Annotated in this window: 40 protein-coding genes; 12 read left to right on the forward strand and 28 right to left on the reverse strand. The window is 58.6% G+C overall.

The window, feature by feature from the left end; translation table 11 throughout:
* Positions 1-172 precede the first annotated feature (172 nt).
* The 5 genes from AAAV44_RS08380 to AAAV44_RS08400 all read right to left on the reverse strand — a co-directional run bounded on the left by AAAV44_RS08380 (position 173) and on the right by AAAV44_RS08400 (position 4,577).
* Positions 173-502 (reverse strand): helix-turn-helix domain-containing protein, encoded by a 330-nt coding sequence (locus AAAV44_RS08380; RefSeq protein WP_316366833.1) that lies wholly within the window; start codon positions 500-502, stop codon positions 173-175.
* 8 nt (positions 503-510) lie between these two features.
* Positions 511-1,056 (reverse strand): hypothetical protein, encoded by a 546-nt coding sequence (locus AAAV44_RS08385; RefSeq protein WP_349115318.1) that lies wholly within the window; start codon positions 1,054-1,056, stop codon positions 511-513.
* Positions 1,057-1,307: 251 nt separating this feature from the next.
* The gene (locus AAAV44_RS08390) at positions 1,308-1,664 is read right to left on the reverse strand and encodes an Hpt domain-containing protein (protein ID WP_349115319.1); all 357 of its coding nucleotides are present in this window, start codon (positions 1,662-1,664) and stop codon (positions 1,308-1,310) included.
* A 23-nt stretch (positions 1,665-1,687) separates the two neighbouring features.
* Positions 1,688-3,568, reverse strand: a complete 1,881-nt coding sequence (locus tag AAAV44_RS08395) for an HD domain-containing phosphohydrolase (RefSeq protein ID WP_349115320.1) — start codon at positions 3,566-3,568, stop codon at positions 1,688-1,690.
* Positions 3,569-3,779: 211 nt separating this feature from the next.
* Positions 3,780-4,577, reverse strand: coding sequence for an alpha/beta hydrolase (locus AAAV44_RS08400; protein WP_349115321.1), 798 nt, complete (start codon positions 4,575-4,577; stop codon positions 3,780-3,782).
* Between the two features lie 225 nt (positions 4,578-4,802).
* Here AAAV44_RS08400 and AAAV44_RS08405 point away from each other — a divergent pair, with 225 nt between their 5' ends.
* The 3 genes from AAAV44_RS08405 to AAAV44_RS08415 all read left to right on the forward strand — a co-directional run bounded on the left by AAAV44_RS08405 (position 4,803) and on the right by AAAV44_RS08415 (position 7,697).
* Complete coding sequence (locus AAAV44_RS08405; protein WP_349115322.1) at positions 4,803-5,579, forward strand: radical SAM protein; 777 nt, start codon at positions 4,803-4,805, stop codon at positions 5,577-5,579.
* A gap of 160 nt (positions 5,580-5,739) precedes the next feature.
* On the forward strand, positions 5,740-6,627 hold the full coding sequence (gene map / locus AAAV44_RS08410) for a type I methionyl aminopeptidase (protein WP_055286839.1): 888 nt from the start codon (positions 5,740-5,742) through the stop codon (positions 6,625-6,627).
* Positions 6,628-6,761: 134 nt separating this feature from the next.
* Positions 6,762-7,697 carry a D-2-hydroxyacid dehydrogenase gene (locus AAAV44_RS08415; protein WP_349115323.1) on the forward strand — a complete coding sequence of 312 codons (936 nt, stop codon included), beginning with the start codon at positions 6,762-6,764 and terminating at the stop codon, positions 7,695-7,697.
* A gap of 364 nt (positions 7,698-8,061) precedes the next feature.
* Here the strand turns inward: AAAV44_RS08415 and AAAV44_RS08420 are convergent, their stop codons facing one another.
* Together AAAV44_RS08420 and AAAV44_RS08425 are read right to left on the reverse strand one after the other, a co-directional pair.
* The gene (locus AAAV44_RS08420) at positions 8,062-8,244 is read right to left on the reverse strand and encodes a hypothetical protein (protein WP_349115324.1); all 183 of its coding nucleotides are present in this window, start codon (positions 8,242-8,244) and stop codon (positions 8,062-8,064) included.
* A complete protein-coding gene (locus AAAV44_RS08425; protein WP_349115325.1) occupies positions 8,245-9,630 on the reverse strand; it encodes a M18 family aminopeptidase in 1,386 nt (461 codons plus the stop codon).
* 161 nt (positions 9,631-9,791) lie between these two features.
* Between AAAV44_RS08425 and AAAV44_RS08430 the strand changes: the two genes are divergently transcribed.
* Both AAAV44_RS08430 and AAAV44_RS08435 read left to right on the forward strand, forming a co-directional pair.
* The gene (locus AAAV44_RS08430; RefSeq protein WP_349115326.1) at positions 9,792-10,877 is read left to right on the forward strand and encodes a carcinine hydrolase/isopenicillin-N N-acyltransferase family protein; all 1,086 of its coding nucleotides are present in this window, start codon (positions 9,792-9,794) and stop codon (positions 10,875-10,877) included.
* Between the two features lie 139 nt (positions 10,878-11,016).
* A complete protein-coding gene (locus AAAV44_RS08435) occupies positions 11,017-12,096 on the forward strand; it encodes an ATP-dependent 6-phosphofructokinase (protein ID WP_117778620.1) in 1,080 nt (359 codons plus the stop codon).
* A 541-nt stretch (positions 12,097-12,637) separates the two neighbouring features.
* Here AAAV44_RS08435 and AAAV44_RS08440 read toward each other — a convergent pair.
* The 7 genes from AAAV44_RS08440 to AAAV44_RS08470 all read right to left on the reverse strand — a co-directional run bounded on the left by AAAV44_RS08440 (position 12,638) and on the right by AAAV44_RS08470 (position 22,054).
* Positions 12,638-15,403 (reverse strand): ABC transporter permease, encoded by a 2,766-nt coding sequence (locus AAAV44_RS08440; RefSeq protein ID WP_349115327.1) that lies wholly within the window; start codon positions 15,401-15,403, stop codon positions 12,638-12,640.
* A 5-nt stretch (positions 15,404-15,408) separates the two neighbouring features.
* Complete coding sequence (locus AAAV44_RS08445) at positions 15,409-16,110, reverse strand: ABC transporter ATP-binding protein (protein ID WP_035137622.1); 702 nt, start codon at positions 16,108-16,110, stop codon at positions 15,409-15,411.
* 85 nt (positions 16,111-16,195) lie between these two features.
* Positions 16,196-17,569, reverse strand: coding sequence for an ATP-binding protein (locus AAAV44_RS08450; RefSeq protein WP_349115328.1), 1,374 nt, complete (start codon positions 17,567-17,569; stop codon positions 16,196-16,198).
* A gap of 2 nt (positions 17,570-17,571) precedes the next feature.
* On the reverse strand, positions 17,572-18,255 hold the full coding sequence (locus AAAV44_RS08455; protein ID WP_035137623.1) for a response regulator transcription factor: 684 nt from the start codon (positions 18,253-18,255) through the stop codon (positions 17,572-17,574).
* A gap of 228 nt (positions 18,256-18,483) precedes the next feature.
* Positions 18,484-19,062, reverse strand: coding sequence for a methylated-DNA--[protein]-cysteine S-methyltransferase (locus AAAV44_RS08460; protein WP_349115329.1), 579 nt, complete (start codon positions 19,060-19,062; stop codon positions 18,484-18,486).
* Positions 19,063-19,465: 403 nt separating this feature from the next.
* Positions 19,466-20,491 carry an aspartate-semialdehyde dehydrogenase gene (locus AAAV44_RS08465; protein ID WP_349115330.1) on the reverse strand — a complete coding sequence of 342 codons (1,026 nt, stop codon included), beginning with the start codon at positions 20,489-20,491 and terminating at the stop codon, positions 19,466-19,468.
* Between the two features lie 174 nt (positions 20,492-20,665).
* The gene (locus AAAV44_RS08470; RefSeq protein WP_349115331.1) at positions 20,666-22,054 is read right to left on the reverse strand and encodes an aspartate kinase; all 1,389 of its coding nucleotides are present in this window, start codon (positions 22,052-22,054) and stop codon (positions 20,666-20,668) included.
* Between the two features lie 104 nt (positions 22,055-22,158).
* Between AAAV44_RS08470 and thrC the strand changes: the two genes are divergently transcribed.
* The 3 genes from thrC (at position 22,159) to AAAV44_RS08485 (ending at position 25,672) form a co-directional block, all read left to right on the forward strand.
* A complete protein-coding gene (gene thrC, locus AAAV44_RS08475; RefSeq protein ID WP_349115332.1) occupies positions 22,159-23,676 on the forward strand; it encodes a threonine synthase in 1,518 nt (505 codons plus the stop codon).
* Between the two features lie 201 nt (positions 23,677-23,877).
* Complete coding sequence (thrB, locus tag AAAV44_RS08480) at positions 23,878-24,759, forward strand: homoserine kinase (RefSeq protein ID WP_006234874.1); 882 nt, start codon at positions 23,878-23,880, stop codon at positions 24,757-24,759.
* Between the two features lie 382 nt (positions 24,760-25,141).
* Complete coding sequence (locus AAAV44_RS08485) at positions 25,142-25,672, forward strand: DUF5626 family protein (RefSeq protein ID WP_195233986.1); 531 nt, start codon at positions 25,142-25,144, stop codon at positions 25,670-25,672.
* Between the two features lie 331 nt (positions 25,673-26,003).
* Here the strand turns inward: AAAV44_RS08485 and AAAV44_RS08490 are convergent, their stop codons facing one another.
* The 12 genes from AAAV44_RS08490 to pflB form a co-directional block, all read right to left on the reverse strand.
* Positions 26,004-26,636 (reverse strand): helix-turn-helix transcriptional regulator, encoded by a 633-nt coding sequence (locus AAAV44_RS08490; RefSeq protein ID WP_195568956.1) that lies wholly within the window; start codon positions 26,634-26,636, stop codon positions 26,004-26,006.
* A gap of 31 nt (positions 26,637-26,667) precedes the next feature.
* Positions 26,668-27,363 carry a DUF3990 domain-containing protein gene (locus AAAV44_RS08495; protein WP_349115333.1) on the reverse strand — a complete coding sequence of 232 codons (696 nt, stop codon included), beginning with the start codon at positions 27,361-27,363 and terminating at the stop codon, positions 26,668-26,670.
* A gap of 81 nt (positions 27,364-27,444) precedes the next feature.
* Positions 27,445-28,035 (reverse strand): ribosome biogenesis GTP-binding protein YihA/YsxC, encoded by a 591-nt coding sequence (gene yihA, locus AAAV44_RS08500; protein WP_006234871.1) that lies wholly within the window; start codon positions 28,033-28,035, stop codon positions 27,445-27,447.
* Positions 28,036-28,074: 39 nt separating this feature from the next.
* Entirely contained in the window at positions 28,075-28,815 is a 741-nt protein-coding gene (gene mtnN / locus AAAV44_RS08505) for a 5'-methylthioadenosine/S-adenosylhomocysteine nucleosidase (RefSeq protein WP_349115334.1), read from the reverse strand.
* A 126-nt stretch (positions 28,816-28,941) separates the two neighbouring features.
* The gene (gene pflA, locus AAAV44_RS08510) at positions 28,942-29,760 is read right to left on the reverse strand and encodes a pyruvate formate-lyase-activating protein (protein ID WP_349115335.1); all 819 of its coding nucleotides are present in this window, start codon (positions 29,758-29,760) and stop codon (positions 28,942-28,944) included.
* A 174-nt stretch (positions 29,761-29,934) separates the two neighbouring features.
* Positions 29,935-30,789, reverse strand: a complete 855-nt coding sequence (locus AAAV44_RS08515; protein WP_349088551.1) for a DegV family protein — start codon at positions 30,787-30,789, stop codon at positions 29,935-29,937.
* Between the two features lie 276 nt (positions 30,790-31,065).
* Positions 31,066-32,508 (reverse strand): glycoside hydrolase family 32 protein, encoded by a 1,443-nt coding sequence (locus AAAV44_RS08520; protein ID WP_349115336.1) that lies wholly within the window; start codon positions 32,506-32,508, stop codon positions 31,066-31,068.
* Positions 32,509-32,609: 101 nt separating this feature from the next.
* Positions 32,610-34,061: a PTS transporter subunit EIIC gene (locus AAAV44_RS08525; RefSeq protein ID WP_052044095.1), complete on the reverse strand. Its 1,452-nt coding sequence runs from the start codon at positions 34,059-34,061 to the stop codon at positions 32,610-32,612.
* 45 nt (positions 34,062-34,106) lie between these two features.
* Positions 34,107-35,489 carry a family 43 glycosylhydrolase gene (locus tag AAAV44_RS08530; protein ID WP_035137642.1) on the reverse strand — a complete coding sequence of 461 codons (1,383 nt, stop codon included), beginning with the start codon at positions 35,487-35,489 and terminating at the stop codon, positions 34,107-34,109.
* A 183-nt stretch (positions 35,490-35,672) separates the two neighbouring features.
* The gene (locus AAAV44_RS08535) at positions 35,673-36,683 is read right to left on the reverse strand and encodes a LacI family DNA-binding transcriptional regulator (RefSeq protein WP_229090598.1); all 1,011 of its coding nucleotides are present in this window, start codon (positions 36,681-36,683) and stop codon (positions 35,673-35,675) included.
* A gap of 301 nt (positions 36,684-36,984) precedes the next feature.
* Positions 36,985-37,236: an autonomous glycyl radical cofactor GrcA3 gene (gene grcA3, locus AAAV44_RS08540; protein WP_006234861.1), complete on the reverse strand. Its 252-nt coding sequence runs from the start codon at positions 37,234-37,236 to the stop codon at positions 36,985-36,987.
* Between the two features lie 85 nt (positions 37,237-37,321).
* Positions 37,322-39,373, reverse strand: a complete 2,052-nt coding sequence (gene pflB / locus AAAV44_RS08545) for a formate C-acetyltransferase (protein ID WP_035137643.1) — start codon at positions 39,371-39,373, stop codon at positions 37,322-37,324.
* Between the two features lie 549 nt (positions 39,374-39,922).
* Here pflB and AAAV44_RS08550 point away from each other — a divergent pair.
* The 4 genes from AAAV44_RS08550 to AAAV44_RS08565 all read left to right on the forward strand — a co-directional run bounded on the left by AAAV44_RS08550 (position 39,923) and on the right by AAAV44_RS08565 (position 46,202).
* Entirely contained in the window at positions 39,923-40,372 is a 450-nt protein-coding gene (locus tag AAAV44_RS08550) for a MarR family transcriptional regulator (protein WP_260699375.1), read from the forward strand.
* Positions 40,369-42,738 carry an ABC transporter ATP-binding protein gene (locus AAAV44_RS08555; protein ID WP_349115337.1) on the forward strand — a complete coding sequence of 790 codons (2,370 nt, stop codon included), beginning with the start codon at positions 40,369-40,371 and terminating at the stop codon, positions 42,736-42,738. The genes AAAV44_RS08550 and AAAV44_RS08555 overlap by 4 nt, the downstream gene beginning before the upstream one ends.
* Positions 42,738-44,594, forward strand: coding sequence for an ABC transporter ATP-binding protein (locus tag AAAV44_RS08560; RefSeq protein WP_349115338.1), 1,857 nt, complete (start codon positions 42,738-42,740; stop codon positions 44,592-44,594). Before AAAV44_RS08555 ends, AAAV44_RS08560 begins: the two co-directional genes overlap by 1 nt.
* A gap of 576 nt (positions 44,595-45,170) precedes the next feature.
* Positions 45,171-46,202, forward strand: coding sequence for a 3-deoxy-7-phosphoheptulonate synthase (locus tag AAAV44_RS08565; protein ID WP_022094323.1), 1,032 nt, complete (start codon positions 45,171-45,173; stop codon positions 46,200-46,202).
* Positions 46,203-46,742: 540 nt separating this feature from the next.
* Here AAAV44_RS08565 and AAAV44_RS08570 read toward each other — a convergent pair.
* Together AAAV44_RS08570 and AAAV44_RS08575 are read right to left on the reverse strand one after the other, a co-directional pair.
* Positions 46,743-48,980: an ABC transporter permease gene (locus AAAV44_RS08570; RefSeq protein ID WP_349115339.1), complete on the reverse strand. Its 2,238-nt coding sequence runs from the start codon at positions 48,978-48,980 to the stop codon at positions 46,743-46,745.
* Positions 48,970-49,740 (reverse strand): ABC transporter ATP-binding protein, encoded by a 771-nt coding sequence (locus AAAV44_RS08575; RefSeq protein WP_155813824.1) that lies wholly within the window; start codon positions 49,738-49,740, stop codon positions 48,970-48,972. The genes AAAV44_RS08570 and AAAV44_RS08575 overlap by 11 nt, the downstream gene beginning before the upstream one ends.
* Positions 49,741-49,926 lie beyond the last annotated feature (186 nt).

The following is a 49,926-nucleotide window of genomic DNA, read 5'->3' on the forward strand; positions in this document are numbered from 1 at the left end:
ATAGCCCATTGGAACGCGCGGCGCAGGCAGGTAAGATTGAAGGGCCTGACGCCGGAGGAGTTCCGGAACCAGGCCCTTGCGGCGTAGTCGCTATTTATTCAGTCCAAGTTTCGGGGCGCAGTTCACACGGGTCCCTTCACGCTGGTACTTCGTTTTAGTTGTTCGCCTTAAGCTACTCGTCGCTCAAATCTACAGCAAAAACTGATGTCGGAAGCAACGCCTCATTGCCTCCGCCGTCCCGCATCTGCCTCACGACATTTTTTGCACGCTCAACAATAAGCTCCTCAAGCTCTTTCTCGCTCACGCGCTGAATAATATCTCCCGGTTGACAATCAAGTTCATCACAGATATCGAGAAGCGTCTTCAGACGAATAGCTTTTATTTTTCCGTTTCTTAGCTTTGAAATATTAGCCGGAGTATGCCCCGTGGCCCGAATAAGATCAGCACTGGTCTTTCCGGTCTTAAGCAGTTGTGTCTCAAGCTCAATAATGAGATAGCTCATGTTTCCTCCTACACAAGCTCGTCAGACTGCTCTTGGAGCAGCGAGGCATAACTCCAGATCGCCGAGATAAACAAGCAGACAACTGCGCCGATAAACGACCCCGTATCAAAGGTAACGCCTTGGCAAATCTCAATAACGAAGGAATGAGGCACGATGTAAAGCTCCAGTCCGCCAATGGTGAGATTGACCGATCCGTAGGCACCAACAAACGAAACCGCAGCGTTAACAGCAAGGGCAAGGGCAAGGGCAAGAACACGAATAAGCCGCACATGCGTCTTGGTAAAGGGCGAGACGCCTCGCGAGATGTTACGACTGATCCCGCACAAAACGACAAGCGAAATACCCACGACGAGTGCCAGGCACAGTCCGCTTGGGATAACGATGCACCCGCCATTGAGAAGCGTCACGACGCCGAAAGAATCGACAGACGCAACGTTTGCAACCGCATACCAGATCACGTAAACAACCAACGCGGCAAAAGCGACGAGCATTCCCGCAAAAACGGCTGCCATGCAAAAACCAAGCTTCCTGATATTTTCGCCCGCCTTGGTCATACGCTGAGCGCTGTTAGACATACACTCACCCTCATCGACTCTATCGTTATTCGAACAGTTTATCGAACAACGATATGGATTGCATGCGGAAAGCCCAGCCGGTGCGCATGGGCCATCCACTAATCAGAAAGGGTGAGAGTGGATTTTTGGACACGTATCGAACGAGAGTGGATAATCTCCCACTTTGAGGCCGCCACCGGGCCTAAAACGGGAGATTATCCACTCTCATAGTCATCAAGGCTCGCAGCCTCTTATTCAGCCGCCTCGCGCAGGGCCGACATCGTTGCCGCATATTGCTGCTGCAGCGCATGCATTCCCTCGCGAGCGCCGTCAACGGTATCGGCGCCGCGCAGCGCCTCGGTCACCACGACCGCCGGCTCGTACAGATTATCGAATCCCAGGTTCTGGCTCACGCCCTTGAGCGTGTGCGCTGCCATAAACGCACCTTCGGCGTCTCCCGCCGCCATGGCGGCCTCCAGCTTGTCCATGCTCTCGTCATCCAAAAACTTGAGGGCAAAGCGGGCAAGCATTTCCCCGCCCATCAGCCGAGCGCACGCGTCTTCATAATTAGCGCCGATCTTCTCATACGCCTCACGCATGGAAATCATGGATTAAAACTCCTTTGGTCAAACTAAATCGTGGGAAACGCAACGACGTCGGCGGGGCGTGCCAACGTCTCGGCAATACGGTCTTGCACCTCGAGCAGGCAGTCGAGCAACAGCGGGTTAAAGGTGCCGCACTTACCGTCCAGGATCATCTGGATTGCCTCCCTGTGCGGGATAGCGTCCTTGTACACGCGCACGCTCGTCAGAGCATCGTACACGTCGGCCACCGAGACCACCTGTGCGGCAATGGGAATCTCGTCGCCCTTAAGGCCATCGGGATAACCCTTGCCATCCCAGCGCTCGTAGTGCCAACGCGCAGTCTGGTACGCATATTCCATAAGCGCATTGCCGACGTGATGGCGGCCCAGCTCAAGCAACATGTCGGCACCGATCGTGGTATGCGTCTTCATAATCTCGAACTCCTCGGGCGTAAGACGCCCGGGCTTGTTGAGAATCGCATCGTCAATCGACATCTTGCCGATATCGTGCAGCGCCGAAGCCAGGGCGATCGTGGAGCGCTCCTCATTGTCGAGGGAGATAGTGTCGCTACGCTGGACCAGACAGTCAAGCAGCAGCTCGGTCAGCTTTTCGATATTCGTAACGTGTCTGCCGCTCTCGCCATTGCGAAGTTCCATGACGCCGGCCATGATGTCGATGAGCATGCGACTGTTCTTGACGCGCTCGTTGTACTGCTGAGACAGCAGGCTCGTCAGGCGGCGCTGCTTGGCGTATAGGCGGATGGTGTTGCTTACACGGCGGCGCACGACACGGGAGTCAAACGGACGGTTGATATAGTCCGAGGCGCCCAGCTCGTACGCGCGCAGAACCATATCATCGGAATCTTCGCTCGAAATCATGATGAAAGGCAGATTGTCGATACCCGATCGGCGCGACAGATCGGCCAGCACCTTAAAGCCGCTTATGCTCGACATGACAATATCCAGCAGCACGAGCGACAACTCATCGCCATAGCGGTCGACCATGTCGAGCGCCGTACGACCGTTGGCGGCCTCGAGGATGCAATACTCGTCCTTGAGCATCTCGTTGAGAATGGCTCGGTTCATCTCGGAGTCATCGACAATAAGCACCAAAGGCTTTTCGCTTTGGAAGGCTTCGATGGAATCGGCATCGGTCACGACCGTACCGGCTTTTGCCTTAGCGCGGCTCAATAACTGGACAGCGCGGCCAACGCCCTCATCGACCGTCTCGCCATGAATGCGAACGCCACCAACACATGCCGTCAAGCTCACGTACTCATGGCCCGGAACAATCGTGGAATGAACGGCATCGGACACCTGATGCAGGCGACGGGTGAAGTCATCGGAGGGAATATTGGGCATGACGACCACAAACTTGTCGCAGCCATAGCGTACGAGCTCGTCAGTCGAACGAATTCCGCTGCGCATGGCTGTCGCCACAGCACCGAGCGCAAGGTCGCCGGCATGACGGCCACACGTATCGTTGAAGACCCTAAAATCATCAAGGTCGATCACTGCAACGCCGGCATTCATGCGGGCGCTACGGAGCTTTTCCTCGTAATATCGGCGATTGCGCACGCTCGTCAGCACATCGGTGTAGACAAGGTCCTCTTCTGCAGCCTCCCGCTCATCAATCGGACGCACCATCAGCAAGACGCGAGGCTCGCCCTCGACCTTTAGAGGGCGTAGGCGAGCGCGGTACTCAACACCATCGTTGAGCAGTTGCTCCGACACCTCATCGGAGTCTGCCAAAGCCTCAAGACTCGACTGACGCAGACAAGGGCAGCGATCGCCGGCGAGCAGGCAGTTAGGCTCGCTCTTAATCTGATCGGCCGACAGCAAACGTACCACGGGGTAGGTCTTCGCGACGCGGGCGACCTCAGCGGCGGCCTCCTCGTCGGTTAGATTGACCTCGTGATTATTGAGCATATGGGGCCCTTTCTATCGTTATGCACGGCAACGGTGCATATCAATTGGTACAAGGGTAACATCCAACAGCTGAAGGCAAACGCGCGATTATCGTTACATTTTTATGACCTGGCAAGCGGCGGTAATGGAGCCGCGGGCGCGCGGTTATGGACGCATTCGTTAACAATGACGAAACGCTAACAACCCCTCTCCCCGCAGGTCATCGAGCGTGCTAACGCTCCAAGACATCGAAAACGGCATTTGCCGTCGTAACGGGGCGATCGCGCAGACCGTTATGCGCGCCCGGAATCGTCACAAGGGGGCAATCGAGATATTCGGCAGCCACCCTCGTGCCCGCCTCGCGGGGCGTGCCAACCGAGAGCTCGCCCAAGAACACGGCCGACACCGCCTTTGACGCGCGGGCGCGCTCCCAGTCGGGAGCATATGTCATATTTGTTCCGTATTCATTGGCCATAAAGCAACGACCATTGCGCAGGGCATGTTTGACTTCCGCTTCGGTCGTCCCAGGAGCCTCGGGGTCCAAGTCGCCGAGGGCTCCCAAGAAAAGCCGGAGCGCCCTTGAAACCTTTCCCGCCGCAATCATATCGAGCAAAACCGGAGCTGCGCCCATACCGACGCCTTTGGCCGACACAGCCGGCTCATGCAGAATCGCACGGGCGACGAGATGGGGTTCGGTGCGAAGAAGCTCCAGCGCAACCAACGTACCGGCACTATGCGCAAGCACATTTGCCGGAGCGCCAACGTGTTCGATCACGGCTTGCAGGTCGGCGGCCTGAGCGGCAAGATCATAGCTGCCGTCTGCCGCATCGCTGCTGCCACCGCAGCCGCGGCGGTCGTAGGCAATTACGCGGTAGTTGCGGCTGAGCTCACAAGCGATACCGTCGAAAAATGTGCCGTCGACACAAGCGCCGTGCACGCACACCAAAGCAGGAGCATCAGGCGACACATCCGGGCCGGCATATTCGCGACAGGCAATCGTGGTGCCCGCATTCTCGACCGTAAAATCCATGTTGTGCCCCCATCATCAACGCCCATCCAGTTGCACGTCAGTACGGTTGGATGGGCCCGCATTGCCTTACGCCTTGTTAACAGATTAACTGTACCCGACCCGAGGCTTTTCATGGCACCGCATAATGAGCGACGTGAAAAAACGAAACTTGTAAAGCAAGGGCCCGCACCTTGCTTTGGAGCCGATGCTATGCTTAGGCACAATTGTCTTGAGGAGCATATGCCTATGTCTACGTTTTTGAATGCCAGCCCCATCTTTGGGCCCGTTCGCAGCCGTCGCCTTGGTCTCTCGCTCGGCGTCAACATGATGCCGGCCAGCGGCAAAATCTGCACGTTCGACTGCATCTACTGCGAAAACGGCCTCAACGCCGAGCGTCCCTGCCATGAGCCGTACAACACAGCTGCCGTGGCACTCGACGTGCTCGAGGCAAAGCTGCGCGAGATGGCAGCCGAGGGCGAGCTCCCCGATGTGATCACCTTTGCAGGCAACGGCGAGCCCACCGCCGCACCGGAGTTTCCGCAGGCCATCGCCGGCGCCGTCGCGCTGCGCGACGAGCTTGCCCCAAACTCCAAAATCGCCGTGCTCTCCAACGGTACGCGCGCCGACCGCCCCGAGGTGCACGACGCGCTCATGATGGTCGACGACAACATCCTCAAGCTCGATACCGTCGACCCGGCGTTTATCCAGCTGCTCGACCAGCCCGTTGGCCCCTACGGCGTCGAGCACCAGATCGAGACGTTCGCAAGCTTTGACGGTCACGTTATTATCCAGACGATCTTTTTGACCGGCGAGTATCAGGGCAAGCTCATCGACAACACCGGCGAGGAGTACGTTGCCCCCTGGCTCGCGGCGCTTGAGCGCATTCGCCCACAAGAAGCAACCATCTACACGGTAGCGCGCGAGACACCGGTCGCCGGCCTTGCCAAAGCGGCGCCTGAGGTGCTCGACGCCATTGCCGTGCGCGTCCAAGCCCTCGGCATTCCCTGCCAAGTGAGCTACTAGCAAAACCACGCAGCAGCTAGTGTCAGCCATCCCGCTCCATCAGTTGCGGTGATATAGTTCCTGTTTATGCTGTTAAACCGCTTAAATCGGAACTATATCACCGCAACTTTTATGGATGCGTGAGTGGGCTATACTAGCTGCGGATGAAAGGAAGTTAGCCATGTATGACAAAGGACCCGTACCCGGCCGCAACGACGCCTGCTGGTGCGGCAGCGGCAAAAAATATAAGAAATGTCACAGCGCCTTCGACGAGCGCCTCGAGCGCCTGTGGGAGGAGGGCTGGGAGGTTCTGCCCCGTACGCTCTACAAGACGCCCGCCGATATCGAGGGCATCAAGCGCTCCGCCGCCATCAACGTGGGCGTGCTCGACTACGTAGGCGAGCACATCGCCGCGGGCATGACCACCAACCAGATTGACCAGATGATCTACGACTACACCGTCGAACACGGTGGCACGCCGGCCGATCTCAACTACGAGGGCTACCCCAAAAGCGTGTGCACCTCGATCAATGATGTGGTCTGCCACGGTATCCCCTGTGATACGGACGTGCTGCACGAGGGCGATATCATCAACGTGGACTGCTCCACGATCCTGGACGGTTACTTTAGTGATTCGAGCCGTATGTTCTGCATCGGCGAGGTATCTGCCGAGCGCCAGCGCCTGGTCGACGTCACCCGCGCCAGCGTGGAGGCGGGTCTGGCGGCCGTCAAGCCATGGCTGCCGCTGTCCGTAATGGCCGAGGCCGTGCAAAAGACGGTCGAGGACGCCGGCTTTAGCGTGGTGCGCGAGTACGGCGGACACGGCATCGGTAAGGAGTTCCACGAGGACCCGTTTGTGGGCTTTACCACCGAGGCGCCCGATGTGGACACCATCATGGCTCCGGGCATGGTCTTTACCATCGAGCCCATGGTCAATGCCGGAGCGCCCGACATTAAGATTAGCAAGGGTGACGGCTGGTGCGTGCGCACCAAGGACGGTAGCGATTCGGCCCAGTGCGAGGTACAGCTCGTGGTGACCGAGGACGGCTACGAGCTGCTGAGCTGGTAGCCGTGGATGCGCCGGGCTTCGCGATGGATATGTTAACCATCGCAAAGCCCGGCGTTTTTATAGCGTTTTACCTGATAAAACCTGCCAAAATAAACCTGTCCCCTTTTTGGCAGGTCGAGCGGAGAGGACTGCTTGTGAACATTCTGGTTATGTTGCCCGTCAACGACCGCCATCGCGCAATTCTTGAGTCGAGTGCTCCGGGCGAGGACTTTATCTACACGAGCGCCGACGCCGCCACGCGCGAGCAGGTCGCCGATGCCGACGTGATCTTGGGCAACATTGACCCTGCCCTGCTTACCGCGTGCAAGCACCTCCAGCTGTTGCAATTGCAGACCGCCGGCTATGACGACTACCTTGCCACCGGCACCGTGCCGGCCGACGCCAAACTGTCTTGCTCGGTGGGCGCCTACGGCCAGGCCGTAAGCGAGCACATGTTTGCCATGGTCCTTTCCATGATGAAGCGCCTGCCCGGCTACCAGGACCTGCAGCGCGAGCATCGCTGGGAGGATTTGGGGCCGGTCACCTCGCTCAAAAACGCCAATGTGCTGGTGCTGGGCGCGGGCGACATTGGCGGCCACTTTGCCACGCTCTGCCGCAACATGGGTGCGCACGTCCGCGGCATCAAGCGCCACCCGCTCGTCTACCCCATTGTGTTTGAGGACATGGACGGCATGGACGCCCTATCCGAGCGCCTGGCCGAGGCTGACATCGTCGCTTCCTTTATGCCCAGCACACCCGAGACCCGCGGCCTGGCGAACGCCGAGTTCTTCGCCGCGATGAAACCGGGCGCCTTCTTTGCCAACGGCGGCCGCGGCGACCTTGTGGTCGCCGACGACTTGGTTGCCGCCCTGGAGTCGGGACATCTCGCCGGCGCCGCGGTCGACGTCACCGACCCCGAGCCGCTGCCCGCGACAAGCCCGCTGTGGGATGCACCCAACATGCTCATCACGCCGCACGTCTCCGGCTGGTTCCACCTGGCAGCCACGCTCAACAATGTGGTCGACATTGCCGCGGAGAACCTGCGTCACCTGCAAGTCGGCGAAACCCTGCGCTGTTGGATTGAACACTAATCTTGTTCCGCCGTTCTAACGAACAGCGGACCGGTCGACGCTGCGCGCCGCCCAGAGCGACAATTTGCCATTCAAAAGGCAAGGCATGACCAGAAGGTCTATGCCTTGCCTTTTTCATGCCAACTTGTTCGCTCTGGACATCGCTCGCTGACGTTTGCTCAACCTGCGGCGTCATAACAATTCTGTCCAGCTGTTGGCATTGCGGCATTTGCCCAAATAAAACCTGCCATAATGAACCTGTCCCTTTTTGGTAGGTTTGGTGCAATGGGGTCAGGTTGGCTTGCGCCATACCGGTAGTTCTGTCTGCGACACTCTCGCCAAAGTGATATCAAACATACATCTAGCGTTTTCGACACTTCGCTTATTAGAGCCAGTCCGCCTCCTCGTCATAGCGGTCCGAATAGGCGTTACGCTTGAGTTCTTCAGCACTCGTTGGTCGCGCCTTGGACACGTCGACCCCTGACTCATGGCAAGCGTCGACGAACAGCTGTAAACCCCGATCAATAAGCTGAGCCCCACGCTCGGCCTTCATTTCTTCGGCTCGCATTTAGAGTTCCACACTTTCGGCGCCGTTGATGGTTAGGTCGCGCTCGTAGAAGGCCGTGAGGGCGCGGATGGCGCACATCACGTCGCGCACGCCGCCGGTCTCATAGCTCGAGTGCATGGCCAGCTGCGGCAGGCCCACGTCTACGGCATGCATGCTCGCCTGCATATTCGACAGGTTGCCCAGGGTGGAGCCGCCGGCCATATCACTCTTGTTGGCGAAGGCCTGCGTGGGCACGTCGGCGTCATCGCAGATGGCCTGGAACACCGCGCGGCTAAAGGCATCGGTGCAGTAGTGCTGGTTAGCAGCTTCCTTGACGACGATGCCCCCGTTAAGCACCACCTGGTTGCGGGCATCGCACTTCTCGGCATGGTTGGGATGCACGGCATGTGCGTTGTCGCAGCTCACGAGCATCGAGGCGGCAAGCGCGCGGTGGTACGACTCGTCGTCAAAGCCCAGCGAGCCGTTAATGCGGCGCAGCGCATCGGCCAAGAACGTCGACATGGCGCCCTGCTTGGTCTCGGAGCCAACCTCCTCGTTATCAAAGCAGCAAAAGACCGAGACATCGTGCGCGTTCTCGGCACCCAAAAATGCCTGCAGAGAGGTGTAGGCGCATGCCAGGTCGTCGAGCTTGGGCGTCGAGATAAACTCATCGGCCCAGCCCCAAATGCGCGCATCCTGACGATTGACCAGGAACAGATCGCGGCCCAAAATTTGCTCGGGCTCAACGTCCAGTTCGTCGGCGATCAGAGCATCAAAGTCGCCCTGCTTAAGGTCACCGGCGCTGATGAGCGGGCACAGGTCGACAGCACGATTAGGCGCAAAGCCCTCGTTAACGCCGCGGTTCATGTGGATGGCAAGGCTCGGGATAATAGCGACCTCGCGCTCGGTGGCAAGCAGGCGGCTCTCAATACGGTCGCCCTCGCGTACCAGCACGCGGCCCGCGAGTGCCAGCGGACGGTCGAACCAGGTGTAGTCGATCATGCCGCCGTAGGCCTCGGTGTTCAGGCGCAGCGTCTCGCCCGCGCCGTCGAGCTCGGGCACGGCCTTAACCTTAAACGTCGGCGAATCGCTGTGCGACGCCGTCAGCTGAAAATGGTAGTCGCCGGCAACGCCGTCCTCGCCCCACGTAGCAGCCAGGTCCTCGCCCACCTTAAAGGCGATAACGCTCGAGGTGTTGCGCTGCGTGTAATAGCGACCGCCCGGCTCGATATCCCACGCCGCATTCTCGGGCAGGTAGGTAAAGCCCGCCTCGTCGAGCTCGGCCATAATGGTCGCCGCCGTATGGAACATGCTGGGGCATGCCTCGATAAAGTCGATAAGGTCGTTGGCGGCCTCGATATCGTCGGCCGTCACATGCGCGCGCTCGGGCGTTTCCTGATCCGTCATGCTCTCCCCTTTCACTGGGTTGATGGTCCCTTCCAGCATACCCCGCCGCGCCAGCCCCGCACTCTTCATTCCGTGTTTAATCCCGCGCCGCTCGCCAAGTTGAGCCATCATACCCGTGCACCTTTTGCGACAATTACACTAACAGGACGAGAGGAGCCGTCATGAAGCCACGTAACATTGCCATCGCCTGCGGTGTCGCGGGAGTCGCCGTCGGCCTTGCCGCTGCCACCGGTATCGTTTATCACAAGCAAATCAAGTCCGCCGCGTCGCTCAAACGCTTGACCGGCTACGCGGATGGCTATGACCTGTACGCAATCGACATCGCCTACGACTACGATCTTGATCGCATCATCGCCGCTGGCGTGCGCGACGACCAGGCCTACATCGATGCCGTGGTGGCGCAGGTGCTGCCCGGTGTGCCGGTACATGTCCAGGCGCCCCAGTTTGCCTGCAGCGCTTTTGTCGCCGTAGATGCCGAGGGCCGCGTGCGCACCGGTCGCAATTACGACTTTAAGGACGACACCTCGGCGCTGCTGGTGCGCAATCACCCACGCGGCGGCTATGCTTCCATCGGGTTTGCCGCCCTTAACAACCTGGGCGATAACACTCCGCTTGACTCCGTCGCCGGACGCGCCGCCGCACTCATGGGCCCGTTTGCCCAGCTCGACGGTGTTAACGAATGCGGCGTGTCCATTGCCGTACTCACCCTGGACTCCAAGCCCTGTGACCAGGACACGCAGCGCCCCGTCATCAATACCTCGCTCGCCATCCGTCTGGTGCTCGACCGTGCCGCCACCACGCAGGAGGCCGTCGACCTGCTTTCTGCCTACGACATGCACGCCATGGCAGGACGCGATTACCACTTCTTTATCAACGACGCCGCCGGTGACGCGCGCGTAGTAGAGTGGGACCCGCGCGATCCGGACCGCGCTTTCAAAGCGACTCCTGTACGCCAGGTTACGAACTTCTATGCCTGCTATGGCGACGAAGTGCTGCCCAACCAAAAGAATGGCGAGCTGGGCCATGGTAAAGAGCGCGCCGTCGCAATCGCCGATGTCCTTGACGCCCATGCCGGCGCCCAAGACGAGGCAGTCGCTTGGAAGGCCCTGCATGCCGCAGCGCAAGAGCCCAATCCGGAAGATATCACCAGCAACACGCAATGGTCGGTCGTCTTTGACAATACCGAACCCGCCGCCGCTATTACGCTGCGCCGCCACTGGGGCAACATCGATGCCTTCGCACTGTAAGGAGCTGGCACCGTCGACCTTACGTTCCCTGACGTTGCTTACATTTCCATACGCTTGAGCTAACACGTTTTACCCCCGTATCAACAGTGTGCGGGGGTAAACTTATGCGCATGTTATAACTTGCCCGGAAGGATTCATCATGCTTAGAATCGGTCTTCTTACCAGTGGCGGCGACTGCCAGGCGCTCAACGCCACCATGCGCGGCATTGTCAAAACACTTATGACCAATAGCGAAGAACCTATCGAGATTTATGGCTTTGAGGACGGCTATCAGGGCCTTATCTACAGCAGGTTCCGCGTCATGACGCCCGCCGATTTTAGCGGCATCCTCACCCGCGGCGGCACCATCCTGGGCACGAGCCGCACACCGTTCAAGCGCCTGGATACCCCCGAAGCCGATGGTGTCGAGAAGGTGCCGGCGATGGTCCACACCTATCATAAGCTGCAGCTCGACTGTCTGTTTATGCTGGGCGGCAACGGCTCCACCAAGACCGCCAACCGCCTGCGCGAAGAGGGCCTCAACGTTATCGCCCTGCCCAAGACCATCGATAACGACACCTGGGGCACCGAGCTGACGTTTGGCTTTACGAGCGCCATCGACGTCGCCACCAAGTGCATCGACGACATCCACACCACCGCCTCGAGTCACGGCCGCGTGTTCGTTATCGAGATCATGGGCCACAAGGTTGGCTGGATTCCGCTGTACGCCGGCGTCGCGGGCGGCGCGGATGTCATCTTGATTCCCGAGATCCCCTACGACATGGACAACGTCATCAAGACCATCGAGCATCGTATGGAGACCGGCAGCCGCTTTACCATCGTGGCCGTCGCCGAGGGCGCTATCTCCAAGGAGGACGCGGCGTTGTCCAAGAAGGAGTACAAGAAGAAGCTCGCCGAGCGTACGAGCCCGTCGATTGTCTACGACATCGCCAAGGAGATCGAAGCCAAGACCGGTCGCGAGACCCGCGTCGCCATCCCCGGCCACACGCAGCGCGGCGGCCAGCCCGACGCCCAGGACCGCATCTTTGCGACCCAGTGCGGCGTCGAGGCCGCGCTTGGCTGCCTGCGCGGCGAGTTTGGCTACATGATCGCCCTGCGTGACGGCAAGATGTGCCACATGCCGCTCGAGGATGTCGCCGGCAAGCTCAAGTATGTCGACCCCCAGAGCGACCTGGTACGCGAGGCCAAGGCGTTGGGCATCAGCTTCGGCGACGAATAGCCTCGGCCGAAACTGCTCTCATCGGAGACCCCAGGGCTTACCTCCCAAATCGTCCTCGGACATGTCAGGACCCCGCTGCGCGCTTCGCGCGGCGGGGTCCTTCCATCCTGCGGAAAGATTTGGGAGGTAAGCCCTGGGGCCTCCTGCGGTAACTAGGGAGGCCGAGGCTATTCGTCTTCTTGCTACGGGTGCCTGGGGTAGGATGCGGCGTGCATTTTTGGGAGTATTCAGCAGCCGAGGGTGCCTGCATACTGGATTTTGGGCGAAAGGCAGGCACTGCGGGCCGCATCCTGTAAAAAATGATCGGCCCTTGAGGCATTGGGGGTCCAGGACCAGGGCATTCAGCGCAGTTTTGCACCCCCGCCCCCGCGCCCGCGGACCCCGGGACGCTGAATACTCCGGAATTTGCACGGCGCCCCCTGGGGTACCTGTGGGCAAAAAGCAACCGCCCCGTCAAAGTATGCATTTGGCGGGGCGGTTTATGCAAAAATGCTGCTGCGGGCGCGTCGGCAGCTCGCTAGAACTTGAATCCCAGGACAGGTTACTCGGCGCTCTTGAGGGCGCCGACCATGTCGATCCTATTGAGGGTGCGATTGGTAGTGAGGTTGACGATAAACGTAAAGACAAAGGAAAGCACTACGGCGAGCACATAACTCAGCGGCTGGACCTCAACGTCAAAGTAGAGCGACGGCATCTGCAGAATGTACGTAAAGCTCTCGGCCAGCAGGCTACCCAGCGGCACGCCCAGCGCGGCTCCAATTGCCGTGAGGATTAACGTCTCCTTGTTGACGTAGTGGTGCACCTCGCCACGGCGGAAGCCCAGCACCTTAATGGTCGCCAGCTCGCGCTCGCGCTCGGAGATATTCGTGTTGGACAGTGTAAACACAACCACAAACGACAGGCACGCCGCCATAAAGGTCACGAGCGCCACGACCGAATTGATAATCGTAAAGTTCGCATCAGCGTTCGCCTGATGCTCGGCCGTACTCGAAATCGTAAGCCAGCCGTCACTCTTAATCTTCTTGCTAAACGCAATCTGGTCGGCCGACGAGCCCTTCAGCAACGCAAGGACACCGTTAAGGCGCGCGCTTCGACCGAACGCGCGCTCATAGGTGCCCTGCGTCATATAGAGTGTGTTGCCAAGATAGTTGAGCGAAATGTCGCTGACTTTGACCTTGGCAGCATTGAGCGACGAATCCTGGACGTGCGCCGTATCACCCGGCTGAATCCCCAGCGCCAGCTGTGAACTCTTGCTCAGATACACATCTCCGTCACGCAAAGACAGCGACTCTTTGGACTCGTCCTCAAGGCGCACGTAGTCGTCCAGATCGTTCACGCGGTCATCGGGCACCACGATTAACAGCACTGTCTCGCTTTTGCCGCCAAATGTAAAGGTGACGTTATCGGTCGTAATCGGCAGCGTCGAAGTCACGGTCACACCGGAATCCTTGACCGCGCTTCGCTCGTCGAGCGCCGCGCACGTCTGCGTAAAGTCGTCGGGATTGGCGACCGCCAGCAAGTCGTAGCGCGTGATATGCCCGTACTGTTTGGGCGAAAGCGCTATCGACGTATCGCGGATGCCCAGAGCGCAGATCACGAGCGCCGTGCAGCCGGCGATACCAAAGATGGTCATAAGGGCACGCTTTTTGTAGCGGAACAGGTTACGCGCCGCCACCTTGTTCAAAAAGCCCATACGGTGCCAGATAAAGCCGATGCGCTCAAGCAAAATGCGCGAGCCGGCACGCGGGGCCTTGGGACGCATGAGCGAGGCTGGGGTCTCGGCCATCTCGTGGCGGCAGGCGATAATCGTGGCGCCCACCACGCCCACGGCAAACAGCGCCACCGAGACGATTGAGGACACGATGTCGTACGAAAGCAGCATCTGGGGCAGTGAGTACATGTCGTCGAACACCGTGAACAGGAACAGTGGTAGGCCCACAAATCCGACAATGTTGCCAAGCACGCCGCCGATCAGACAAGCCCACAGTGAATAGTTCACGTATTTGGACAGGATACGCCCGCGTGAATAGCCGAGTGCCTTGTACAGACCAATGAGCGTGCGCTCCTCCTCGACCATGCGCGTGGCGGTGGTAAGGCTAATGAGCACGGCGACGACAAAGAAGATGAATGGGAAAACCGTGGCGATGGCTTCGATCGAAGAGCTGTCGCTCTCCACGCTCGAGTAGCTTGTGATGCTATCGCGGTCCTGGATGTACCAAGTGCATTCGCCCAGATCGGAAAGCTCGGTACGGGCATCGGCAAATTGCTGGTCGGCGGCTGCGCGGCGCTGGTTCAAATCGGCCTGTGCCTGAACGCGCTCCTCGCTGCCCTCGGCCATGCGATTGATGTTGTCCTGCTCAACCCCAAAGAGCATATTCGCCTGGCGCTCGGCCGCATCCAAGCTTGCCGGTGTGTCGACCGTCAGTTCCTGAACACGCGCCTTCTCGCGCTCGTCGCGGATCTCCTCGATATTACTCTTGACCTCGTTGATCTTTGTCGTGTAGGCATCGGAATAGGAGTTGAGGCTCTTGGCTCCCTCGACGATCACGTGGACGGCGGAGTAGGAGGAAGATGTCGCGGCATCCTCGCTCACATAGAACCTATAGTCCGCAGCCGAAGCAGCGCGAAAGTCGTTGACGGTCGAGTCGGAGCTCACATCAGTGGGGTCGAGGACCTCGGCCGTAATGGTGTAATCGCCCGCGGCAAACTGGTCCTTAGCGCTTTGGTTCGACGAGCTCGCGTCATTGGCGGCAAAGCTCACGGTATCGCCGAGCTTTTTGCCCGAAGCCTTCAGGAACTTCGATGTCACCGCAACCTCATCGGCGCTCTCGGGCAAATCGCCGTTCACGAGCACCGGCTGATCGATGTTCTCCTTGGAGAGACTTTGCACGACCACGCGCTCGCGCGTTGTGCCCACGGCGGTGTAGGCGGTCTCGGTGTAGATGCCCTCGGCCGTCTCGACGCCGTCGACCTCTTGGATAGCCGAAAGATCGTCGCGCGTAAAGCCATAGGTCGACTGCACGTTAATGTCATAGACACTCTGCTGGTCAAAGTAGGCGTCAACCGAATCGCGCAGATCCTCGCAGCCCGCCTTAAGGCCGCACATCACGCTCACGCCAAGCGCGGTGATGACCACGATTGACAAGAAGCGCTTAAGACTGCCTCGGATTGTGCGGTAAATGCCACGGCGAAAAATCGTCGGGACCATATCGTTTGAGCTTTGAGCAGTGCGGTAGGTCGCGAACTCCCAGTCGCGGTCTGCATGCTCCGTATCGTGGTTTTGGCTGTTTTGGCGATCTTGGTCCATGGGCGCTACCACTCGATCGTCTCGATAGGCACGGGATTTTGCTGGACCGTCTCGCTCTCCACGCGGCCGCTCTTAAAGCGGATCAGGCGATCGGCCATGGGCGCCAGCGCGGAGTTATGGGTGATGATGATGACCGTGATGCCCTGCTTGCGACAGGTGTCCTGTAGCAGCTGCAAGATCTGCTTGCCGGTTTTGTAGTCGAGTGCGCCCGTGGGCTCGTCGCACAGGAGCAGCTTGGGGTTCTTGGCCAGCGCGCGGGCGATGGACACACGCTGCTGCTCGCCGCCCGAAAGCTGCGCCGGAAAGTTAGCAAGACGGTCGCCCAGGCCAACCTGACGAAGCGTTTGCTCGGCATCGAGCGAATCGGGGCAAATCTGCGCCGCAAGCTCGACATTTTCGAGCGCCGTCAGGTTGGGGACCAGATTGTAGAACTGGAAGACAAAGCCGACGTCGGCGCGGCGGTATTCAACAAGCTGCGCCTCGTTGGCGGAGCTCACGTCGCGCCCGTCCACCGTCACAGTGCCGGAGGTTACCGTATCCATGCCACCCAGGATGTTGAGCGCCGTAGTCTTGCCGGCACCCGAGGCGCCCAGGATAATGGCGAGCTCGCCGCGCTCAACGGTAAAGCTCGCGCCGTCGAGCGCGTGAATGCGGGCATCGCCCTCGCCGTACGCCTTGATGACGTCTTTGAATTCGATATAAGCCATCGATTAATTCCCATCTGGTCGGATAACTCCTTAGTATTACCCATTTCGCACCGACCAAAAAGGGACAGGTTCATTTTGGCAGGTTTTAGAGGCGGACGGTGAAGGTGATCTGGTTACCGTGGCCGCAGACAGAAGCGCTCCCGCCATGGGCCTCGGCGATGGCACGCACGACGGATAGACCCACGCCCGAGCCGCCCGTCTTGGAGCTACGCGAGACGTCTGCACGGTAGAAGCGGTCGAACAGTCGGTCCAGGTCACCCTCGGGCAGCTCGTCCACAGCGTTCGACACGGCAAGTTCGGCGACGCCCTTACCCTGACCGCGTGAGACGGCACGCAGGCTCAGCTCGATAACACTGCCCTCGCTCGCGTAGCGTGTGGCGTTGTCCAGCAGCAGCTCAACAACCTGCGCCACCGCCGCGGCATCGGCATGGGCTCGCACGCCGCTTGCAATCGACGTCGACAGACGCTTGCCACGCGAAACCGCCACCGACTCAAACGGCGCCGCCGCCTTGTCCACGGCCTCCGAAAGATCGATCGATGTCATGGTAAAGCCCGCCGAGCCCTCGTCCATGCGAGCCAAAAACACCAGACGCTCCGTGAGCGCCGTCAGCCGCGCGACCTGCTCGTGAATGCTCTGCGTCCACTCACTCTCGCCGCTCTCGATCTCTTGCACCTCATTGGCGGCGTCAATTACAGCCAGCGGCGTCTTGATCTCGTGGCTCGCATCGGTAATAAAGCGCTTTTGCTTGCTGTAGCTCTCGACCATCGGTCGAATCACCGCGCCCGAGGCACCCGCCACAATTGCCAGCACCGCCAGCCAGCCAATGCAACTGATCGCCACGCTCGCGCTCAAAAACGAATGAAAGCTTGCAAGCTCGCGCGAGCAGTCCACGAACACATAGGTTGTCTCGTCGCCCTGAACCGTAACCGTATAGCGGTAGTTACCAGAAAAGCCCGAGGTCCAACCCTTGGAATATAGTCCTGCAGCGATGCGTGCAGCACGCTTAGTGCCCACCGCGGCAATGCGGGCCGTGTTGACATCTGTCACCCGCCCGCCGGCAATCGACACCGTAAAGTAGCGCGTGTCGAAGGGAGACTCCGCCGTCATACCTTCAAAATGCCCGGCGCGAACGGCCGCCCGGTTACCGGTAGCGACCTTGCCGGCAACCGCATCCTGACCGGGATCGGTCTTAGGCTCGTCCTCCCAATCAATGCCATCCTTGCCCGCCAAGATATAGTCCAGGCGAGCATCGGCCATCTTGCAGACATGCGAGTAGTTGACGACGTTGATGCCGGCAATGATGAGCGTGAGCACCACGGTCACAGCACCCATGGCAACGAGGATGAACTTGCGACGCAGGCGGCGGCCCAATGCGTCAGCAGAATTTGCCCGCCCTGTACCACTCGAGGCAGCGTGAAACCGCTCCGTCGTGCGCTTCCACCACGCACTCGCGCTCACGCCTATTCGCCCTCCTCAACAACCTCGAGCGAATAGCCCTGGTTGCGCGATGCACGGATGGCCACGTTGGCACCAAGCGCCGTCAGCTTTTTGCGCAGGTACGAGATGTAGACCCACACCACGTTGGCGCCTTCGGGCGCGTCCTCACCCCAAACCCCGAGCATCAGACGCTCGGTGGGCATGCGCGTGCCGGCGTTGCGCATAAAGAGCTCCATAAGCTGAAACTCACGATTGGCCAGGTGCTCCTCGCCCAAAGGGCCAACGAGCGTGCACGATGCCGTGTCGAGACGCACGTTGCCCACGCTGAGCGTCGTGGCGTCAATTGCCGTCGCGGCACGCGTCATGGCACGAATACGCGCAAGCAGCTCCTTGGCGGCAAACGGCTTGGTCAGGTAATCGTTGGCACCGGCATCCAGGCCCTCGACCTTATCGGACACCTCGCTTTTTGCCGTGAGCATAATGATGGGCAGACGCTTACCGGCGGCGCGTGTGCGCTTGAGCACCTCAATGCCATCCATGCCGGGCATCATGATGTCCAGGATTGCGGCGTCATAGTCGTTGGCGAGCAGATATTCGAGCGCCGTCAGACCGTCGAGGGCGGTGTCGACCTCGTAGTCGCTATGTTGAAGAATCGCGGTAAGGGCACGGGAGAGGCCGGGTTCGTCCTCGGCAAGCATCAGCTTCATAGTTGTTCCTTTGGCGCGCGGCTATACAGATTTCGATATTGCCGATGATAGCGCACCGCCAGCCGCCTTAGCGCAGCCTTAGCTGCTCAACCTGCACGTTTCTAAAAACGCTGGATAGGGCTTAGCCAAACTTAAGGCGCACGTGTCGAGCGCTTTGACGCATGCCGAGCGCGAAGGGACAGTGACTCGTCCTTTCACGGCGTCCTAGTTATGCAAAGTGCTCGAGCGTTACTCCTCGTACGCGCCCTCAAGCCGCAGCAGCCACTCCTTGCGGTCGAGGCCGCCGGCATATCCGTTGAGCGAACCGTCGGCGGCAACCACGCGATGGCACGGCACAATGATCGAAATGGGATTACGCGCGACCGCGGCCCCCACGGCACGGGGAGACACAACGGGTGCCTCGTTTCCCGGTACACGATGTCGAGCCGCAACACGCTGGGCGATCTCGCCATACGTAGCGACCTCGCCACGCGGAATAGAAAGCAGCTCGTACCAAACTTCACGCTGAAACGCCGTGCCGATCATATGCAACGGCGGCGTAAACCGAGGCTCCTGCCCCGCAAAATAAGCATTCAGCCAAGCCCAAGAACGCTCAAGTACCGACGAGGCAGCACCGTTTGTCGGATTCACCGAAGACATGCCGCCAGCACCAGAAACCGCATCGGCGCCTTCAACATGTTCGTGATCTTCTTTGAGAAGCGTGGGGCCAAAGTGCTCCTGCCCCTCAAACCAAAGCCCCGTCAAACCGCGGCCATCAGCGGCAAGCAGGATTTCGCCCAAAGGCGAAGCAAACGTCGTCGTGACCACCAGCGGCTCCTTTCAAAACTCCGCAACATAATACCGCGAATTGTGCAGACAACCCCAATCGACCCCAAAGTCACCTCAGGCAGCAGGCGCGAAGCGCCGCAGCTGCCGGCCGCGCCCCACAGTCCCCAAAGGCGGCAGGCGCACAGCGCCGAGGCCGCCGCCGGGACCAGGGCCCGCAACGGCCACGCGCCCCTCGCATCAGCCCAGCGGCCCCAACCAACAATGGCCCCATCGCAGGCCGCTCGCAGCAGCGTCACCGCAGGCGGGGGCCGGGCTTGGTTTTCAGAACACTCCGCAGACCAATGCGGCGCCTTGTCCGCGGCTCCGAAGGAGCAGGACAAGGCGCCGCACATGGTCGAGGACGTTCTGAAAACTAAGCCCGGCCCCCGCCGGACAAGTCACACTACTCGCAGAGCAGCTTGGCGATCTGGACGGCGTTGGTTGCCGCGCCCTTACGGATTTGGTCGCCGCAGCACCAGAAAGTGATGCCGCGCGCAGCCTCGGGGTTCGAGATGTCGCGGCGCACGCGACCGACCCAAATCAGATCCTGGTCGGAGGTGTCCATCGGCATGGGGAAGCGGTCGTGTGCATCCTCGGCAGCCATATCGTCAACCAGCTTGACGCCGGGAGCAGCAGCCAGCGCTGCACGGGCCTCTTCCACCGTGATGTCGCGCTCAAACTCGAGCGTAATGCTCTCGGAGTGCGAACGCAGCACGGGCACGCGCACACAGGTGCAGTTCACGCGCAGCTCGGGCAGGTGCATGATCTTGCGGCCCTCGTTTTGCAGCTTCATCTCCTCGGAGGTAAAGCCCTCCTCCTTGACGCCGCCAATCTGCGGAATCAGGTTGCTCGCCAGCTGGGCGGCAAAGACGCGCGGCTCGGGAATCTCCTCGCCACGGCCCAGGGCGGCAAGCTGCGTTTCGAGCTCGGCCATACCGGGAGCACCGGCACCAGAAGCCGCCTGATACGTCGAGACGATCATACGCTTCACGCCGGCGAGCTGGTGCAGCGGCCAGGTGGGAACCAGGCCGATGATGGTCGCGCAGTTGGGGTTGGCGATCAGGCCGTGGTGCCACTTAATGTCATCGGCGTTGATCTCGGGCACGACCAGCGGCACCTCGGGATCCATACGGAAGGCATGGCTGTTGTCGACCGCGACGGCGCCGCGCTTGACGGCCTCGGGCAGCAGTTCCTTCGCGATATCGTCGCCGGCGGCTCCGAGCACAATGTCGCAGCCCTCAAAGGCCTCAGGGCAAGCCTCTTCGATCACGATCTGCTCGCCGCGGAACTCAACGATCTTGCCCGCGGAGCGTGCACTCGCCAACAGCTTGAGCTTGCCAACCGGAAACTCCTGCTCGTTGAGGCACTCGAGCATCTGGGTGCCCACGGCTCCCGTCGCGCCCAAAATAGCAACCGTGTACTGTTTCATGCTTCCCCCTTTAAAGGTTTTGGCTTTTGCCCGCACGCCGAGCAGGCCGATTATTGTTGCCAGTGTATACAAGAACGGGGCGGACACGAAACCCGCCCCGTCGAAACGAAACCGAAATGAAACGCCCCACCGTAGATTTATGAGACATGTCCCAAAAATGCACCGGGATGGCAGCTACTTGCGGAGCGCGTCCAGAGCGGGATCGACCGGCGCGGGAGCCTCCAGGTCGGAGACCTTCACGATACCGTTCTCGTCGGAGAAAGCACGGTAGATGGTCTGAATCGCCAGATCAAAGTCCTTCTCCTCCACGCCGATGATGATGTTGATCTCGTCGCAGCTCTGCGAAATCATACGCACACTCACGCCCGCCTGGCCAAGCATGCCAAACAGGTGGCCAGAGATGCCAGCACGACCGCGCAGGTTGCGGCCAACGGTCGCGATAAGCGCCAGGCCCTCGACAACCTCGATCTCGAGCGGCTCGACCTCCTGCTGGATGTCTCCCACGAGCGAGTACAGCGAATCGTGCACGTCCTGCTCCTGCACCACGGCGCCAAAGCGGTCGACGCCGGTGGGCATGTGCTCGACGGAGACGTCATAGCGCTCGAACACCGATAGCGCGCGGCGCATAAAGCCGACGCGCGGCTTGGTGCGGTCGCGGGCGACGTTGATGGCGACAAAACCGCGCTTGCCAGTCACGCCGGTAATGATGGGCTCTGCCTCGCCCTCGTCAGCCGTCTCGCTAATGATGGTGCCGGGGTCCTGCGGCGCATTGGTGTTCTTGATGACCAGCGGAATGCCGGCCTCGCGCACGGGGAACACGGCCTCCTCGTGCAGGACGCTCGCACCCATGTACGAAAGCTCTCGCAGCTCCTCGTAGGTAACGCGGGCGATGGGCTGAGCCTCGGGCACAATGCGAGGATCGGCAGAATAGAAGCCCGAAACGTCGGTCCAGTTCTCGTACAGGTCGGCACCAAGGCACTTGGCCAAGATCGAACCCGAGATATCGCCGCCGCCTCGATCAAGCAGCTTAATCTGGCCCTCTCGCGTCGCGCCGTAGAAACCGGGCATAACAAAGCCGCCCTGCTGACCATACTCCTGCACCAGCTCGGAGGTGCGGTTCATGCTGAGCGTACCGTCGTGATGGAACGCCACAACCGTCGCGGCGTCCAGGAACGGTAGGCCCAGGTACTCAGCCATCAGGCGAGCAGTAAAGTACTCGCCGCGGCTCACGAGCTCCTCGGTGGAGTAACCGCCCGAGCGGGCGCGCTCGGCAAAGGCCGCGAACTCCTCACGGATGGGATAGGTGAGCTCCAGCTCGTCGGCAATATCAAAGTAGCGCTGGCCAATGTCCTCAAGCAGCTCCTCACACGACACGTGGTACTTAACGTGCGCATTGACCAGATAGAGCAGGTCGGTCACCTTGGTGTCGCCCTTAAAGCGGCGACCGCAGGCGGAAACCACCACAAAACGGCGAGCCGGGTCGGCATCGACGATGGCCTTGATCTTCTTGAAGTGTTCGGCGTCGGCGACCGACGAGCCGCCAAACTTGGCAATCTTAATCATGGGCTGGAGGTTACCTTTCTAAAAAGCCTCTGCGAACCTGTTTTGCGCGCTCTGATACCATGGTTTCACCGATTGGGACCAAGGCATCCGAGGAGCAGTGTTATATGGGAACTTATCATAGTACACGAGGACGCACTTTATCGTGCTCAAGTAAGGTGGCAATCCGTACCGGCATCGCTCCCGACGGGGGTTTGCTTGTCTCGGACGAGCTCGGCACCCAGCAGGTCGATATCAGCTCGCTTGCAGATAAATCGTACTTTGAAATCGCTCAAGATGTGTTGGGAATGTTACTGAATGATTACACGGCCGAAGAAATTTCGGCGTGTGTCGACGAGGCATACCGCGGCACATTCGCGAGTGAAGAGGTTACGCCGCTCGTCAAACTCGACGCCATGCCGGGCGCTGACACCCCTCAGACCTATGTGATGGAGCTCTTTGGCGGCCCCACGAGCGCCTTTAAGGATGTCGCCCTGCAGATGCTCCCCCGCCTCATGGCCCGCACTTCCGCCAAGGACGGCGGCGCCGAGCGCATCATGATCGTCACCGCCACGTCGGGCGACACGGGCAAGGCCGCGCTCGCCGGTTTTGCCGACGCTCCGGGCACGGGCATCACCGTCTTTTATCCCGAGGGCAAGGTCAGCCGCGTCCAGAACCTGCAGATGTCCACGCAGGAGGGAGACAACGTCGCCGTCTGTGGCATCCGCGGCAACTTTGACGACGCCCAGAGTGCCGTCAAGCGTATCTTTGCCGATAAGGAGCTTGCCGAGCGTCTTGAGGCCGCCGGCACGGTACTTTCGAGCGCCAACTCCATCAACGTCGGCCGCCTGGTACCGCAGGTCGTCTACTACTTTGCCGCCTATGCGCAGCTGCTGCGCGCCGGCGCCATCGAGGCCGGCGACGCCGTGGAGTTCTGCGTGCCAACCGGCAACTTTGGCGATATCCTGGCCGGCTACTACGCCAAGCGCATGGGTCTGCCCGTCGCCAAGCTCATCGTCGCGAGCGACAAGAACAACGTGCTGGCTGACTTCCTGACCACCGGCGTCTACGACCGCAACCGTCCGTTCTTCACGACCATCTCGCCGTCGATGGACATTCTCATTAGCTCCAACCTGGAGCGCATGCTGTACTTCCTGTCCGATGGCGACTGTGAGCTCGTTGCCGGCCTTATGGAGCAGCTGGCACAGACTGGTCGCTACGAAATTCCCGCCGACCTGCTGGCAAAAATTCAGAGCGTCTTTGGCTGCGGTTGGGCCAGCGAAGACGAGGTTCGCGCTGCCATCAAGAGCTGCTGGGACGCGAACGGCTACGTGATCGACCCGCACACCGCCTGCGGCTATCACGTCTTTGAAAAGGTCGCTCCCGTCGAGGGCGCCAAGGCCCGCGTGCTACTTTCGACCGCCAGCCCCTACAAGTTCCCGCGCGCCTGCTGCGACGCTCTGGGCCTCGACGTTCCCGAGGACGACTTTGAGGCCATGCGCGTGCTCGAGCAGGCAACCAACACGGTCGCCCCAGCCCAGCTCGCCGAACTCGAATCCAAACCCGTCCGCTTCGAAGACGTCTGCGACGTCGATGAGATGGCAAGCTACGTCGAGTCTGCAGCAAAACGAATGAGCACCAACTAGACCCCTTATTAAGCGCCGGCGAAAGCCGGCGCACCTTCTTTTTATTTAGCTTTCGGGATGATGACGAGCATGCGAGCGGGTCTGGCCGTTTAGTTCGTCGCGAGTTCCGCACGAGCCGGAAAGCACTTAATGTGCTTTCCGAGCGAGCCAGGACTGCCCGAGCAGCGAACTAAACGGCCAGACCCGCCCAGGAGGACCCACATGATCAAAATCACCGTCCCAGCAACCAGCGCCAACTTGGGCATTGGATACGATACCCTCGGCATGGCCGTCAGCCTCTACTCACACTTTACCTTCGAGCGCGCCGACAAGCTCACCATCACAGGCTGCCCCGAGGAATTCCAAAACGAGAACAACCTGGTCTACGTGAGCTTTGTCGATGCGCTGGCCGCATGGGGCGAGCCGGCTTTTCCCGTTGCCATCGATATCCAGACCGACGTGCCCGTCGCCCGCGGCCTGGGTTCCAGCTCCACCTGCGTCGTCGCCGGCATCATGGCAGCCGCCGCGCTGACGGGCCACACTGTCGACCGCGCTGAGCTCGTCCGCATTGCCACCGAGGTCGAGGGGCATCCCGATAACGTCGCCCCTGCCATCCTGGGCGGTGCCGTTTGCTCCTTTACGCCGACTGATTCGCTCCCCCAGTGCCTGCGCTACGAGGTGAGCGATCGCTTGCGTTTTATTACCGTGATTCCGCCCTACGAGGTACATACGAGCGAGGCGCGCAAGGTTGTGCCACAGGAGATTCCACTCTCCACCGCCGTATGGCAAATGGGCCGCATCGCCGGCATGACGCGCGGCCTGGAGACTGGTGACCTCGACCTGATTGCCGCCGCCAACGACGACCGCATTCAGGAGCCTTATCGTCGCCGCCTGATTCCCGACTACAACGCCGTGCGGGACACCTGCCTTAACGGCGGCGCTAAGACCATCTGGATTAGCGGCTCAGGCTCGACCCTCATGGCTGTGACCGACGACACCATCGTGGCAAAGTTTCTGCAGGTCAAGCTGCGCGAGCAGTTCCCTAAGTGTGATACGCATATTCTGACGTGCGACACGGAAGGCGCCCAGATCGAGTACCTGTAGCGCCCTGCCTCATTGCTCTCACCGGTCCCCTTGGGGCTTCCCCTGAAAACGTCCTCGATCATGAATTGCCCCGTCGTGCGCTTCGCGCGACGGGGCAATTCGATCTGCGGATTGTTTTCAGGGGAAGCCCCAAGGGGACCTGCGCAGCCTCGACAGGATAATCGCATTCGCTGATTTAATCTTGTGCTCCAACGGAGCCACAGACGAGAGGCCTTCGCGCTGCGGAATAATTTTGAGGGGAACACCCCGACCATCCCTGCGTTTACCTTGCTGAGGATGTCTACAGAGACCCACGCTTTGAAGGGGCGCCGGGCAGATAGGGGCTTTTTAGGTTACATAATAAACTGTTAATCTATGCTACTATTTAACTAGGCATCGCAGTATGGAGGTGGTCAAAGTGTTACGCACACTCAAAGCTTCGTTTTTCCTCTCGATACTTTTGATATTACCGATATGTTTCTCGTTTAGCCCTTCGACTGCTTATGCTGCAGAAAGCGATGCTGTCGCAATTTCTGGCGCAACCCAAGATTTTGATTTAACGAAAGGTCCCGAGCAGTCTCATCAAATCAAGCTTAAGGATGGGACCGTTGCAGTAATAGGAATTAAAAAAACCAATGAACCCAGCCTGATATGGGACAGTTACTACAACAACGCATCTGGAACTTGGACTATCTATTACAACAGTCCTTTTATTTATCGCGAATTCAAGATCAAGATAGCGAACTCGCTCATTACCAGCGCTTGGGGACAAAACTATACGACTATCGGCTGTACGGTAACTAACGAATCCTTTATATGGAACTCGAAACAGGCGACATATCGACTCAACTATGAATCGATGGGGATGACGTCCGGTATCGCCGTGTTGCAAGCGACCATGGAAGGCAGCACGCTCCACACCTATGCAAACTAGACTCACATCAATTGAGGAAGTTCAATGATCACAATTCCTGCACGCTCAGACATTATGATCGCTCTCGTTTGGATTCTCGTCGGAGTGCTTATTTGGCGTATCTGCAAATGGGTTAAAAACAAGAAATAGTTGATAAAACGTATATGCCATTTATGCGATGCTTGGGGCCGTTAAATCGGCCCCTATTTCTATAGCTTTTCAAGCAGCAGTCACCCATTTGGAAGTCGCAATGCCATTCATACGATTTCGGCCCTTTAAGCCGCTATCTATTGGTAGGGACTCTTGCTGGTAAGGAGCGCTTACTAGATACAAACCTTGGCAATATATTGGTTTACGCTGCGCTGGTTTCTTTGTATTCGAAGACTGGCTCTAGGAGATCTTCGATGTTGCAGTGGAGGGCTTTTGCTATGGCTCTTACGCTTGTTACCGAAGCTTCATTGATGTTTCTCTGGCGCTGCTCGTACATTTGAATTGAGCGGAGTGACACACCCGATTCGTATGCTAGGTCTTGTTGGGTTTTCTTAAGCTTCTTTCTTGCTAACGCAAGTTTTGTTTGCCTGGACGCTTTCTTCGCCATATCGCAGACGAGGCGAGCCACACGTTCCTCCGAGGCTTCGTGCCAGGGGTAGTACAGACTGCGTAGCACATCAAATGGAACGACATGCAGCAAATCTTCGAAAGACTCTCCTAGGCGCCACTGAAGGTATGCCAATATCCAGCCTGTCCAATATTCCGGTGTCTTTTCGAATCGGTAGGTTCGATTTGGCATCGGCCTTGATTGATAGCCGGACCTTTCGGCAATGAGCGCGAACAGCTCAACGCCCGATTTTCCCGACACTACCCATGCGTTGCCGCGTTCAAACTCGCGGGCTACGCCGCTCAGGCAAAAGAGTTCAGCAACTTCCGATCCTTCTGCTCCATAGTCGTTCACGGCATAGTCAAAGCAGTCGCCGAGGTTGTTCATTGCATCCTCAAGGTAATAGACGGGATATGTTCTACTCGGTCCACAATCCGTCAACTCTTGGATCATCTAAATCAACCCTCCCTGTCATTAAATCCCTAATGTAGACACCCTCAGAGTCGAATCCATTCACTGTTTCCAAATACTTGCGCCGCGCGTTCTGCTCTCGCTTAAAGCGCTTGGGATAATACTCAGATCCCAACGCCTGCTTCCATTCGCGGAATCTGATTACTGAAAACGCACGCTCACTCATAAGAGCGTATTGGATGCCCAAATCGCCCAAACGCATAATGAGTTGCAGTTGCCTAAGCGAGATCATGCCGTTAACGAACTGTCTTGCAAACGAAAAGTAGGAATCGTCGGCGCGATAACCTCGAATTACGTCATAGGGAGAAATATCAATCAGGCAGTTATCCAGCAGATAGCGAAGTCCTTCGCGCGCCAGCGGTGTCGAAACATTGAACTCCCTATTGTTAGCCAAAATCGCAAGCCAATTGAGAATTGAAAACTCCCCGGACTCCAAATCCAAGACCGCGAGACCATCCATATCGAGCTCATATCGATTCGCAATGCCATCAGACTCAGTCCGGCATGCCCACTCCATTGCCATTTCCTCATGTGGCGTGCAATAAAACCCACACCCATAGTCATTGAATTGTCTGCATTTATCCAACGACGGATGCTCGACAACAACCTCCGACCCGTGCCAAAGCTCCATATCGACCTCCAAAAAATATCACCTCAGTGATAGTTTACCAATAACTATCACTGAGGTGATATAGATGAGAGCTTTTGAGGGGTTGCAGCCCGATTAGAGGCAAGCCTCAGCGATGCGCTTTTTGAGTTCGTCGATGCCGGTGCCGGTCTGGGAACTTGTGATGATTACGTTTTCGGCCGGAACGTTGAGCTGCTTTTTGATGGCTGCCGCCTGGCGGGCCTGTTGGGTGCGGCTGAGCTTGTCGGCTTTGGTGAGGCAGACGATAAAGTTGAACTCGTTGCCCTGCAGATAGTCGATCATGTCATGGTCGAGCTTGCTCGGGTCGTGACGAATATCCACCAGCGACACAACCAGGTTAAAGCTACGCTCCGAGTCGAAGAAGTCGCCGATAAGCTCGGCCCAGCGGTCGCGCTCGGCCTTGGAGCGACGCGCGAAGCCGTAGCCCGGCAGGTCCACAAAGTGCACGTCGTCGGCCTCGAAGAAATTGATATTGCTCGTCTTACCCGGCGTACTCGAAACCTTGACCAGGTTCTTGCGGCCAAAGAGTTTGTTCATAATCGACGACTTGCCCACATTTGAGCGGCCAACGAAGCTCACCTCGGGACAGGTGGACTCGGGGATCTGCGAAACCTTGCCGTAGCTGGCGACGAACTTGGCAAGCTGGTAGTTAATTGAATCGGCCATGGACACTCCTTGGTCGTAGGTTCTTACAAAACGGGCGTGCTATTGCGCGGCAGCGATACGACGAACGATGTCAAGCGTGATGCCGCTCGCGGTGCGAGCGTACTCGTCCAGATCGAACTCGCGCTCGCAAAACGCGTCATATGCCTCGTCACAATTATCGCTGATAGCGCGCAGCACCAGGCAATCGACACCATTCTTGGCCGCGATGTGCGCAATTGCCGCGCCCTCCATCTCGACGCAATCGGCATGCGCGGCCTCAATCGCAGCGTTACGCATGGCGTCACCCGTAACAAAGCGGTCACCCGTGGCGATAGTGCCACACAGGAACTGCTTGGGGTCCTTCTCCGCAGAATTCTCATCCGCCGAGGTATCCACAAATCCATGCTCGGCAAGCACGGCGGCGGCAACATCAACCAACGCCGGCGTCGAGACAAACTCCTCGAGCCACGGAGCGGACTCGGCGATAAGTGCCGTATCGGTATCCAGATAGCGCAGGCACTTGCCTATAACCACGTCGTTAATATGCAGTTTAGGGTTAAGGCCACCCGCAATGCCCGAAAACACAACGGCCTGCGGGGCGTATTTGCTGATGAGATGCTGCGTTGCGGCAGCGGCGTTCACGGTCCCCATGCCTGCCGTCGTGGCGACTACTGTCAGACCCGAAAGCCCACCGTTCACAACGGTCAAGCCCGCCTCCTGCGACTCATGCGCGTCACTCAGCTCTTCCTTAATCTGCGCAACCTCTTTTTCGAGTGCGCCTATGATCGCGATGGTTGCCATGCCATCCCCCAAATCCGTGCAAATTGCTTATCCACGGTATGGTACCAGCATTTTGGCTCAACCGCGTCAGCACCAAGCCGTTAGGCCAGTACAGCTCGGGTATCATAAAGGGGCAAAAATAGCTTGTTAGCCGATGGCCGACCTGAGCTCCGCACGGCGCTTTTTCATGCCGGTCATAACGGCATTACGCAACTCGGGCATGCGCGCGGTATCCATCTGGGGCACGCCCTCGAGCTTATAGGGAATGCCCAGTTGCTCGTACTTGACGACACCCATCGTGTGATACGGCAGCATTTCCAGGCCCACCACGTTGTGCCATGGAGCGATGAGGCGACCGAGCTTCTCGCACTCCTCCACCGTGTCGGTAATGCCCGGCACAACCACGTGGCGGATAACGACCTTGATCTTGCGACGGGCAAGCTCATCGCCAAACGCCAGGATACGTGCAGGATCGCAGCCGGTCAGCTTTTTATGCTCAGCCGGATCGGCATGCTTGATGTCGAGCAGCACCATGTCGGTCTCGTTGAGAACGGCATCGAACTTCTCGGGATGCTGAGGGTCGAAGGCGTAGCCACAGCTATCCAGGCAGGTATGTACACGACCATCGGGGTTGTTGTGCATTGCACGGAACAGGTCGGCCAAAAACTCGGGCTGCAGAAGTGGCTCGCCGCCCGAAACCGTAATTCCGCCGCTGCGGTAAAACTCATGGTTACTCTGGAACTCGTCCATAAGGTGCTCGACGGTCACCATCGTGCCGCCGTTAACCGACCAGGTATCGGGGTTGTGGCAATACGCACAGCGCATGGGGCAGCCTTGGACAAACACTACGAAGCGGATGCCGGGCCCATCGACCGTACCCATCGTTTCAATCGAATGTACGCGGCCCAGGGCAAACGCAGAGTCCTCAGGACGAGCGTCCACACCCTCAAGCGTCATTTCTGCCATTCGCGCTACCTTGCCTCTCCTTGGATGCAACCAATTAAAATGCCAGAGCCATTCTAGCCCATGCGTTTGCGTTTAAACGTCTCGGACTAGAACGGCACGTTTTAATCTATCCCCCATCACCATGGCTGGGGGCTACGTCGAGATGTCAGGCTGAAGAACGCTCGCCTGCGGCCTTTACGCTTTAAGCGTGAGCACCGCACCGAAGGCGGTCGGGCCGCAATGGCTCGAGATGACACCGCCGACCTGAGTCCAGGTAACGTCCTTAAAGCCCAGGTCGTGCGCATAGACTTCCATGTCGTCGCGCAGCTCCTGGGAAAGGCCTACCGAATACGCCAGGCCAATGTGCGAGTAGTCAATCTCGCCCTTCGCAACCATGTGGTCAATAAAGGCGCGGGCGCACTTAAGCATAGAGCCGCGGAACTTCTTGGTCGCCACGAACTTGCCGCCCGTCACCTCAATGCAGGGCTTAATCTTGAGCAGATGGGCGCCAAGGAATGCCACGTTGGACAGACGACCGCCTGCCTTAAGGAAGGCTAGATCGGTAGGAACAAAGCCCAGCAGCACACGGTCCATGACGGAGTTCGTGAAGGCGAAGATCTCGTCGACGGTGGCATCGGGGTGAGCCTCGATGTATTTGGCAGTCTCGACGACAACGAGCGACTGGCCCACCGAGACAAAGCGCGTGTCCATGGAGTAGACGTAGTCGCGCCCCTTGGCGGCGATCTTCGATGATTGATGCGAGCAGGTCGTGGCCTCGGAGTACGCAAGATGCAGAATGGTCGCATCGGGCTGCTCGGCATGGATACGGTCGTACACGTGAGCAAAATCCGCAGGCGCGCAGCCGCTGGTCTTGGGCATTACGCCAAACTCGTTGCAGCGCGAGTAAATCTCGAGCGGATCGATCGAACCGTCCTCGACGGTCTCGTCACCAATCGTGACATGCATGGGCACGCGCACGATGCCGTAGCGCTCGCAAAGCTCCGGCGTCACATCCGACCCAGACTCGACCACGATTACGTACTTGCCCATTATTATCACGACCCATCTCAACATTGGCTTTTCAATACATGGCACGCGCCGCCGCACTGTTGTACAACAGTGTCCAAGCACCAAAGAGACGCCGCCCCTTGCACACAACAAAGGACAGCGTCTCCCTGGAAAACTCCGTGCTTATCTAGGATTCCACACGGTTTATTTAGGAGGGTTACTTATTCCGCAAACGGTAGCTATACGCGATAAACGGTAGTTGGCCGCGGCAACTGCGACACATTCCGCCCAACAAGTCCAATCGTGCTCCACGCACGGTTAATGCGCGAGGCGGTAGAAATCCATCGACGCCGCACCCTCGGCATGCAACCCCATCGCCGAAACCGCCGGCGAATAGGTACGGCTCGTAAGTGCCGCCTCGCCGCTGTTGGCAAAAATCTCGACCATCGTAGTGTCCGAAAGCACGCGCAGGTCGCGAAGCTCGCTGAGCTCGATCGACCTTTGGTCGCGCCCATAGCCTTCGTCACCCATGTCGAGGGTAAGCATCCCGTCCGCATAACGTACAAAGACACCCTTGCGGATTTCGAGCTCGACCATCTTGGCGCCCTCACAGGAAACCACAAGATCAAACAGGCGTCCCGGCTCCTCAACGGTTTCACCGCCTGTCGCGCGAACGCAGTCGCCGCGCATCCTCTCAATCTCGTGCGCCGGCTGCTGGCAGAGCTTACCATCGCGCATGCTCAGCTCTCGCGGCACCGTCAACGCGCACTGCCACCCGCGCGCCACCGTCGGGTTTTCTGCCGTCGCATCGGGGCAACCCGACCATCCGATCATCAAACGCCGGCCTGCAGCATCCTCAAAGGACTGCGGAGCATAGAAATCAAAACCGGCATCGACCATCGGGGGCATGCCCTGCCCGACGATTTTAAAGCTCGGCGCCTCCCAATCGGCCTCGATGGGGAACCACACGCACTGATGCGGATTGCGGTAACGCCAACCATCGGCAGGCACACCCTGCGGACAGCAAACGAGAATAAGCTCGCCATCGAGCTCAAACAGATCGGGGCACTCCCACATAAAGCCAAACTTCTCGCCCAACTCAATGCGCGTCGCATAGCTCCAGTCCTCAAGATTGCGCGAGGTATAGACAAGCACGCAGCCACGGTCGTCTTTCGTACGAGCGCCCAGAACCATGTAGTAGATACCATCGTGCTCAAGGATCTTGGGGTCGCGCACGTGCGTACCGATATCGTCGGGGTAATTGACCGGTCCAACAGCTATGCACTTCTCGCCCAATTCGTCGGGATTCTCGGCAACCATATGAATCTGGTTTTGCTCACGGCCCGTCAACACGTAGTCGTAATCATCGCGGTCAAAATGCTTGACGTTGCCGGTATAGAAGTAGTGAATCTTGCCATCGCGTACAAAGGCAGAACCAGAATACGCTCCGTTCGAATCCAAATCGGAATCGGGGAACAGTGCGGGGCCGTGATTCTCGTACGTCACAAAATCCTTTGTCGTCAGATGGTTCCAAAGCACTGGACCGCCATGCGCAGCATCGAACGGATCGTATTGATGATAGATGTGATACGTATCACCAATCTGAACCAAACCGTTGGGGTCGTTGAGCCAGCCAAGCTCAGGCTCCACATGGAACAGGAGCCTATCGGGGTCGGACGCGATGCGACCCGCCGTCTCATCCTGTCCGGCACGCCACTGCTCATAGTCCGCGCGTGTCACCTTATTTTTTTGATTAAACATCGCCGTTGACTTTCTCGTCTATGGGGAAGGACGCTCGACTCACACGAGTCGAACGCCCTTCCTCAAATGGACTTATCCTCAGATTACACTGAACGGCTCAACTAGAAGCTAACGTCGAAGCCAGCGCCAGCGCCCTCTTCATCGGTGGTCGGCACGCCCTTTGCCTTGTTGTAGGCAAAGATCAAGACGATCGGCACGATAAAGGCGATGAGATTGCCAGCCACATACCACACGAGGGTCTCGGGCGTGACGATGAGCAGGCCAAGCACGCCGGTCAGACCCTGACCGATAGCGCGCACCTCAAAGAGCTTGACGAAGGCACCGCCGCAGCCTGCACCGATGCATGCGCAGATGAACGGGATGATCGAGTAGCGCATGTTTGCAGCAAAGATAGCGGGCTCGGAGATTCCGACCAGCGTCGGGATAAAGGACGACATGCAAATGTTGCGCTCTTTGGAATGCTTCTTGTGAATGAGGTACATGCCGATGGCGCCGCCGCCCTGGGCGATGATGGAAACCGACCAGATGGCCTGGATGTAGTTGAAGCCAGTCGTGGCAACAAGGTTTGCCTCGATACCCTGGATGAACTGATGCGTACCGGTAACGACAAGCGGCTGCAGGAACGCGGCGAAGACAAAGGCACCAAAGACGCCCATCCTGTTGTACAGGATATCGATTACGCCGGCGAGGACATCGCCGATCAGGTTGCCGAGCGGGCCGAACACGGTGAACAGGGCGACGTTAGCAAGAATCAGGGTAACGGTCGGGACAAAGACGAACGAAACGACCTCGGGGATGTACTTCTGGGCAATCTTTTCGACCTTGGCCATAAACCAGGCAGTCAGGATTGCAGGGAATACGCCGCCCTGGAAAGCAACCATGGGAATGGAGAGCGGACCAAAGTTCCAGTACTCAGCACCCGTCGGGTCCATAACGAACGTGTTGCGGTTCATAAGGCTCGGGTGAACCATGACGATACCGACGAGGATGCCCAGGATCGGGTTACCGCCAAAACGCTTGACTGCGCTGTACATAACCAGGACAGGCAGGTAGTCGAACGTGGTGGCGATAATGGCAAAGAAGCTTGCGAGGTTCTTGAGGAACTCGCTGTGATCGGCGAGGCTGCCTTCCATGCCAAAGAGGCCGTTGGCAACGATCAGCGACTTAAGGCCGATGATGATAGCAGCGCCGACGAAAGCGGGAATGATGGGGATAAAGATGTCCGAGAATACCTTGAGGACCGAGAAGAACTTGCCCTTCTTGTCCGCCTCGGCGCCCTTGACCTCGGAAGCGCTGATCTCCTTAACGCCCGTCAGAGCCATAAACTCATCGTAAACCTTGTTGACGGTACCGGTACCGAAGATGATCATGAGCTGGCCGCTGTTGTACAGCACGCCCTTGACGCCATCGATGTTCTCGAGCTCGGCCTTGTTGTATTTGCTCGTATCCTTGAGCACCAGACGCAGACGGGTCACGCAATGCGTGGCGCCCTCGATGTTCTCCAGTCCGCCGACGTTGTCGACGACTTGCTGGGACACTGCCTTGTAGTCCATGTTCCTCTCCATTCCTTTTCTAAATCATAAAACGGTTCGTTGCCGCTACAGAGACGCGATCGTTGCGTTTGCGCACTTGAGCGCACCGTCGGTGACGGTAAGCGCCACACCCTGGCCTTGCTTGTTGCAGAAGCGAGCGTTGAGCGCAACGTCATCGACAAAGATGGTCGCGATGTCGTCGTCGACGACCAGACGCACATGGTGAGTGCCCTCGCCCTTAAAGAACAACGGACGCTCGAGGCCCATGTTGTTGACCTGGAACCACGGGTACTGGGGAGCCGGCGTGAACTCGAGCTTGCCCTCGCGCAGGTTGGCGCGGAACTCATAGGCAAGACCGGTCTCGGCGTCCTCGGCGAACTTGACCGAGAAGCCGGCAGCGTTACCGCCGAGCTCAATGTCGGCATCGAGCAAGTAGGTGGAGCCGGCATCTGCGGCGAGCACCTGCTCGACCTTGCCCGACTCGCAGGAAAGCTCAAAGGTCTCGACTGCCTTAGCCTCGCCAAAGGCGCCAAGCATGCTGTCGGGGAGCTTGGTGCCGAGCGTTCCGTCGGCACGCTGAACGATCTCGAGGGGCATAAAAGTGCCACCCCACAGGTAAGAGCTGGGGTCACCGCCCTCGTCACGCGTAGGAACCCAACCAAAGAGAACGCGGCGCTCGCCATCGAATGCGGTGCGAGCGGCGTAGTACGCGCGGCCGTCGAAGGAGTCGTCAGCGGGGGTAATCCAAGGACCGTTGATGGACTTGGACATGCGGTAACGGGTCTTGTTGCCGTCGCTGTACTCGGAAAAGACGAGGTACCACCAGTCGCCCATCTTAAAGAGATCAGGCATCTCGAACATGGTGTACAGGCCCGGGTTCCACCAGTCGCCCTGGAACTCCCAGTTGGTCAGGTCCTTGGAGGTGAACTTGACCAGACGACCGGTCATCAGACGCTTGTCCTCGCCCACACGTGTGCCGAGGATGAGCATGTACTCTTCGTTCTCCTCATCCCAAAGCACAAAGGGATCGCGCCAGTTGCGGTCGTCGTAGCCCTCCTGGGGCGGAAGCAGCGTCTCGGCGATGTTCTTCTCCCACTTGACGGCGTCGTCGCTCGTTGCGTGAAGAAGAACCTGCTTCATCAAACGTGCGCGGACCTTATCGCGATTGCAACCAGTGTAGAGCGCATGGTACTTGTCGCCCACCTTAAACACCGTGCCGGCATAAATGTACTGGTCGACTTCCTCGTCGCCGCCACGCTCAAGGCTCTCGCCAAAGTCCTTGTAGTTGACGAAATCCTTGGTCGTAGCGAGTGCCCAGCCAAACGGCTCTCCGAAAGGTTCGGGGTTACGCGTGTCACGCTGATGATAGAGATAGAACGTGCCGTCCTCGCCGTACGGCATGATGTCGCCTACCCAAATTCCCTCAGGCTGGTAATACACCTTGTGCATCCGAGACTTCCTTTCCACGACATGCTAACTCGGTACAATGGCAAGATATGTCAATCGTTTTCATATGTCAAACGTTTTCATATCAATACGTCTTTTCGCAGTTCCAGTCGTCGGTAAACGGTTGACATATGCCGGCGAACGGTCATCAGAGGCGTTTGAGGAATTCTTTTCGCACGGGATGAACTACGCGGTTTTGCCCTCAATGAGTTCAACGGGGAGCTTGATATTCGATTCGGGATTATCGCCGTTAATAAGAGCGATGATGGATTGCGCCGCGAGCTCTCCGATGCGATCGATATCTTGACGTACGGTTGTTAAGTCAGGCATAAACGTCATAGTTCGGCGGGCACCATCCGCGCCCACGACCTTAATATCGTCTGGAGCGCTCAAGCCACGCTGCTTCATCACGTTGAGACAGATGGCCGCCATCGTATCGTCTCCCGCAAAGATGCCGTCAATATCGGGGTTCTCATCGAGGATCTTCGCAACGACCGCGCCCTTTTCGTCGTCGGGCTTAACGAACTCAACCTCACGGACAAGCGCGGATAAACCGGCCTGCTCAACAACATCGAGGTAGGCATCGGTACGCTTATTGGCAGGCATGCGCATGCGGCTATTGCTGCGCAGGCACAGGATACGCCTGCAGCCGTCATCAATCAGACGGCGCGTGGCGAGCTCGCCAATGCCATAGCTGTCACTTGCAATCTGGACAGAGCCCTCGCCAAGATCGCAGTCGATGCCAACCAGGCTCAAGCCCATCTCGGCATATGCCTCGGCACCGATATTGAGGGAGTTGACGATGACGCCGTCGACCATATTGCGGCGGAGCATGTCAATATAGGAACGCTCAAGATCGGGTCGATTGGCGCTGTTGCACAGCAACATCTTAAAGCCGTTTTCCGCTAACGTGCGCTCGACCGCCTGCACAACCTGAGCATGGAACGGGCTGCTCACAAAGGGAACAATCATGCCGATAAGGTTCAGGCGACCGTTGAGCATGGCACGGGCGATATCGTTGGGCGTGTAATTGATGCGCTCCATCGCCGCATGGACTTTATCGCGGGTTTCCTGGCTAATGTAGCCGCGATTATTAAGCACGCGAGATACCGTAGTAGGCGAAACCCCCGCCACCGCTGCAACTTCCTTGATGCCAGGCTTAGCCGTATCTTTAGAACGAGCACTCTCGCGAGCCATAGCACCCTCCCCCATCAACATGTCAAACGTTTACATACGAACAAAGCATACCCCAACAACAGCGGGAAGACGGTAACAGCACAAGTAAGTAAACGACTCATCCAAATAATTAGGAGAGTTCCGCCTAAAGGGTGACTACACAGGACCCCCGCCGGGCCGCTTTGGGTTACTTTCCAAAACATTTCCGCAGGACGCAAAGGGCTCCGCCGCGCGAAGCGCGCAGCGGAGCCCTTTGCATGTCCGAGGACGTTTTGGAAAGTAACCCAAAGCGGCCCGGCGATCCTGCGGGAGTTAAACCCCTTTAGAACTTGTCGTGGAAGGTACGCGCAATGACCTCGTCCTGCTGCTCCTTGGTGAGCGTGTGGAAGTTCACGGCATAGCCGGAAACGCGGATGGTCAGCTGCGGGTACTTCTCGGGGTGAGCCTGAGCGTCGAGCAGCGTCTCACGGTTGAAGACGTTGATGTTCAGGTGGTGGCCACCCTTCTCGGCGTAAGCGTCGAGCATGTGGACCAGGTTATCGGCCTGAGTCTCGGAAACTTCAGAAACCTTCATAATGTGTCTCCTTCGATCGATAGGCGCCGGCCGAAACCGGCGCGCTAATCAGTAATCGTTATTGTTAGTATAGCACTAACAATAGTTACTCGCCCAGCTGATCAAGGTCGATATCGCCAAAGAACACCTGGTCCTCCTTACCGAGCGCACTCGGGATGATGGAGAAGGTGTTGGAGATGCCGTCCTGAGCATCGCGGAACGGGAGCTTGGAAACCGAAGACAGCGAAGCGATGGCGCCATGGCTATCGCGCTTGTGCATGGGGTTAGCACCCGGGGCGAACGGCTGGCCAGCCTTGCGGCCGTCGGGCGTGGAGCCGGTCTTCTTACCGTACACGACGTTGGAGGTAATGGTCAGAACCGAGGTCGTGGGCACGGAGTTGCGGTAGGTGTCGTTCATGCGGATGTACTCCATGAACTGGTGCACAACGTCGTGAGCGATCTGGTCGACGCGGTCGTCGTCGTTACCGTACTTGGGGAACTCGCCCTCGGTCTCGAAGTCGACGATGATGCCATTCTCGTCGCGGACGGGGTGAACCTTGGCGTACTTGATGGCGGACAGGGAGTCAGCCACGACGGAAAGGCCAGCGATGCCCGTAGCGAACCAGCGGTGCACGTGCTTGTCGTGCAGAGCCATCTGGATGCGCTCGTAGCAATACTTGTCGTGCATGTAGTGAATGATGTTCAGCGAGTTGACATACACGCCAGCGAGCCACTTCATCATGTCGTTGTACTTGGCCACAACGTCATCGTAATCGAGCGTATCGCCCTCGACGGCGCGATATTTGGGGCCGACCTGCTTCTTGGAGACCTCGTCAACACCGCCGTTGAGTGCGTAGAGCAGGCACTTGGCCAGGTTGGCGCGGGCGCCGAAGAACTGCATCTCCTTGCCAATGCGCATGGAGGACACGCAGCAGGCGATGCCGTAGTCGTCGCCGTGGTAAACGCGCATGAGGTCGTCGTTCTCGTACTGAATCGAGGAGCTGGCGACAGAAGTCTTGGCGCAGAACTTCTTGAAGTTCTCGGGCAGACGGGTCGACCACAGAACGGTCATGTTGGGCTCGGGGCTGGTGCCCATGTTCTCGAGCGTGTGCAAGTAGCGGTAGCTCATCTTGGTAACGAGCGTACGGCCGTCAACACCCATGCCGCCGATGGACTCGGTGACCCACTGCGGATCGCCAGTAAACAGGGCCTGGTACTCGGGGGTACGGGCAAACTTGACCATGCGGAGCTTCATGATGAAGTGATCCACGAACTCCTGGATCTGCTCCTCGGTGAAGGTACCGTTGGCAAGGTCGCGCTCAGCGTAGATGTCGATGAACGTGGAGGTACGGCCGATGGACATAGCGGCGCCGTTCTGCTCCTTGACGGCAGCGAGGTAGGCGAAGTACATCCACTGGATGGCCTCCTGCGTGTTGGTAGCAGGGTTGGAAATATCGAAACCATAGGTCTCGGCCATCATCTTGAGCTCGCCGAGGGCGCGGATCTGCTCCTGCAGCTCCTCGCGGTCGCGGATGTTGTCGGCGGTCATGACCGTCGGGGTGGAAGCCTTCTGGGCCTCCTTGTCCTTGATCAGGTAGTCGACACCGTACAGGGCGACACGACGGTAGTCGCCGATGATGCGGCCGCGGCCATAGCCATCGGGCAAACCGGTGATGATGTGAGCCGAGCGGCAAGCACGCATCTCGGGGGTGTAAACATCGAAGACGCCGGCGTTGTGGGTCTTGCGCTCGAAGGTATAGCGCTCGACAACGTTCTCGTCGACCTTATAGCCGTGCTGGCTGGCAGCCTGGCAAGCGATGCGGATACCACCGTTGACGTGCAGCGCGCGCTTAAGCGGCTTGTCGGTCTGGAGACCGACGATGGTCTCCTTCTCGCGGTGGGCGTTATCGATGTAGCCAGCGGGGTGGCTCACGATACCCGTGACGGTCTTGGTGTCCATATCGAGGACACCGCCCTGCTCGCGCTCCTTAAGCAGCAGGTCGAGAACCTCGCCCCACAGCTCCTTGGTACGCTCGGTCGGACCTACGAGGAACGACTCATCGCCCTCGTAGGGGGTGTAGTTCTTCTGGATGAAGTCTCGGACGTCAACCTCTCCCGTCCAGATACCTTCCTTGAAGCCTTCCCATGCCTCCTGCATTGTGTAACCACGCTCCTAGTTACGTGTAATGCGGTGCTCTCTCACACCGCTGCTTATTGAATTCTTGAATTTTCGGCTTGCACTACCGGCTTCTTCCGTTCTTCGCCACATGTTGGTGCAGGGAAAAACGTTTGTCCACCTTGGAACTGCAACCCTAAACCCAAGATTTCACCCGTCTGTGAAGGATAACATAGCGACCCTCTCCATCTGGGCTGTTATATGTTTCTTTTTTTATATCATAAAGGCGCTTTTTACAAACCCGCAGGAAATGCGAGCGCGAACAACTACCGTTCACCGATTTGTTTGGTTTTTTCCTTGCCTTTGTACGACGTTCACTCTAGCTGTTATGCCAGCTTTAGCAGGGTAAAGTGCCTCTGAGTAGGCTTTGGGACATGCCTAACGATCTGCCCCAAACTTTACTGGCACCGACGGTGTACGGAGGTCGCCTAAAGGTAGTTTTCTAGGCATGTCCCAAAATCTACCGCATAGGGTGCGCGTGCAGGGGTATCATCTTTCACCGAAAATAGTTTCTAGTGTTAGGGGTTTTCGGTGGAAGATACCGATTTCCGTGAACTTGGGCGTCAGCTCCTTACCGAGTTCGGCAGCATGCATCAGCGCATTTCGCGCTTTGCGGACAAAGCCCTCGGCGGCGAGATGGCCGTTATGCGCGCCCTCATACTCGCCGGCGGTTCGCTCACGCCGAGCGAACTCGCTGATCGCGCCTGGGTCTCGAGCGCCCGCATCGCCAATATCCTACGCGCCCTCGAAGCCAAGGGCTGGGTCGAGCGCGAGCACTCAAAGACTGACCGTCGTCGCGTACACGTCATAGTGACCGACAAGGGATTCCAGGATCTCGAAATCAAACGTCGGGAATTCGAGGCCCGCACCGCGGCTTTCCTCGAGCAGCTCGGCGAAACAGATACCCAAGAGATGGTGCGCCTTCTTAGGCGTGCCAACGAAATTATCGACCGCAATCAAGAAAGGAGAGATGCCGAGTGAGGATTCTCAAGCTCTTTAAAAAGCATGTCCCGGCACTGTTCACAGCTATCGTACTTATCGTAATCAGCTGCAACGCCGATCTGGCGCTGCCTACCTACATGAGCGACATCGTCGACGTGGGCGTACAGCAAGGCGGTATCGCCTCGCCCGTACCCGACACCATCCGCGCCGAATCGCTCGACGACCTCGAACTCTTTATGAGCGCCAAGGACGCCAAAGCTGTGGAGGCCGTGTTTAGCAAGGCGGACAATAACGGCATTCGAACGTACAAGGGCACCGAGGAGGAGCGCGGCGACGGTGGCAAGATTGCCGACATCATGAGCCTGCCTGAGACCGTCGTCCTTTCGCTCAACCAGGGCATTGACGCCAACTCCATGGGCGACATGACCGGCGCATCCACCGAGGCAAGCGATGGCGGCGCCGCTCAGGCCATGCCCACCCCCGAGCAGATGGCAGCGATGACGCCCGAGCAGCTCGCCGAGATGCAGCAGAAGGCCGCAGCCGCGCAGAGCATGCAAAAGCAGATCGACGCCGACGGCGGTAAGATCACCATGAAGAGCCTGCGCCTAGGCGTTGAAGGCGGTCTTATCGATCAGGGCAAGCTCGTCGAGGGCGCCAACGATATGGCTGACAAAATGGGCTCCATGTCGGGCTCCATCGTCACCCAGCGCGCCGTGAGCTACGTGCAGGACGAGTACAAGGCACAGGGCATCGACCCCGCTGACGTGCAGAACGCCTACCTGGGCCGCATGGCGACCACGATGTTTGGTCTGTGTCTGGTGTCGCTGGTCGCCACCATCCTGACCGGCGCCGTGGCTTCGCGCACCGCCTGCTCCATCGCCCGCGACCTGCGCCGCGAGACCTTCAACAAGGTTATGCACTTCTCGCCGGCCGAGGTGGGCAAGTTTAGCCAGGCCTCGCTCATCACCCGCTGCACCAACGATATTCAGCAGATCCAGATGGCCGCAACCCTGTTTATCCGCATGTGCCTGATGGCTCCCGTCATGGGCATCGTCGCCGTCATGCGCGTCCTGGCCAACCATACCGGCCTGGAGTGGACCATCGCTGTGGCCATCATCGCGGTTTCGGCTGTCGTCGGCGTGCTCATGGGCCTCACCATGCCCAAGTTCAAAAAGATGCAGAGCTTTGTGGACCGCGTGAACCTTACCGCCCGCGAGCTGCTCGACGGCCTTATGCCCATCCGCTCGTTCAACCGCGAGGAACATGAGCTCGAGCGTTTTGACAAGGCTTCGCTCGACCTAATGACCACGCAGCTCTACACCAACCGCGCCATGAGCTTTATGATGCCGCTCATGATGCTCGTCATGAACTGCATCACCGTGCTTATCGTCTGGTTTGGCGCGCAGGGCGTGTCCGACGGCGTGATGCAGGTCGGCAACATGATGGCGTTCATCTCCTACACCATGCAGATCGTCATGGCGTTTATGATCCTCACCATGGTTTCGGTCATCCTGCCCCGCGCCGAGGTCGCAGCCGAGCGCGTGGAAGAGGTCATCACCTGCCCCACGAGCATCAACGACCCCACCTCGCCCAAACTGCCCGCTGCCAGCGCGCCGCGCGGCGAGCTCACCTTCCGTGACGTGAGTTTCCAGTATCCCGATGCCCGCGCCGACGTCATTAGCGGTGTAAACTTCACCACGCACGCCGGTCAGATGCTCGGCATCATTGGTTCCACGGGCTCGGGCAAGTCCACGCTCGTGCAGTTGATTCCGCGCCTGTACGACGTCACGGGCGGCAGCATTTCGATCGACGGCATCGATGTGCGCGATATGACCCTTTCCGAGCTACGCCGCCGCATTGGCTATATCCCGCAGCAGGGACGCCTGTTCTCGGGCACCGTCGAGAGCAACCTTAAGTTTGCCGGCGACATGGTGAGCGACGAGGACATGTACCGGGCGGCACGCATCGCCCAGGCCGAGGACTTTATCGCCGAGCGCGAGGGCGGCTACGACTCCCCCATCAGCCAGGGCGGCTCCAATGTCTCGGGCGGTCAGCGCCAGCGCTTGGCCATCGCCCGCGCATTGGCCAAAAAGCCCGAGGTTGTGGTGTTCGATGACTCGTTTAGTGCCCTCGACTACAAGACCGACGCGCGCCTGCGCGAGGAGCTGGCCAAAAACGTTACCGACGCCGCACTCGTGGTCGTGGCCCAGCGCATCGCGACCATCATGCACGCCGACCAGATTATCGTGCTCGACGACGGCCACGTGGTGGGCACCGGTACGCACGAGGAGCTGCTGCGCAGCTGCCCGCCGTACCTGGAGATCGCACAGTCGCAGCTTTCCGCCGAGGAGCTGGGGCTTACCCAAGAAGAAATTGCAGCCGTCACGGAAGGAGGCGAGCGCTAATGGCAGACGAGACCAAGACTCAGATTCCCAAGCCCACCCGCCAGCGTGGTCCCATGGGCCGCATGGGCGGCATGCGTCGCGGCGAAAAGGCCAAGGACTTTAAGGGCACCATGAGGCAGCTGCTTGGCTATATCGGTCAGCACAAGATTGCCGTGTTTGCCGCCGTCGCCTTTGCCGTGTGCTCGGTCATCTTTAACATTGTGGGGCCCAAGGTGCTCGGCCAGGTCACCACCAAACTGTTCGAAGGCCTGGTCGCCAAGGTCAACGGCACCGGCGATGTCGACTTTGACTGGATCGCCAAGACGCTCGGCTTTTTGCTCTGTCTGTATCTGGCGAGCTCTGTCTGCAGCCTGATCCAAGGCTGGCTCATGACCGGCGTCACGCAAAAGATTTGTTATCGCATGCGCAAGGAAATCGCCGCCAAGATCGCTGTCGTTCCGATGAGTTACTTCAACGGCCACAGCAAGGGCGACGTGCTCAGCCGCATCACCAACGACGTCGATACGCTCGGCCAGTCGCTCAACCAGAGCGTGACGCAGCTTATTACGTCCGTCACGCAGATTATCGGCGTCCTCGTCATGATGCTGTCGATCAGCCTGCCGCTCACCGGCGTCACCGTGCTCACGCTGCCGGCCGCCGCGATTATCTTGATGGTGATGATTCACTTCTCGCAGCCGTACTTCCGCGAGCAGCAGCAGGTCCTGGGTACCGTCAACGGCATTATCGAGGAGGACTTTGCCGGCCAGAACGTCATTCAGGTGTTCGACCGCGCCGAAGCCTCGATCGAGGAGTTCGACCGTCAAAACGACCGCCTGTTTATTAGTGGCTGGCGCTCGCAGTTCCTGTCGGGCCTGATGATGCCGCTTATGAGCCTGGTGGGCAACATGGGTTACGTGGGCGTCGTCGTGGTGGGCGCGCAGCTCGCGCTGACCGGCAATGCCACGCCCGGCGACATCCAGAGCTTTATCCAGTACGTTCGAAACTTTACGCAACCCGTGCAGCAGCTGGGCAACGTGAGCAACACGATGCAGTCGATGGCCGCCGCCACCGAGCGCGTGTTTGAGTTCCTGGCCGCGCCCGAGGAGGAGCAGAAGGCCGACGCGCAGATTCCCGAGAAGCGCCCCGGCCACGTGGTGTTTGACCATGTCAAGTTTGGCTACACGCCCGACAAGACCATCATCCACGACTTTAGCTGCGAGGCGCAGCCCGGCCAGACCATCGCCATCGTCGGCCCCACCGGCGCCGGCAAGACCACGCTCATTAAGCTGCTGCAGCGCTTCTACGACGTGGACGGCGGCTCGCTGCGTGTCGAGGGCGTCGATGTGCGCGACTGGGACCGCGCGGCACTGCGCGGCGAGTTTGCCATGGTGCTGCAGGACACCTGGCTGTTTAACGGCACCATCCGCGAGAACATCCGCTACGGACGCCCCGATGCGACCGACGCCGAGGTCGAGGCCGCCGCACGCGCCGCACGCTGCGACCACTTTATCCATACGCTCGCCGGCGGTTACGACTTTATGATCAACGAGGAGGGCACTAACCTCTCACAGGGCCAGCGCCAGCTCGTGACCATCGCCCGCGCCATTTTGGCCGACCGCCCGGCACTGATTCTGGACGAGGCGACTTCCAACGTCGATACCCGCACCGAGGAGCTTATTCAGCGCGCCATGGATGCGCTGATGCAGGGCCGCACCAGCTTTGTCATCGCGCACCGCCTGTCCACGATCCGCAACGCCGACGTGATCTTGGTGATTCGCGACGGCGATATCGTCGAGAAGGGCACGCACGACGAGTTGCTCGCCCAGGGCGGCTTCTACGCCGACCTATATAACTCGCAATTCGACGAGGCGGCGTAAATTCTGCTGCAGGGAACGAATAACGCCCGAGAACGGGGACGCAGGACAACCTGCGCCCCCGTTTTTTCGTCCACGGCACTCGAATTAGCTCTCTTGGGGCCCGATTGACAGCCCCTTCCGGACCCCGTGGCCAAAAAAGGTCAAATATGAGTACTGTTACATTTTTAGTAGCAGCCAAAACCGCCTCAAATGACCTCTTTGCGGCTTCTATACGCCTTCAAATTAATCAAAACGCCCGTTAACATGCTTCTGTGTGCCAACGTTAATGAACATATTTGCTGTTATGCCTATTATCTTGTAAGCTCGATATGAGACTACGCCAGCAACAGTACTCATATTTGCCATTTTTTGCCCACGGGGTATGCCGCAGAAGATCCAACTTGCTCCAGCGTGCCGTACGCCGACCCCCTTCCGGCGAGTGCCGACATTTTCCCAGATAAAACCGACCAAAATAAACCTGTCCCTTTTTGGTAGGTTTCGGGGTGACAAGGGGTTGCACTTTAGCGTGCGACAGCGGATAATGCCGAGCATTCGACAATACGCTTATTGCTCTTTCTATAGATTGAGGAGACCCCTATGGCCATGGAATTCAAACGCAGGCTGCCGATCCCCATGGAGATCCGCGAGGAAATGCCGCTTTCTGCCGAGCTTACCGCCAAAAAGCAGGCATTTGACGCCGAGGTCGCCAAAGTCTTTACCGGCGAGGACGCACGCAAGGTGCTCATCATCGGCCCGTGCTCTGCCGACCGCGAGGATTCGGTGCTTGAGTACATGAACCGACTGGCCAAGACCGCCGAGGAGGTCAAGGACAAGCTCATTATCATTCCGCGCGTCTACACCAATAAGCCGCGCACCAAGGGCACCGGCTACAAGGGCCTGCTGCACAACCCCAACCCCGAGGCTCCCGACGACCTGCTCGAGGGCGTCAAGGCCATCCGCCATATGCACCTGCGCGTTATTGAGGAAACGGGCTTCTTCACCGCCGACGAGATGCTCTATCCGTCCAATTACCAGTACCTCGTTGACCTGCTGAGCTATGTTGCCGTGGGCGCACGCTCGGTCGAGAACCAGGAGCATCGCCTGGTATCGAGCGGCATTTCGGTACCCGTCGGCATGAAGAATCCCACTGCCGGCTCTACCACCGTTATGCTCAACTCCATTTACGCCGCGCAGGCGCACCAGAGCTTCATCTTCCGCAACTGGGAGGTCGAGTGCGACGGCAATCCGCTCGCACACGCCGTCATGCGTGGCTACATCGGTCTCGATGGCCGCACCTACCCCAATTACCACTACGAGCACCTGGAACGCCTGGCCGAGCGCTATACCGAGCACGCCGGCTATGCCAATCCGGCAGCGGTCATCGACTGCAACCACGACAACTCGGGTAAGCGTCCGCTTGAGCAGTATCGCATTTGCAAGGAGGTGCTCGACAGCTGCCGCCGCAACGAGTCCATCTCCAAGCTGGTCAAGGGCTTTATGATCGAATCCTACCTGGAGGACGGCAACCAGCCGGTCGACGGCGGCGTCTTTGGCAAGTCGATCACCGATCCGTGCCTGGGCTGGGAAAAGACCGACTACCTCATCCACGAGATCGCGGAGCGGGTGTAGGTTACGGCGTTTTACCAAACGCCGTAACCGGCCGACGCTGCGCTGGTCGCATTTGGACAATCTGCCTTTCAGCTTCGACGGCATGACCAAAAGGTCAATGCCGCCTCGCTTCAAGGCACCTTGCTCGCTCTGGCGAGCTTTCGCTGACTTTTGCTCTACCTGCGGTGTTGGCGGGGCAGCTAATTTAGAATGGGGCTCTTTTAGCTGCCCGCAAAGTAGTCATTGGGGACGTTCTTGTTTGACTAGTCGTTTAAGAACGTCCCCAACGACTACCCGGGGGAGTTGCCTTACCTCGTGGCGGTCTTCTAGCAGAAAAACCAAGTGAGTAGGTTTTTTGCAGAAGGCCGAGCACGCCCCAAAACGCCACAGCTCTGACCTGCAGTTTTATAGATCATTTGTCGCGATGTACTCGGCAGGTTCAAAAAAGTCTACTCACTTGTATCTGAGACGCACCAGATTGGCAAAAACCGCCGCGAAAGGGCCCCTGGTCCCTTCGCGGCGGTCATACGCCTCTGATTTTGCGACGATTTTGCCCGCTTGTTACTCGCTGTAGCGGGTGGCGATGGCGGCTTGTACCATGCCGGTGCTCATGAGGTAGGTCACCAGGAAGTAGCCGCCGTAGGCCGCCAGGAAGATTGCACAGGTGAGGCCCACGGTGCCGCCGATGCTCATATTTCCGAAAATGCTCACCAGCTCGATGATCACCTTAAGTGCCACAAAGGAGTGCGCCAGGCCCACTGCCAGCGGGAACAGGAAGAATACCGCCTGCTGTGCCATCACCGAATGGCGAATCTGGCGGTCGTCGCAGCCAATCTGTGCCAGCACACGATAGCTGCGGCTGCCGTCGGCCACGTTGGAGAGTTGCTGAATCGACAGAATCGCCGCGCATGCAACGACCAATACAAAGCCGATGTAGATGGCTAGGTAGCTAATAAGACCGTTCATTTGCGCTGCTTGCGCGTACATCTCGGAGCGTGTGATGAAGGTTCCCCACGACCCCGGCTCCTTGCCGTCAACGAGCAGATTGTCGAGCACAGTGTATTTAATACTCTCGTCTGCCTCGGTCGTATCCATCCCCTGTTTGTAGTTAACGAGCAGACTACTGGAATACGGCTGCAGATTAAGTTGGGACAACAGCTCGTCGGCAACGACGACGGTACCCCCATTACTGCCCATCGCCGAGTTGGCGATGGCCGCCGTATCTTCGTCCGACTTATCGGTTGCGGGCTTGAGCGTATGCCCGCCCAAGGTAAGGGTATGGCCGCCAGCCATATACTTGGTGTACAGGTCGACCAGCTCGCCGCCCATATCACACGTGAGCAGATACTGGTCGTGACCGATGTGCACCGGCTCCTTGCCCATCATCTGGCGCAGTTTGTTGTACTGACTTGCCGGCGTCACAGACAGGCCTGTCATGTCGGCATTGCTACCCCCGAACGCCTTGGGAAGCTTTTCGCCCATGGTCTTGCACATCTCACTTGGGGTTACCGAAGGATCCGAGCCGCCAAGCGGGTAACTCAGATACGAATCGATCTGCACATGCTCACCGGCAACATCGGCGATATTGACCTTCTTGCCGGTCTCGTCGTTGTTGTCCGCCGACTTGCCTTTAATACCGTCTGCAACGTTATCGGGGTCGACACGATCGCCATGCCATGCAGCGTACAAATCGACCGTTGCATCGGCCAGCACCATGCGATCGGCCTCAGGCGGATTGACATACTCCTTGTAGTAGTCGAGCGTTTCGCGCGTGTAATAGACATACGTCTGAGACACGTCAACAGGATTATAGCGCTCCAGGTTTTCATTCATCACGTTGGCAATCGACATACCGCACGTCACCGAGGTGATGGCCAAAAACAGGAGCATCGCGATGACGCCCATCGAAAAGCACACCGTGTTGACCTTGGCCGCAAGCTGGCGCACGGTAAACATGTTGAGGCCGCGCCAATACACGCCGCGCAGGCTCTGCAGCAGCTTGATGAGCATGCCCGAGAGTCCCCAGAACAGGGCAAAGGTGCCCACGGTAACCATAGCGGTCGTAATGCCAAACTGGTTCATGGCCTCTTGCAGCTTGCTGTCCGTCGCGGTTAGCGGGAACCCATCACGTAGCAGACGGTAATAGGCCACGCCCACAAGCGCCACGCCCACGACAAAGACGGCAATCGCAATCCAGGGGTTGCGTGTCTTGATGCTCTCGTTGCGACGCTCGGCACCCATAAGCTCGATGAGTTTGGTACGACGCACGGCGCGAAGGTTCAGCAGTAGCGTGAGCACAAACATTACGAGCATGCAAGCAAGGGTCAGGTTGAACGCATGCACCGAGAAAAAGAAGTGGAAATTGGCGATCTGTGTCTTAAAGAGCGAGGCCGTAAAGAACGTCATGAGCTGGGAGAGTCCCATACCCAGCACAATGCCGGCGACAAAGGCCACGACCGAGACAATCACGGTCTCGAGCGCCATGATCGTGGCGACGCGCCCGCGCCCCATGCCGAGCACCTGGTACAGGCCAAACTCCTTCTTGCGGCGTTTCATGATGAAGTTATTGGCATACACCATCAAAAAGGCCATGACACCGGCCAAAAAGTACGTCAGGTCGCCGAGCATGCTGCCCATAACCTGCGCCAAGCCCTCTTCATCGATTCCGGCGATGTCGACCTGCATCGAGATGGTGTTAAAGGCATAGAAGACCGTGACGCCCAGGGTGAGCGTCAAAAGGTAGACGAGGTTGTCGCGGCCGGCGCGGCGGACGTTACCCCAAGCGAGTTTACAGAGCATCGGAGCCCTCACCGCCCATCATGGCAACGACCTCCATAATGCGGTCGAAGAACTCTCGGCGGTCGGTGTCGCCGCGGCGCAGCTCGGTGAAGATCTTGCCGTCGCGGATAAACAGCACACGGCTCGTGTAGCTGGCGGCAAAGCTGTCGTGCGTGACCATGAGCACGGTGGCGCGCAGGCGGCGGTTGAGGGCCTCTAGGCTCTCGAGCAACAGGCGGGCGCTTTTGGAGTCGAGGGCGCCGGTAGGCTCGTCGGCCATGATCATGGTGGGGTCGGTGACGAGTGCGCGAGCCGCGGCAACGCGCTGCTGCTGACCGCCGGACATCTGGTAGGGATACTTGTCGAGCACCTGACTAATGGACAGACGCGCGGCCACATCCTGCACGCGGGTCGAGATCTCTGCCGAGTTTGTGCGGGCAATGGTGAGCGGCAGGGCGATGTTCTCGCGTGCCGTGAGCGTATCGAGCAGGTTGGAGTCCTGGAAGATAAAGCCGAGCTCCTCGCGGCGAAACTGCGAGAGCTTGGCCTGCTTCATGCGCGTCACGTCCTGCCCGTTGATGCGGATGGTGCCGCTCGTGGCGCTATCGATGGTCGACACGCAGTTGAGCAACGTCGACTTGCCCGAACCCGAAGCGCCCATGATGCCAACAAATTCGCCGCGGTTGACGGTAAAGCTGACGTCGTTGAGCGCACGGGTCACGTTGCCCAGCGCTCCATATACCTTTTCGAGATGCGCGACCTCCAGTACCGGGGTCGCCATGTGCGTGGTTTGCATACCGAGTCCTTTCTTGCGATTAGTCTACGGCATCTATAGTCGCAAGAAGACGAGTCAGCTACCATCGATATGGCTTACGCTTGCCTTACCGTTGTGTAAGGTAGGGGTAGCTAATTTGCCAATGATTTTTCTGGGACGGGGATTAAAAAAGGCTCTGTTAGACCAGGATTG

The organism is Collinsella sp. CLA-AP-H1, assembly GCF_040092945.1.
GTDB lineage: Bacteria > Actinomycetota > Coriobacteriia > Coriobacteriales > Coriobacteriaceae > Collinsella.

Bases quoted from the DNA above. Each gene is read 5' to 3' on its own strand.
- grcA3 (WP_006234861.1), bottom strand. From the start codon at position 37,236: ATGAAGGTTTCTGAAGTTTCCGAGACTCAGGCCGATAACCTGGTCCAC.
- thrB (WP_006234874.1), top strand. From the start codon at position 23,878: ATGATCAAAATCACCGTCCCAGCAACCAGCGCCAACTTGGGCATTGGA.
- AAAV44_RS08465 (WP_349115330.1), bottom strand. From the start codon at position 20,491: ATGAAACAGTACACGGTTGCTATTTTGGGCGCGACGGGAGCCGTGGGC.
- AAAV44_RS08525 (WP_052044095.1), bottom strand. From the start codon at position 34,061: ATGGACTACAAGGCAGTGTCCCAGCAAGTCGTCGACAACGTCGGCGGA.
- AAAV44_RS08445 (WP_035137622.1), bottom strand. From the start codon at position 16,110: ATGGCTTATATCGAATTCAAAGACGTCATCAAGGCGTACGGCGAGGGC.
- AAAV44_RS08485 (WP_195233986.1), top strand. From the start codon at position 25,142: ATGGAGGTGGTCAAAGTGTTACGCACACTCAAAGCTTCGTTTTTCCTC.
- AAAV44_RS08520 (WP_349115336.1), bottom strand. From the start codon at position 32,508: ATGTTTAATCAAAAAAATAAGGTGACACGCGCGGACTATGAGCAGTGG.
- AAAV44_RS08570 (WP_349115339.1), bottom strand. From the start codon at position 48,980: ATGCTCTGTAAACTCGCTTGGGGTAACGTCCGCCGCGCCGGCCGCGAC.
- thrC (WP_349115332.1), top strand. From the start codon at position 22,159: ATGGGAACTTATCATAGTACACGAGGACGCACTTTATCGTGCTCAAGT.
- AAAV44_RS08440 (WP_349115327.1), bottom strand. From the start codon at position 15,403: ATGGACCAAGATCGCCAAAACAGCCAAAACCACGATACGGAGCATGCA.
- AAAV44_RS08530 (WP_035137642.1), bottom strand. From the start codon at position 35,489: ATGCACAAGGTGTATTACCAGCCTGAGGGAATTTGGGTAGGCGACATC.
- AAAV44_RS08395 (WP_349115320.1), bottom strand. From the start codon at position 3,568: ATGCTCAATAATCACGAGGTCAATCTAACCGACGAGGAGGCCGCCGCT.
- AAAV44_RS08430 (WP_349115326.1), top strand. From the start codon at position 9,792: ATGAAGCCACGTAACATTGCCATCGCCTGCGGTGTCGCGGGAGTCGCC.
- map (WP_055286839.1), top strand. From the start codon at position 5,740: ATGTATGACAAAGGACCCGTACCCGGCCGCAACGACGCCTGCTGGTGC.
- AAAV44_RS08575 (WP_155813824.1), bottom strand. From the start codon at position 49,740: ATGGCGACCCCGGTACTGGAGGTCGCGCATCTCGAAAAGGTATATGGA.
- pflA (WP_349115335.1), bottom strand. From the start codon at position 29,760: ATGGCAGAAATGACGCTTGAGGGTGTGGACGCTCGTCCTGAGGACTCT.
- AAAV44_RS08425 (WP_349115325.1), bottom strand. From the start codon at position 9,630: ATGACGGATCAGGAAACGCCCGAGCGCGCGCATGTGACGGCCGACGAT.
- AAAV44_RS08405 (WP_349115322.1), top strand. From the start codon at position 4,803: ATGTCTACGTTTTTGAATGCCAGCCCCATCTTTGGGCCCGTTCGCAGC.
- AAAV44_RS08535 (WP_229090598.1), bottom strand. From the start codon at position 36,683: ATGGCTCGCGAGAGTGCTCGTTCTAAAGATACGGCTAAGCCTGGCATC.
- AAAV44_RS08515 (WP_349088551.1), bottom strand. From the start codon at position 30,789: ATGGGCAAGTACGTAATCGTGGTCGAGTCTGGGTCGGATGTGACGCCG.
- AAAV44_RS08420 (WP_349115324.1), bottom strand. From the start codon at position 8,244: ATGCGAGCCGAAGAAATGAAGGCCGAGCGTGGGGCTCAGCTTATTGAT.
- pflB (WP_035137643.1), bottom strand. From the start codon at position 39,373: ATGCAGGAGGCATGGGAAGGCTTCAAGGAAGGTATCTGGACGGGAGAG.
- yihA (WP_006234871.1), bottom strand. From the start codon at position 28,035: ATGGCCGATTCAATTAACTACCAGCTTGCCAAGTTCGTCGCCAGCTAC.
- AAAV44_RS08385 (WP_349115318.1), bottom strand. From the start codon at position 1,056: ATGACCAAGGCGGGCGAAAATATCAGGAAGCTTGGTTTTTGCATGGCA.
- AAAV44_RS08380 (WP_316366833.1), bottom strand. From the start codon at position 502: ATGAGCTATCTCATTATTGAGCTTGAGACACAACTGCTTAAGACCGGA.
- AAAV44_RS08565 (WP_022094323.1), top strand. From the start codon at position 45,171: ATGGCCATGGAATTCAAACGCAGGCTGCCGATCCCCATGGAGATCCGC.
- AAAV44_RS08470 (WP_349115331.1), bottom strand. From the start codon at position 22,054: ATGATTAAGATTGCCAAGTTTGGCGGCTCGTCGGTCGCCGACGCCGAA.
- AAAV44_RS08400 (WP_349115321.1), bottom strand. From the start codon at position 4,577: ATGGATTTTACGGTCGAGAATGCGGGCACCACGATTGCCTGTCGCGAA.
- mtnN (WP_349115334.1), bottom strand. From the start codon at position 28,815: ATGGCAACCATCGCGATCATAGGCGCACTCGAAAAAGAGGTTGCGCAG.
- AAAV44_RS08560 (WP_349115338.1), top strand. From the start codon at position 42,738: ATGGCAGACGAGACCAAGACTCAGATTCCCAAGCCCACCCGCCAGCGT.
- AAAV44_RS08390 (WP_349115319.1), bottom strand. From the start codon at position 1,664: ATGATTTCCATGCGTGAGGCGTATGAGAAGATCGGCGCTAATTATGAA.
- AAAV44_RS08435 (WP_117778620.1), top strand. From the start codon at position 11,017: ATGCTTAGAATCGGTCTTCTTACCAGTGGCGGCGACTGCCAGGCGCTC.
- AAAV44_RS08490 (WP_195568956.1), bottom strand. From the start codon at position 26,636: ATGAACAACCTCGGCGACTGCTTTGACTATGCCGTGAACGACTATGGA.
- AAAV44_RS08455 (WP_035137623.1), bottom strand. From the start codon at position 18,255: ATGAAGCTGATGCTTGCCGAGGACGAACCCGGCCTCTCCCGTGCCCTT.